This window comes from Amycolatopsis cynarae, from assembly GCF_026802195.1.
Taxonomy (GTDB): domain Bacteria; phylum Actinomycetota; class Actinomycetes; order Mycobacteriales; family Pseudonocardiaceae; genus Amycolatopsis_E; species Amycolatopsis_E rhizosphaerae.
The window spans coordinates 5,431,099-5,485,305 of record NZ_CP113836.1; the positions used below are offsets into that span (position 1 = coordinate 5,431,099).

General features: G+C 69.1%; 67 protein-coding genes (1 of these 67 only partly in view). 31 read left to right on the plus strand and 36 right to left on the minus strand.

Annotation, left to right across the window (positions count from 1 at the left end; all coding sequences use genetic code 11):
• Window positions 1-89 precede the first annotated feature (89 nt).
• Window positions 90-629 carry an NADPH-dependent FMN reductase gene (locus tag ORV05_RS25945; protein WP_268754617.1) on the plus strand — a complete coding sequence of 180 codons (540 nt, stop codon included), beginning with the start codon at window positions 90-92 and terminating at the stop codon, window positions 627-629.
• Between the two features lie 210 nt (window positions 630-839).
• Here the strand turns inward: ORV05_RS25945 and ORV05_RS25950 are convergent, their stop codons facing one another.
• Window positions 840-1,595: an acyltransferase gene (locus ORV05_RS25950; protein ID WP_268754618.1), complete on the minus strand. Its 756-nt coding sequence runs from the start codon at window positions 1,593-1,595 to the stop codon at window positions 840-842.
• Between the two features lie 37 nt (window positions 1,596-1,632).
• On the opposite strand from ORV05_RS25950, the gene ORV05_RS25955 reads away from it, so the two are divergent.
• Window positions 1,633-2,583, plus strand: coding sequence for a nucleoside hydrolase (locus ORV05_RS25955; protein WP_268754619.1), 951 nt, complete (start codon window positions 1,633-1,635; stop codon window positions 2,581-2,583).
• A 49-nt stretch (window positions 2,584-2,632) separates the two neighbouring features.
• On the opposite strand, the gene ORV05_RS25960 is transcribed toward ORV05_RS25955, so the two are convergent.
• Window positions 2,633-3,580 (minus strand): alpha/beta hydrolase, encoded by a 948-nt coding sequence (locus ORV05_RS25960; RefSeq protein WP_268754620.1) that lies wholly within the window; start codon window positions 3,578-3,580, stop codon window positions 2,633-2,635.
• Between the two features lie 166 nt (window positions 3,581-3,746).
• Here ORV05_RS25960 and ORV05_RS25965 point away from each other — a divergent pair, with 166 nt between their 5' ends.
• Complete coding sequence (locus tag ORV05_RS25965) at window positions 3,747-4,193, plus strand: MarR family winged helix-turn-helix transcriptional regulator (RefSeq protein ID WP_268754621.1); 447 nt, start codon at window positions 3,747-3,749, stop codon at window positions 4,191-4,193.
• 301 nt (window positions 4,194-4,494) lie between these two features.
• On the opposite strand, the gene ORV05_RS25970 is transcribed toward ORV05_RS25965, so the two are convergent.
• Window positions 4,495-5,118: a helix-turn-helix domain-containing protein gene (locus ORV05_RS25970; RefSeq protein WP_268754622.1), complete on the minus strand. Its 624-nt coding sequence runs from the start codon at window positions 5,116-5,118 to the stop codon at window positions 4,495-4,497.
• Window positions 5,119-5,153: 35 nt separating this feature from the next.
• Between ORV05_RS25970 and ORV05_RS25975 the strand changes: the two genes are divergently transcribed.
• The 8 genes from ORV05_RS25975 (at window position 5,154) to ORV05_RS26010 (ending at window position 12,586) form a co-directional block, all read left to right on the plus strand.
• Window positions 5,154-6,041 (plus strand): MBL fold metallo-hydrolase, encoded by an 888-nt coding sequence (locus tag ORV05_RS25975; protein ID WP_268754623.1) that lies wholly within the window; start codon window positions 5,154-5,156, stop codon window positions 6,039-6,041.
• Entirely contained in the window at window positions 6,041-7,270 is a 1,230-nt protein-coding gene (locus ORV05_RS25980; RefSeq protein ID WP_268754624.1) for an amidohydrolase family protein, read from the plus strand. The genes ORV05_RS25975 and ORV05_RS25980 overlap by 1 nt, the downstream gene beginning before the upstream one ends.
• Window positions 7,267-8,016 (plus strand): ABC transporter ATP-binding protein, encoded by a 750-nt coding sequence (locus tag ORV05_RS25985; protein ID WP_268754625.1) that lies wholly within the window; start codon window positions 7,267-7,269, stop codon window positions 8,014-8,016. The genes ORV05_RS25980 and ORV05_RS25985 overlap by 4 nt, the downstream gene beginning before the upstream one ends.
• The gene (locus tag ORV05_RS25990) at window positions 8,013-8,861 is read left to right on the plus strand and encodes an ABC transporter permease (RefSeq protein ID WP_268754626.1); all 849 of its coding nucleotides are present in this window, start codon (window positions 8,013-8,015) and stop codon (window positions 8,859-8,861) included. The genes ORV05_RS25985 and ORV05_RS25990 overlap by 4 nt, the downstream gene beginning before the upstream one ends.
• Window positions 8,862-8,992: 131 nt before the next feature.
• Window positions 8,993-10,030 carry an ABC transporter substrate-binding protein gene (locus ORV05_RS25995; RefSeq protein ID WP_268754627.1) on the plus strand — a complete coding sequence of 346 codons (1,038 nt, stop codon included), beginning with the start codon at window positions 8,993-8,995 and terminating at the stop codon, window positions 10,028-10,030.
• Window positions 10,031-10,041: 11 nt separating this feature from the next.
• Entirely contained in the window at window positions 10,042-11,337 is a 1,296-nt protein-coding gene (locus ORV05_RS26000; RefSeq protein WP_268754628.1) for an FAD-binding oxidoreductase, read from the plus strand.
• A gap of 85 nt (window positions 11,338-11,422) precedes the next feature.
• Complete coding sequence (locus ORV05_RS26005) at window positions 11,423-12,178, plus strand: creatininase family protein (protein WP_268754629.1); 756 nt, start codon at window positions 11,423-11,425, stop codon at window positions 12,176-12,178.
• 42 nt (window positions 12,179-12,220) lie between these two features.
• Window positions 12,221-12,586, plus strand: coding sequence for an NUDIX hydrolase (locus ORV05_RS26010; RefSeq protein ID WP_456062021.1), 366 nt, complete (start codon window positions 12,221-12,223; stop codon window positions 12,584-12,586).
• Here the strand turns inward: ORV05_RS26010 and ORV05_RS26015 are convergent.
• A complete protein-coding gene (locus ORV05_RS26015; RefSeq protein ID WP_268754631.1) occupies window positions 12,546-13,886 on the minus strand; it encodes an HNH endonuclease signature motif containing protein in 1,341 nt (446 codons plus the stop codon). The genes ORV05_RS26010 and ORV05_RS26015 overlap by 41 nt on opposite strands.
• Before the next feature lie 590 nt (window positions 13,887-14,476).
• On the opposite strand from ORV05_RS26015, the gene ORV05_RS26020 reads away from it, so the two are divergent.
• Both ORV05_RS26020 and ORV05_RS26025 read left to right on the plus strand, forming a co-directional pair.
• Complete coding sequence (locus tag ORV05_RS26020) at window positions 14,477-15,064, plus strand: DUF4383 domain-containing protein (protein ID WP_268754632.1); 588 nt, start codon at window positions 14,477-14,479, stop codon at window positions 15,062-15,064.
• A gap of 90 nt (window positions 15,065-15,154) precedes the next feature.
• Window positions 15,155-15,898, plus strand: a complete 744-nt coding sequence (locus tag ORV05_RS26025; protein WP_268754633.1) for an SDR family NAD(P)-dependent oxidoreductase — start codon at window positions 15,155-15,157, stop codon at window positions 15,896-15,898.
• A 36-nt stretch (window positions 15,899-15,934) separates the two neighbouring features.
• On the opposite strand, the gene ORV05_RS26030 is transcribed toward ORV05_RS26025, so the two are convergent.
• On the minus strand, window positions 15,935-16,663 hold the full coding sequence (locus ORV05_RS26030; protein WP_268754634.1) for a hypothetical protein: 729 nt from the start codon (window positions 16,661-16,663) through the stop codon (window positions 15,935-15,937).
• Window positions 16,664-16,846: 183 nt separating this feature from the next.
• Between ORV05_RS26030 and ORV05_RS26035 the strand changes: the two genes are divergently transcribed.
• The 3 genes from ORV05_RS26035 (at window position 16,847) to bcp (ending at window position 18,289) form a co-directional block, all read left to right on the plus strand.
• Complete coding sequence (locus ORV05_RS26035; RefSeq protein WP_268754635.1) at window positions 16,847-17,029, plus strand: hypothetical protein; 183 nt, start codon at window positions 16,847-16,849, stop codon at window positions 17,027-17,029.
• Window positions 17,030-17,259: 230 nt separating this feature from the next.
• Window positions 17,260-17,787, plus strand: a complete 528-nt coding sequence (locus ORV05_RS26040) for a hypothetical protein (RefSeq protein WP_268754636.1) — start codon at window positions 17,260-17,262, stop codon at window positions 17,785-17,787.
• Between the two features lie 22 nt (window positions 17,788-17,809).
• Window positions 17,810-18,289, plus strand: a complete 480-nt coding sequence (gene bcp, locus ORV05_RS26045; protein ID WP_268754637.1) for a thioredoxin-dependent thiol peroxidase — start codon at window positions 17,810-17,812, stop codon at window positions 18,287-18,289.
• A 101-nt stretch (window positions 18,290-18,390) separates the two neighbouring features.
• Here bcp and rdgB read toward each other — a convergent pair whose 3' ends face one another.
• Window positions 18,391-18,990, minus strand: coding sequence for an RdgB/HAM1 family non-canonical purine NTP pyrophosphatase (gene rdgB, locus ORV05_RS26050; RefSeq protein ID WP_268754638.1), 600 nt, complete (start codon window positions 18,988-18,990; stop codon window positions 18,391-18,393).
• A complete protein-coding gene (gene rph, locus ORV05_RS26055) occupies window positions 18,987-19,766 on the minus strand; it encodes a ribonuclease PH (RefSeq protein ID WP_268754639.1) in 780 nt (259 codons plus the stop codon). The genes rdgB and rph overlap by 4 nt, the downstream gene beginning before the upstream one ends.
• A 137-nt stretch (window positions 19,767-19,903) precedes the next feature.
• Here rph and ORV05_RS26060 point away from each other — a divergent pair, with 137 nt between their 5' ends.
• Entirely contained in the window at window positions 19,904-20,869 is a 966-nt protein-coding gene (locus ORV05_RS26060; RefSeq protein WP_268754640.1) for a lysylphosphatidylglycerol synthase transmembrane domain-containing protein, read from the plus strand.
• On the opposite strand, the gene ORV05_RS26065 is transcribed toward ORV05_RS26060, so the two are convergent.
• From ORV05_RS26065 to ORV05_RS26075, 3 genes are all read right to left on the minus strand, one after another.
• Complete coding sequence (locus ORV05_RS26065) at window positions 20,837-21,604, minus strand: MBL fold metallo-hydrolase (RefSeq protein ID WP_268754641.1); 768 nt, start codon at window positions 21,602-21,604, stop codon at window positions 20,837-20,839. The two genes, ORV05_RS26060 and ORV05_RS26065, sit on opposite strands and share 33 nt — an antisense overlap.
• Window positions 21,605-21,694: 90 nt before the next feature.
• Window positions 21,695-22,495, minus strand: coding sequence for a glutamate racemase (gene murI, locus ORV05_RS26070; protein ID WP_268754642.1), 801 nt, complete (start codon window positions 22,493-22,495; stop codon window positions 21,695-21,697).
• Window positions 22,492-23,157 (minus strand): rhomboid family intramembrane serine protease, encoded by a 666-nt coding sequence (locus ORV05_RS26075; RefSeq protein ID WP_268754643.1) that lies wholly within the window; start codon window positions 23,155-23,157, stop codon window positions 22,492-22,494. The genes murI and ORV05_RS26075 overlap by 4 nt, the downstream gene beginning before the upstream one ends.
• Before the next feature lie 126 nt (window positions 23,158-23,283).
• Between ORV05_RS26075 and ORV05_RS26080 the strand changes: the two genes are divergently transcribed.
• Both ORV05_RS26080 and ORV05_RS26085 read left to right on the plus strand, forming a co-directional pair.
• Window positions 23,284-24,132 (plus strand): arylamine N-acetyltransferase family protein, encoded by an 849-nt coding sequence (locus ORV05_RS26080; protein ID WP_268754644.1) that lies wholly within the window; start codon window positions 23,284-23,286, stop codon window positions 24,130-24,132.
• A 104-nt stretch (window positions 24,133-24,236) separates the two neighbouring features.
• On the plus strand, window positions 24,237-24,599 hold the full coding sequence (locus ORV05_RS26085) for a group I truncated hemoglobin (RefSeq protein WP_268754645.1): 363 nt from the start codon (window positions 24,237-24,239) through the stop codon (window positions 24,597-24,599).
• Window positions 24,600-24,719: 120 nt separating this feature from the next.
• On the opposite strand, the gene ORV05_RS26090 is transcribed toward ORV05_RS26085, so the two are convergent.
• From ORV05_RS26090 to clpS, 8 genes are read right to left on the minus strand one after another with little or no spacing between them, the layout of a single operon-like run.
• A complete protein-coding gene (locus ORV05_RS26090) occupies window positions 24,720-25,670 on the minus strand; it encodes a PLP-dependent cysteine synthase family protein (RefSeq protein WP_268754646.1) in 951 nt (316 codons plus the stop codon).
• 13 nt (window positions 25,671-25,683) lie between these two features.
• Window positions 25,684-25,962 carry a MoaD/ThiS family protein gene (locus ORV05_RS26095; RefSeq protein WP_144584705.1) on the minus strand — a complete coding sequence of 93 codons (279 nt, stop codon included), beginning with the start codon at window positions 25,960-25,962 and terminating at the stop codon, window positions 25,684-25,686.
• A gap of 50 nt (window positions 25,963-26,012) precedes the next feature.
• Complete coding sequence (locus ORV05_RS26100) at window positions 26,013-26,441, minus strand: M67 family metallopeptidase (RefSeq protein WP_268754647.1); 429 nt, start codon at window positions 26,439-26,441, stop codon at window positions 26,013-26,015.
• Between the two features lie 46 nt (window positions 26,442-26,487).
• Window positions 26,488-26,970: a DUF2017 family protein gene (locus tag ORV05_RS26105; RefSeq protein ID WP_268754648.1), complete on the minus strand. Its 483-nt coding sequence runs from the start codon at window positions 26,968-26,970 to the stop codon at window positions 26,488-26,490.
• A complete protein-coding gene (locus tag ORV05_RS26110; RefSeq protein ID WP_268754649.1) occupies window positions 26,963-27,214 on the minus strand; it encodes an ATP-dependent Clp protease adaptor ClpS in 252 nt (83 codons plus the stop codon). Before ORV05_RS26110 ends, ORV05_RS26105 begins: the two co-directional genes overlap by 8 nt.
• A gap of 48 nt (window positions 27,215-27,262) precedes the next feature.
• Window positions 27,263-28,258, minus strand: a complete 996-nt coding sequence (locus tag ORV05_RS26115) for a P1 family peptidase (RefSeq protein WP_268754650.1) — start codon at window positions 28,256-28,258, stop codon at window positions 27,263-27,265.
• Complete coding sequence (locus ORV05_RS26120) at window positions 28,255-28,812, minus strand: DUF2017 domain-containing protein (RefSeq protein ID WP_268754651.1); 558 nt, start codon at window positions 28,810-28,812, stop codon at window positions 28,255-28,257. Before ORV05_RS26120 ends, ORV05_RS26115 begins: the two co-directional genes overlap by 4 nt.
• Window positions 28,809-29,108 carry an ATP-dependent Clp protease adapter ClpS gene (gene clpS, locus ORV05_RS26125; protein WP_268754652.1) on the minus strand — a complete coding sequence of 100 codons (300 nt, stop codon included), beginning with the start codon at window positions 29,106-29,108 and terminating at the stop codon, window positions 28,809-28,811. The genes ORV05_RS26120 and clpS overlap by 4 nt, the downstream gene beginning before the upstream one ends.
• Before the next feature lie 97 nt (window positions 29,109-29,205).
• Here clpS and ORV05_RS26130 point away from each other — a divergent pair, with 97 nt between their 5' ends.
• Genes ORV05_RS26130 through ORV05_RS26140 form a run of 3 tightly spaced genes read left to right on the plus strand, consistent with a single transcriptional unit; the run spans window position 29,206 to window position 31,738 of the window.
• Window positions 29,206-30,513 carry a nicotinate phosphoribosyltransferase gene (locus tag ORV05_RS26130; protein ID WP_268754653.1) on the plus strand — a complete coding sequence of 436 codons (1,308 nt, stop codon included), beginning with the start codon at window positions 29,206-29,208 and terminating at the stop codon, window positions 30,511-30,513.
• On the plus strand, window positions 30,510-31,079 hold the full coding sequence (locus ORV05_RS26135; RefSeq protein ID WP_268754654.1) for a nicotinamidase: 570 nt from the start codon (window positions 30,510-30,512) through the stop codon (window positions 31,077-31,079). Before ORV05_RS26130 ends, ORV05_RS26135 begins: the two co-directional genes overlap by 4 nt.
• Window positions 31,079-31,738 (plus strand): bifunctional 4-hydroxy-2-oxoglutarate aldolase/2-dehydro-3-deoxy-phosphogluconate aldolase, encoded by a 660-nt coding sequence (locus ORV05_RS26140; RefSeq protein ID WP_268754655.1) that lies wholly within the window; start codon window positions 31,079-31,081, stop codon window positions 31,736-31,738. Before ORV05_RS26135 ends, ORV05_RS26140 begins: the two co-directional genes overlap by 1 nt.
• A 208-nt stretch (window positions 31,739-31,946) precedes the next feature.
• On the opposite strand, the gene ORV05_RS26145 is transcribed toward ORV05_RS26140, so the two are convergent.
• Complete coding sequence (locus tag ORV05_RS26145; protein ID WP_268754656.1) at window positions 31,947-32,597, minus strand: hypothetical protein; 651 nt, start codon at window positions 32,595-32,597, stop codon at window positions 31,947-31,949.
• A 185-nt stretch (window positions 32,598-32,782) separates the two neighbouring features.
• Here ORV05_RS26145 and ORV05_RS26150 point away from each other — a divergent pair, with 185 nt between their 5' ends.
• A complete protein-coding gene (locus ORV05_RS26150) occupies window positions 32,783-34,876 on the plus strand; it encodes an ATP-dependent DNA helicase (protein ID WP_268754657.1) in 2,094 nt (697 codons plus the stop codon).
• A gap of 53 nt (window positions 34,877-34,929) precedes the next feature.
• On the plus strand, window positions 34,930-35,280 hold the full coding sequence (locus ORV05_RS26155; protein ID WP_144591695.1) for a hypothetical protein: 351 nt from the start codon (window positions 34,930-34,932) through the stop codon (window positions 35,278-35,280).
• 106 nt (window positions 35,281-35,386) lie between these two features.
• Here the strand turns inward: ORV05_RS26155 and ORV05_RS26160 are convergent, their stop codons facing one another.
• The 5 genes from ORV05_RS26160 to ORV05_RS26180 all read right to left on the minus strand — a co-directional run bounded on the left by ORV05_RS26160 (window position 35,387) and on the right by ORV05_RS26180 (window position 40,988).
• Window positions 35,387-35,791, minus strand: a complete 405-nt coding sequence (locus tag ORV05_RS26160; protein WP_268754658.1) for an OsmC family protein — start codon at window positions 35,789-35,791, stop codon at window positions 35,387-35,389.
• Between the two features lie 101 nt (window positions 35,792-35,892).
• Window positions 35,893-36,648, minus strand: a complete 756-nt coding sequence (locus tag ORV05_RS26165; RefSeq protein WP_268754659.1) for a peptidyl-tRNA hydrolase — start codon at window positions 36,646-36,648, stop codon at window positions 35,893-35,895.
• Window positions 36,645-37,868, minus strand: a complete 1,224-nt coding sequence (gene serB / locus ORV05_RS26170) for a phosphoserine phosphatase SerB (protein WP_268759900.1) — start codon at window positions 37,866-37,868, stop codon at window positions 36,645-36,647. The genes ORV05_RS26165 and serB overlap by 4 nt, the downstream gene beginning before the upstream one ends.
• A gap of 95 nt (window positions 37,869-37,963) precedes the next feature.
• Window positions 37,964-39,739 (minus strand): aa3-type cytochrome oxidase subunit I, encoded by a 1,776-nt coding sequence (gene ctaD, locus ORV05_RS26175; RefSeq protein WP_268754660.1) that lies wholly within the window; start codon window positions 39,737-39,739, stop codon window positions 37,964-37,966.
• Window positions 39,740-40,223: 484 nt separating this feature from the next.
• Window positions 40,224-40,988, minus strand: a complete 765-nt coding sequence (locus ORV05_RS26180; protein ID WP_268754661.1) for an alpha/beta fold hydrolase — start codon at window positions 40,986-40,988, stop codon at window positions 40,224-40,226.
• A 39-nt stretch (window positions 40,989-41,027) separates the two neighbouring features.
• Between ORV05_RS26180 and ORV05_RS26185 the strand changes: the two genes are divergently transcribed.
• Window positions 41,028-41,543 (plus strand): GNAT family N-acetyltransferase, encoded by a 516-nt coding sequence (locus ORV05_RS26185; protein ID WP_268754662.1) that lies wholly within the window; start codon window positions 41,028-41,030, stop codon window positions 41,541-41,543.
• Window positions 41,544-41,549: 6 nt separating this feature from the next.
• Here ORV05_RS26185 and ORV05_RS26190 read toward each other — a convergent pair whose 3' ends face one another.
• Both ORV05_RS26190 and ORV05_RS26195 read right to left on the minus strand, forming a co-directional pair.
• Window positions 41,550-41,837, minus strand: a complete 288-nt coding sequence (locus ORV05_RS26190; RefSeq protein WP_268754663.1) for a hypothetical protein — start codon at window positions 41,835-41,837, stop codon at window positions 41,550-41,552.
• Window positions 41,838-41,923: 86 nt separating this feature from the next.
• Complete coding sequence (locus ORV05_RS26195) at window positions 41,924-42,493, minus strand: MFS transporter (protein WP_268754664.1); 570 nt, start codon at window positions 42,491-42,493, stop codon at window positions 41,924-41,926.
• A 28-nt stretch (window positions 42,494-42,521) separates the two neighbouring features.
• On the opposite strand from ORV05_RS26195, the gene ORV05_RS36380 reads away from it, so the two are divergent.
• On the plus strand, window positions 42,522-42,635 hold the full coding sequence (locus ORV05_RS36380; RefSeq protein WP_326938087.1) for a hypothetical protein: 114 nt from the start codon (window positions 42,522-42,524) through the stop codon (window positions 42,633-42,635).
• On the opposite strand, the gene ORV05_RS26200 is transcribed toward ORV05_RS36380, so the two are convergent.
• Complete coding sequence (locus ORV05_RS26200; protein WP_268754665.1) at window positions 42,622-43,752, minus strand: alkaline phosphatase family protein; 1,131 nt, start codon at window positions 43,750-43,752, stop codon at window positions 42,622-42,624. The two genes, ORV05_RS36380 and ORV05_RS26200, sit on opposite strands and share 14 nt — an antisense overlap.
• Window positions 43,753-43,810: 58 nt before the next feature.
• Between ORV05_RS26200 and ORV05_RS26205 the strand changes: the two genes are divergently transcribed.
• Entirely contained in the window at window positions 43,811-44,017 is a 207-nt protein-coding gene (locus ORV05_RS26205; protein ID WP_268754666.1) for an FmdB family zinc ribbon protein, read from the plus strand.
• Between the two features lie 26 nt (window positions 44,018-44,043).
• Here the strand turns inward: ORV05_RS26205 and ORV05_RS26210 are convergent, their stop codons facing one another.
• The 9 genes from ORV05_RS26210 to ORV05_RS26250 form a co-directional block, all read right to left on the minus strand.
• Window positions 44,044-44,661, minus strand: coding sequence for a lysoplasmalogenase (locus ORV05_RS26210; protein WP_268754667.1), 618 nt, complete (start codon window positions 44,659-44,661; stop codon window positions 44,044-44,046).
• A 95-nt stretch (window positions 44,662-44,756) separates the two neighbouring features.
• Entirely contained in the window at window positions 44,757-46,532 is a 1,776-nt protein-coding gene (locus ORV05_RS26215; protein WP_268754668.1) for a 3-hydroxyacyl-CoA dehydrogenase family protein, read from the minus strand.
• Window positions 46,533-46,650: 118 nt separating this feature from the next.
• A complete protein-coding gene (dhaM, locus tag ORV05_RS26220; protein ID WP_268754669.1) occupies window positions 46,651-47,334 on the minus strand; it encodes a dihydroxyacetone kinase phosphoryl donor subunit DhaM in 684 nt (227 codons plus the stop codon).
• Entirely contained in the window at window positions 47,331-47,963 is a 633-nt protein-coding gene (gene dhaL / locus ORV05_RS26225) for a dihydroxyacetone kinase subunit DhaL (protein ID WP_268759901.1), read from the minus strand. Before dhaL ends, dhaM begins: the two co-directional genes overlap by 4 nt.
• Before the next feature lie 2 nt (window positions 47,964-47,965).
• Window positions 47,966-48,967 carry a dihydroxyacetone kinase subunit DhaK gene (dhaK, locus tag ORV05_RS26230; RefSeq protein ID WP_268754670.1) on the minus strand — a complete coding sequence of 334 codons (1,002 nt, stop codon included), beginning with the start codon at window positions 48,965-48,967 and terminating at the stop codon, window positions 47,966-47,968.
• A gap of 59 nt (window positions 48,968-49,026) precedes the next feature.
• A complete protein-coding gene (locus ORV05_RS26235) occupies window positions 49,027-50,016 on the minus strand; it encodes a DUF3558 domain-containing protein (protein WP_268754671.1) in 990 nt (329 codons plus the stop codon).
• 46 nt (window positions 50,017-50,062) lie between these two features.
• A complete protein-coding gene (locus ORV05_RS26240; RefSeq protein WP_268754672.1) occupies window positions 50,063-50,320 on the minus strand; it encodes a hypothetical protein in 258 nt (85 codons plus the stop codon).
• Between the two features lie 29 nt (window positions 50,321-50,349).
• Window positions 50,350-52,050, minus strand: a complete 1,701-nt coding sequence (locus ORV05_RS26245) for a sodium:solute symporter family protein (RefSeq protein WP_268754673.1) — start codon at window positions 52,048-52,050, stop codon at window positions 50,350-50,352.
• A 391-nt stretch (window positions 52,051-52,441) separates the two neighbouring features.
• A complete protein-coding gene (locus tag ORV05_RS26250; protein WP_268754674.1) occupies window positions 52,442-52,873 on the minus strand; it encodes a hypothetical protein in 432 nt (143 codons plus the stop codon).
• Between the two features lie 281 nt (window positions 52,874-53,154).
• Between ORV05_RS26250 and ORV05_RS26255 the strand changes: the two genes are divergently transcribed.
• The 4 genes in view from ORV05_RS26255 to ORV05_RS26270 are tightly spaced (each overlapping or abutting the next) and all read left to right on the plus strand, a layout consistent with a single transcriptional unit that may run on beyond the window.
• On the plus strand, window positions 53,155-53,562 hold the full coding sequence (locus ORV05_RS26255; RefSeq protein WP_268754675.1) for a DUF6907 domain-containing protein: 408 nt from the start codon (window positions 53,155-53,157) through the stop codon (window positions 53,560-53,562).
• A complete protein-coding gene (locus ORV05_RS26260) occupies window positions 53,559-53,780 on the plus strand; it encodes a hypothetical protein (protein WP_268754676.1) in 222 nt (73 codons plus the stop codon). The genes ORV05_RS26255 and ORV05_RS26260 overlap by 4 nt, the downstream gene beginning before the upstream one ends.
• Window positions 53,777-53,983, plus strand: a complete 207-nt coding sequence (locus ORV05_RS26265) for a hypothetical protein (RefSeq protein ID WP_268754677.1) — start codon at window positions 53,777-53,779, stop codon at window positions 53,981-53,983. Before ORV05_RS26260 ends, ORV05_RS26265 begins: the two co-directional genes overlap by 4 nt.
• On the plus strand, window positions 53,980-54,207 hold the 5' end (the start) of the coding sequence (locus ORV05_RS26270; RefSeq protein WP_268754678.1) for a DUF2637 domain-containing protein. It continues 708 nt past the right edge of the window; the window shows 228 of its 936 coding nt (coding positions 1-228); its start codon is at window positions 53,980-53,982; the stop codon falls past the right edge of the window. The genes ORV05_RS26265 and ORV05_RS26270 overlap by 4 nt, the downstream gene beginning before the upstream one ends.

Sequence of the window (54,207 nt, forward strand, 5' to 3'; positions counted from 1 at the left end):
GCGCCGGCCCCGGCGGCCCACGACCGGACATCACTCCGGGAACCATGAAGATCAAGATCCGGGAGGGCCGGGAGCACTAGGTTGGTGAAGTGACCTTTCACCTGCTGACCGTCTGTGGAAGCCTGCGCGACGGATCGACCAACGCGGCCGTGATCCGGACCGTGCCGTCCGTGGCACCCGAAGGCGTCGAGGTCGACACCTTCGACCGCCTCGCCGACCTCCCGCACTTCAACCCGGACGACGACCGGGAACCGCTGCACCCCGCGGTGGCCGACCTGCGTCAGCGCCTCGGCCGGGCCGACGCGGTGCTGTTCTGCACCCCCGAGTACGCCGGGGCGATGCCCGGCTCGTTCAAGAACCTGCTCGACTGGTCGGTCGGCGCCGAGACGCTGTACGGCAAGCCGGTCTCGTGGATCAACGCGTCCTGGGCGCCGACCGGGGCGGCGAACGCCCACGCCTCACTGCGCATCGTGCTCGGCTATCTGAGCGTCGACATCGTCGAGGACGCCTGCGCCCAGGTCGCCGTCAGCCGCAAGCTCGTCGGCGAGGACGGTCTGGTGAACGACGACGACGCCCGCTCGGCCATCGCCGCCGCCGTGGCCGCACTGGTCAAGCACGCGGCCGGCTAGGAGGACTTGTATCGAAGTGGTTTGCGTGGCGGTGCGGGTGGCGGAACCTGACGCGGTCCCTCGCTGTGGGATCTCCTCCTCATGATGCCAATTCACCACGTCGGAGCTTTCCTCGCGAGGAACCACGTCAGAACCCGCGGCGGTGCAAGCTGACGGCCCACAGCAAGCGGCTCCGCCGCTTAGGAAACACGACCTACCCGGCTCGCCGGATCACGACTCGCCGAGCGTCTTCTGCAGCGCCTTGTTCGCCTTGCGGGCCATGTCCTTGATCGCCTCGCGCCGCTCCGCGTCGGCCTCGTAGTCGGCCCGCCGGTCCCGCACCACGCGGGCCGGCGAGCCGACCGCGATGGCGTAGTCCGGGATGTCGCCCCGCACCACGGCGTGCGCCCCGAGGACACAGCCACGGCCCACGCGCGTGCCGCGCAGCACCGAAACCTTGGTGCCGATCCAGGTGTCCGGCCCGATCCGCACCGGCGACTTGACGATCCCCTGGTCCTTGATGGGCAGGGTGATGTCGGTGGTGACGTGGTCGAAATCGCAGATGTAGACCCAGTCGGCGACCAGGGTGGCCGCACCCAACTCGATGTCGAGATAGCCGTTGACCACGTTCTGGCGGCCGAACACGGACTTGTCGCCGATGCGCAGGGACCCCTCGTGGCAACGGATCGCGTTGCCGTCGCCGATGTGCACCCAGCGGCCGATCTCCATCCGGCCGTAGCCGGGACGGCAGTGGATCTCCACGTCCTTGCCGAGGAAGACCATGCCGCGCAGGATGATGTGCGGATTGGCGATCCGGAACTTCAGCAGGCGCCAGTACCGCACCAGATACCAGGGCGTGTAGGCCCGGTGGCGCAGCACCCACCGCAGCGAATCGGTGGTCAGGAAGCGGGCCTGCCTGGGGTCCCGGCGGGCACGACGCCAGGCTCCGATCCGGGAAAGCACCGGTGATCCCCACATCGATGTCATAGCCTGAGGGTAGCCAGTACCGGTGGAAAGGCGGGCCATGGGGACAAAGTTGATCATCGACACGGATCCCGGCGTCGACGACGCGTTCGCGATCGCGCTCGCGGCGCTGAGCGAGGACGTGGACCTGCTCGGGGTCACCGCGGTGTACGGCAACGTCTCCCTGGAATCCACCACCCGGAACGCACTGCGGGTGCTGCAACTGTGCGGCCGGGCGGACGTCCCGGTCGCCGCGGGCGCTGCCCGGCCCCTGATCCACCCGCAGCCCTTCCGCGCCGCCCACGTCCACGGTGCCGACGGGTTGTCCGGCCGTTCCGGCGCGCTGCCCGAGCCGGACCGCGAGCCGGAACCCGGCGGAGCCGTGCGGTTGATGGTGTCGCTGCTGGAGGCGGCGGACGAACCGGTCACCCTCGCCGCGATCGGCCCGCTCACCAACATCGCCCTGCTGGTGGCGGCGCATCCCGAGGTGCGAGAGAAGATCGGCCGGATCGTGGTGATGGGCGGCGGACTCGGCCACGGCAACACCACGGCGGCGGCCGAGTTCAACATCTGGAGCGACCCCGAGGCCGCCCGGCGGGTCCTGGTGGAAGAGGACCTGCCGCGCGTGCTCGTCCCCCTCGACCTGACCCACCGCTGTGCGGTGGACACCGCATGGCTGGCCAAACTCGCCGGCACCGGTCCGGTCGGTGCCGGACTGGAGGCGCTGACGCCGGACTACCTGGCCTCGTACCGGAAAACGCTGGGCTGGGACGGGATCGCGCTCCACGACGCGGTAGCGGTCGCCGAGGCGATCAGCCCGGGCATCCTGCGCACCGAATCCCTTCCCCTCGAGGTCGAGTGCTCCTTCGGCCCCGGCCGGGGCGCCACGCTGGTGGACCGGCGCCGCGCCGCCGTCCGGAACGAGGACCGAAGCGGAAGCACCGTCGAGGTCGCGACGGACACCGACCTCGACGGCCTGCGGGACTTCGTGCTCGCCCGCCTCACGCGCTGAGTCCCGCAAGCTGTCCAGCAGTCCTGCAAGCCTCCGTCCGGCTCGCCGGTCAGTCGGTCAACGCCTCGCGCAGGACCGTGATCGCCTGGGTGATCGCGGCCTGCGCGGCGTGCGTCTCGCGCAGCGCGTTCAGCATCACGAAGTCGTGGATGATCCCCTGGTACCGCACCGCGGTCACCGGCACCCCGGCCCCGCGGAGCTTGGCCGCGTAGGCCTCTCCTTCGTCCCGCAGGACGTCCGCCTCCGCCGTGATCACCAGAGCGGGCGGGAGGCCGGTCAGCTCGTCCACGCCCGCCCGCAGCGGTGAAGCGGTGATTTCCGCGCGCTGCGCCGGGTCCGTCGTGTACTGGTCCCAGAACCACCGCATGCCGGCCCGGGTCAGGAAGTAGCCGTCGGCGAACTGCTCGTAGGAGCCGGTGTCGAAGGAAGCGTCGGTGACCGGGTAGAAGAGGACCTGCTGCCGGAACCGCGGCCCGCCGCGGCGCTTGGCGAGCAGGGTGACCGCGGCGGTCATGTTCCCACCCACCGAGTCCCCCGCGATGGCGATCCTGGACTGGTCGAGGTTCTTCTCCGCACCGTGCTCGGCGACCCACTTGGCGACGGTGTAGTTCTCCTCGATGGCCACCGGGTAGCGGGCCTCGGGCGAGCGGCTGTACTCGGGGAAGACGACGGCCGCGCCGGCGCCCACGGCGAGTTCGCGGATCAGCCGGTCGTGGGTGTGCGAGTTGCCGAACACCCAGCCAGCACCGTGCAGGTAGACCACCACCGGCAGCGGGCCTGCGGCGCCCTTCGGGCGGACGATCCGCACGGCCACCCCGTCGATCGTGGTGTCTTCGATCTCGGCGTCCGGCTTGGCGATCTCACCGGCCTGCACCTCGTCGACGGTGACGCGCCCCTTCTCCGGCCCGAGTTCGTACAGGTACGGCGGGTTGTCCGTGGCCTCGGCGAAGGCCTGGGCGGCGGGTTCGAGCACGAGTTGGCGGGGATTGGCGGTCATGGCTGCCTCCTGGGTTGGGCGGTCCGGAGCGGACCTGACGAACCGAAGGTAGAGCAAAATTAAGTTGTGTGCAACTTAATGGAGTGCCATCATCTGAGATACAGGACACCCCCGCCGCCTTCCTCCCCCGCGGCACGGCACGATGGGGTGCAGGAGGTGCGCCACCATGCCGGATTCTGGACCACGCCTGGACGACCAGGTGTGTTTCGCGCTGTACGCCGCTTCGCGCGCGGTCACCAACCTGTACCGGCCCCTCCTGGACGAACTCGGCCTGACCTATCCGCAGTACCTGGTCATGCTCGTCCTGTGGGAACACGGCAGCCGCCAGGTCAAGGAACTGGGCAAGGCACTGGACCTCGACTCCGGCACCCTCTCACCGCTGCTCAAACGGCTGGAGAAACTCGGGCTCATCCGGCGGGAGCGCCGGGCCGAGGACGAGCGCTCGGTCAGCGTCACCCCGACCGAGGCCGGCCTCGCACTCCAGGAACGGGCTACCTGCCTGCCGGACACCATCGCCGACGCGATGGGACTGAGCCCGCACGCGCTCGACGATCTGCGTGACACACTGCGGCAACTGACCGATTCGGTCCAGAACTATCGCCTCGCCCGCTGACTCCCAGCGCCGCGAAAAGGGTCTCAGCGGCCACGCACCACGGGAGGTGGTTGCGAGGCCCGGGTCCGAGGATCCGGTGTACGCGGACCCAAGGATCGACCGGGAGAGATGGGCAGTCAGAGGGGAAGCCGGCATGAAAGACGATCTCGATAAGTCGTCGAGGAAACCCCCTCCCCTTGTGCGGCCGGCGCGCCAGGATCCGGGCGTGACCCAGAAGTCATCAGGAAATTAATGACGACTGCTTTGTCGAGTTCATCGTTCAGTCTGTGTAGCTGAGATCAGGTGGGTCTTCGTCAGCCCGCTACCTGTCGCCGGTCAGAGGGTGCACCGCGACGCCGGTGTGGACCATCAGCACGCGAGTCCGGCCACGACCCATACCGCGCCAACGATGGGGACGGCTGCCGGGGTAACGCAGGCAGTCCCCCGGCTCCAGCACATAGGTGACATCGCCGAGGTCCACTTCGACCACGCCCTCGGCGATGTAGAGGAACTCGTTGCCGTCATGGCGGAAGAACTCGCCGAATTCCTTGTCCAGCCCCACGAACTCGGTCGGGAAGAAACCACCGGGCCCGGACAGCAACTGGCGGGCCGCCCCGGTGCTGCCCGGCACGCGATCCACCGTCGGGATCGGCACTCCCTCACCCCGCCGCAGCACCGCGACCTCGGCACCCCCTTCCGAACCGCCCGCGATCAACTGGTCCTGAGTGGCTCCCAGTGCCTCCGCGATCCGGTGCAGCGACCGCATGCTCGGCTGCGCGAGCCCGCGTTCGACCTGACTGAGGAAGGAATGGGAGAGCCCGGTCCGCCCGGCCAGTTGCACGAGCGTCAACTTCCGGCGGTGCCGCAACACGCGAATGGTCTGCCCCATGCGCTGTCGCGGAGTACCCACCAACGGGTCCGCCGCTTCCTGATCCACGGTGTTCACATCCCGGAAATAAAGGGCCCTTACGGTCAATGTTGATGACATCAACATTAGCTGACCCCGCCCCCTGGTTCACGACCCGGCCGCTCGCCGACGGCGTGTACGTCCTCAGCGAACCCGGGCACGTCAACAGCTTCCTCGTACTCGGCGACGAACGAGCCCTGCTGTTCGACACCGGAATGGGAATCGGCTCGATCCTGGGGGAGGTGCGCACGATCACCGACCTCCCGCTGCTCGTGGTCAACTCGCACCACCACTTCGACCACCGTGGCGGCAACGCGGAACTGGCGCCCCACGCGATCGACATAGCGGTCCATCCCGCGGGCGTGGACGCGCACGGCGAAGCGCCAGCGGAATGGCACGCAGAGTACGAGAAACTCGCCCGGCGCACGGTCGAGCGGTTCGGCGAGTTCGCCCGGCTGGACTACGAAACCTTTTTCACTCTCACCGGAGCCCAGACCGTGCGGCCTATTCCCGACCTTTCCGGCTGGCGGATCCCCGCCACCCGCCCGACCCGGACCCTCGCCGACGGGGAACTGCTCGACCTCGGCGGCCGCGTCCTGCGGGTCCTGCACTCACCCGGGCACTCACCGGATGGACTCTGCCTCTGGGACGAGACCACCGGATCCCTACTTGCCGGCGACACGCTCCTCGCCGCGGCTTTCTGGGCGCACTTCCCGGAAAGCGACATCGCCGTCTTCGCCGGCACCACCGCACGGCTGGCCGAACTCCCCACACGACAGGTACTCGTCGCCCACAACCTGCGCTGCGTGCTTCCCGGTTCCTTCCCGGCACAGGCCGCCGAGGCCTTCGCCGCCGTACGCGACGGCCGCACCCGGCCGGTGCCCTACGCCGACCCGTTCGGCAATCCGCTGCTGCGGCACGACTTCGACGGCTTCGCGATCTTTTCCCCGGAGGTGAGCTGATGCTGGAACCAGTGCACCTCATCACCGGCGTGTCTCTTGTGGACGGTACCGTCGTGGACGTCACGGTGGCCGAAGGCGTGGTCACCGCGGTGCGCGAATCCACGACGGTCGGCGACCTGCACCTGCCGGGCTGGCTGCTGCTCAGCGCCGCCACCGAACCACACGCCCACCTCGACAAGGCGTTCAGCTGGGCACATGTGCCCCAGCGTTACGGCGACCTCCGGTCCGCCATCGGCAACTGGCTGTCCTACGCCGGCACTATGACCGCCGCCGACATCCATCGCCGCGCCCGGCATGCGCTGGAGCAGTACCTTGCCCACGGCATCACCACCATCCGCACGCATGTCGACGTGCTGCCCGGGCCCGACCCGCTGCGCGGCGTCGAAGCCCTGCTCGCGCTCCGCGAAGAGACCCGTGACCTGCTCGACCTGCAGATCGCACTGCTGACGCGCGAAGACTCCTCCGACTCGCTCGTCATCGAAGCCGCACACCTTGGCATCGACCTGATCGGCGGCGCGCCGCACCTGTGGCGCGACCCCGAAGCAGACACCAACCGCTTGCTCGATCTCGCCGAGCAGTTGGACCTTCCGGTCGACCTGCACACCGACGAGCAACTCGGTGCCCATGTGCTTTCCCTGGCCCACCTGTGCCGGCAGGTCCGGCAACGCGGCCTGGCGGGGCGGGTGACCGCCAGCCACTGCGTCAGCCTCGGCTCCCTGCCCTCGGAACCCCTCGCCAGGATCGTCGGGGAAATCCGGGCGGCAGGCATCGGCATCATCACCCTGCCGATCACCAACCTTTACCTGCAGGGCCGCGAGCATCCGGCGCCACGGCCCCGCGGCCTGCCCGCGCTACAAGCACTGCTGGACGCCGGCGTCGACCTGGCCGCAGGCGGGGACAACATCCGCGACCCGTTCAACCCGATGGGCCGCGCCGACCCGTTCGAAACCACCTCCCTGTTGATCACTGCCGGACACCTGGACGCTCACTCCGCCCTCGCCGCCGTCACCAGCGGGGGCCGCGCCGTGCTCGGGCTCCCGCCCGCCGGGCCCACCGTGGGCTCGCGCGCCAACTTCGTCGCCGTGCAGGCCGCTTCACTTGCCGACGCCCTCGCGGGCCCCGGCGATGCCCGCATCGTCGTCCACAACGGACGGACTGTCAGCCGGACCACTGTCGACCGGCAGACCGCACTGACCCCTTACCCCGAACCCACCGTGAGGCCAGCATGACCGCCGTACTCACCCGAGGCACACTCCGATTCGCGGGAGTGGAAAAAACCTTCGACACCGGCACTCAGGCGCTGTGCGCCGTCGACCTCGATCTGTCCCCCGGCGACTTCGTCAGCATTGTCGGACCGTCGGGCTGCGGGAAGAGCACCCTGCTGCGCCTTGCCTCGGGACTCACTGCACCGACCGCCGGTGAGGTCCTGGCCGATACCGACAAAATCTCCTACGTCTTCCAGGATCCTACCCTCCTGGAGTGGCGCACCGCCACCAAGAACGTCGAGCTGGCGGCCGAGCTGCACGGCGTGCCGAAGGGGGAACGGCGCCGCAAGGCCGCCGAGGCACTGGCGCTGGTCGGGCTCGCCGGGTTCGAAAAGCAGCTGCCCAGCCAGCTCTCCGGCGGCATGAGGATGCGGGTGTCCCTGGCTCGGGCGCTCATCCTCGACCCCGAGATCTTCCTGTTCGACGAGCCGTTCGGCGCGCTCGACGAAATCACCCGACTGCGCATGCAGGACGAGTTGCAGCGCCTGTTCCGCACTCAGGGTTTCACCGGGCTTTTCATCACGCACTCGGTGAGCGAAGCCGTCTACCTGTCCACGCGGGTCGCCGTGATGTCGGTGAGACCGGGCCGGATCGTGCGCCAGATCGAGGTTCCGTTCGAGTTCCCGCGCTCGCCGGAGATCCGCTACCACCCCGACTTCGCTCGGATCGCGGGCGAAGTATCCGCCGCGTTGAAAGCGAGTTCGGAATGAGCGCACCGGTCAAGGACAAAGAACTGTTCCGGATCAGCGCCGCCGGCACCGGACGGCGGCGCCGAGGCGGTCCGGTGTCCTTGGCCCTGCGCGCCGCGGTCCCCGTGATCGCGGCCCTGGTCGTGGCGATAGGACTGTGGCTGGCGGTGAGCTACCTGCTGCTCTCCCCCAGCCGTCGTTTCCTCGTACCGCCTCCCGAACAGGTGCTCCTGGACTCCTTCGGGAACTGGAAGCACCTCCAGCCGATGCTCACCGCACTCGGGCTGACCGCTGAAGTGGCCCTGGTGGGTCTGGCGATCGCCTCCGCGCTCGGCATCTTCACCGCCGTCGCCATGAGCCAGGCAAGCTGGGTCGAGCGGGCGGTCTACCCCTACGCGGTCGTCCTGCAGACCGTGCCGATCCTGGCGATCGTGCCGCTGATCGGCCTGTGGTTCGACTACGGCTTCACCAGCCGGGTCATCGTGTGCGTGATCATCGCGCTGTTCCCGATGATCGCCAACACGCTGTTCGGGCTGCATTCCGCGAGTCAGGGTGCACACGATCTGTTCACCCTGAACAAGGCGACCCGCTGGCAGCGGCTCACCAAGCTGCAGCTGCCCGCCGCATTACCGTCGATCTTCACCGGGCTGCGCACCTCGTCCGGCCTGTCGGTGATCGGCGCCATCGTCGGCGACTTCTTCTTCAAACAGGGTGAACCCGGGATCGGCACGCTGCTCGATGTCTACCGTGCCCGCCTGCAGTCCACCGACCTGTTCGCCGCCATCATCCTCGCCTCACTGTTCGGTATCGCCGTCTTCGCGGTATTCACCGCGCTCGGCAAGCTCGTCGTGGGCAAACGTTCCTAGGAGCCTCCATGCGTATCACCCGACTCCTCGCCGGCCTGCTCGTCCCCGCACTGGCCCTTACCCTCGCCGCCTGCGGATCGAGTTCCTCCGGATCCGCCGCCTCCAGTAGCGCCGCTCCGCCCTCCGACGCGGTGAACCTGACGGGCGTCTGCCCCTCCACCGTGGTCGTCCAGCAAGACTGGGAACCGGAGGCCGAACACGCGGCGGCCTACGAGTTGATCGGCCAGGGCTACACCATCGACGCTGACAAGAAGCGTGTCAGCGGCCCGCTGGTGATCGACGGCATGGACACCGGAGTGAAAATCGAGGTCCGGTCCGGTGGCGGTGCCATCGGTTTCCAGAGCGTTCCGTCCCAGATGTACGTCGACCAGTCCATCACGCTCGGCGCGGTCACCACGGACGCGGCCATCTCCGCGTCCAGCACCCAACCGGTGACCGCCGTGGTGGCACCGCTGGAGAAGAGCCCACAGATGCTGATGTGGGACCCCGCCACACACCCCACATGGACGGGCATCGCCGACATCGGCAAGTCTGACGTCAAGGTCGTAGTGTCCAGCGGAACCGTCTACTCGACTCTGCTGTCGGACAAGGGTCTGGTGAAGGCCGGTCAGTTCGACACCAGCTACGACGGCGCCCCGGCCCGGTTTGTCGCCAGCCCCGACCTCGTCCAACAAGGATACGCGACTGCCGAGCCCTACGTGTACCAGCACGAGGTCCCGTCCTGGAACAAGCCGGTGAAGTACCAACTCCTCTCCGACGTCGGCTACAACGTCTACCCGGAAGCGCTGTCCGTGCGCACCGCCGACCTCGCGAAGCTTTCACCTTGCTTGAAGAAGCTGGTGCCGATCCTGCAGAAGGCCCAGATCAACTACCTCGCCAACCCGGGCACAGCCAACAAGCTTCTCGTCGAGGCGGTCGAGAAGTTCAACGACAGCTGGACCTATTCCGAGGGTGTCGCCGATTACGCCGCCAAGGCTCTGAAGGACCTCGGCATCGTCGCGAACGACGGCAGCGGCGCGCTCGGCGGTATGGACCAGAACCGTGTGCAGTCCGCTCTCGACACGCTCGGCCCGATCCTCAAGTCGAGCGGAGCCAAGGTGAAGGACGGTCTTAAGGCTTCCGACTTGGCCACCAACCAGTTCATCGACCCGAGCATAACTCTGAAGTAAGGGGTAGCGGCGTGACGAGCGTGCAAGAGTTGCCGATCGCCCGGCTCACCGAACGCATCCGGGCCGAGCTCGGCGAGGAGTCCGTGTCCCTCGACCCTGTCCGGCTCGAACGAGCCTCGGTGGACTGGGCACAAATGTCCCCCATTCTCAAGGCGAAACTCCCTGCCGGACGAGCCGACCTGGTGGTGACCCCCCGCTCGGCCGACGAGATCCCCATCGTGCTCCGGCACTCCTACGAACTGGGCGTACCGGTCACCCCCCGGGGCACCGGCTTGGGAAACTACGGCCAGGCCATCCCTCTGCAGGGCGGGTTGGTGCTCGACGTCAGCCGCTGCCGCACACTCCTGAAAATCGAAGACGGCGTCGCCACGGCCGAAGCCGGGATTCGCATGCGCGACCTCGACAACGCCGTACGCCAGACCGGACAGGAACTGCCGATCTTCCCTTCCACGAAGGGTTCGACGCTTGGTGGTTTCCTGGCCGGGGGCAGCGGCGGCACCGGATCCCTCATTCACGGCACGAACGCGGACGGTTTCGTCCAAGCACTCGACGTGGCCGTGTGCGACGGCAGCGGCATGCTCCGAAGCGTGACCGGATCCGCCACCCTGCCCTACGTCCACGCCTACGGCACAACCGGAATCATCGCCCGGGCTACCGTACGACTGACGCCGGCCCACGATTGGGTCGGGTTCTTCACCGCTTGGCCCGACTACAGCAGTGCGACCGATTTCCTTCGCTCACTGCGATCGGTGTCGCCTTCGCCCCGGCTCGCCTCGCTGGATGAAGCCCCGATCGTTGCGGCGCTGCCTGCCGACGCAGCACTCGACCCCACTCGACTCAGCGTACGGATCATCGCCCGAGCCGAAACGATCGATGAGTTGCACCGCAGGGTTACAAGCGGCGGCGGCGAGGTACTGGCTGTCCGGGAAGGCCCGAATGGTGCCGAGCGAGTCAGTTCGTTGTCGTTCAACCACTCGACGTTCCACCTCCAACGGAAGGAACCCGGCTACTTCCACCTCGAGGTAGCCGGTGATCTACTGTGGACAGCGCCCGATTCCGTACGAGCCGTGTTCCCGGAAACGCTCCTGCATTTGGAACTGATGAAAACACAGGTGGTGGGCATGCTGATGGCACGCTACGAATCACCAGAGCAGGTCTACGAAGGTATGGCACAGCTGACAGCGATGGGTATATCCATCCACAGCCCGCATACGTGGATCCTCGAACGGCGCATCGAGGGCGTACGGGCGGTCCTCGCCGAAAACGACCCGCGAGGCCTGCTCAACCCCGGCAAGCTGGCCCTGTGACGAGCGCGCCGCGAGCTGCGCCGTGGCTCGCGGCGCGCCGCTACTCGCACCGAAGGTCCACTCCCACAATCTCTGAGGAGTATTGATGCCGCAGTTCATCGAACTGACGGGCCCCGAGTCAGCAGAGCTGAGCGCCGGTTCGGTTGCGGTTCTGCCTCTGGGCGCGATCGAACAGCACGGTCCGCATCTGCCGCTGTCCACCGATTTCACAGTCGCCTCGGCGACGGCTGAGGCAGCCGTCGCCGCAGCAGGTGACGCCTTTTGGTTGCTGCCGGCGCTGCCCTTCACGAAGTCCGACGAGCACGCCTGGTCTTCCGGAACCATCTGGCTGTCTTGGGACACGGTAATGCGAATGCTCGTCGACATCGGCAACTCACTCGCCGCCAGCCCGGTACGACGTCTGGTGTTCGTTAACGGTCATGGCGGGAATTCGGCGTTGCTGCAGGTCGCATGCCGAGAGCTACGACGCCGCTTCGGCTTCCACACGTTCCTGATGCACCCCGGTGTACCAGCCGACCAAGGTGGTGCCTCACCTGCCAGCGAACTGGGCATGGGGGTACACGGCGGACTGACCGAAACTTCTGTGATGCTGCACCTTCGTCCGGACCTCGTCCATTTGGACCGCGCCGTGCGCTCGGTTCCCGAGGCCCTTACCGCCTATGAATACATCGGTTTCGGCAAGCAGGTGAGCTTCGGTTGGCTGAGCGATGACTTCGGCACTGACGGCACGATCGGCGACCCCACAGGGGCCAACGCGGAACTGGGCAAGCAACTCTTCGAAGCCGGTGTGGAAAAGTGCGCTGCTGCCTTGCGGGAGGTTGCCCGGTTCGAGGTGGGCTAGTCTACGTCGGTGTCTGTCATCGACAAGGTTGCCTGGATCCGCATGGAAAACAACAGGATCCTCGCAACTCGTTCCCGTGGCAAGGACGTGTTCTACCTCCCCGGAGGGAAACGAGAGCCGGGCGAGTCCGATCTCGACACGCTTGTGCGTGAGATCGAAGAGGAACTGACGGTGGCGGTCGTCCCCGCCAGTGCACGGTACTTCGGCACGTTCGAAGCCCAGGCCGACGGTTATTCACAGGGGATGGTCGTACGGATGACGTGTTACACCGCCGACTACCGTGGTTCTCTGCAGCCGAGCCATGAGATCGCCGAGTTCTCGTGGCTCGGCTATACGGACCGCAACACGGTGTCACGGGTCGACCAGATCATTTTTGATCACCTTCGCCAGGAGGGTTGGTGGCAGTAGACTCCTCCACCGGGTCGTGATCCTGGTTCGAAGGATCCGGGACTGACTTGTCCTGTGGGACCAGGGATCGAGGCGGAGAGTCCTCCACCGGGTCGTGCAACGGTTCCGGCGCCGAGCGATATTGCCTGCCGGTGGGAGTGGTGATCACCAGCTGGTCACCGGACATCTCATAGTGCCAACCGGGCTCGTCCTTGAGCCGATGGTCCTTACTGCACAGCCCGCAGAGGTTGCTGGTACTCGTGACACCACCTCTGGCCCAGGCCTGGACATGATCGAGATCACAGACCTGGGCGGGTCGATGGCAGCCCGGAGTGCGACACTCGCGATCGCGGATGCGGACGAAGGCGTCTGTGCTGCTGCGTGGGCGATAGCGACGGCGACCGGAGTCGATCGGCTGTCCGCTCACCGGATCGGTAAGGATCCGGCGTACGACGCTGCCCGGCGCCTTGGCGATCCGGCGCGCCAGCCAAGCAGGGATCTGGCCGTGCCCGGCCATCTCGGCCGGCTTGTCGCGCAGTTTGAGCCAGGTGAAGAAGTCCAGGTAGATGAACACCTCGGCCCTCGGATCCACCTTGCCTCCCTTGTGATCGCCAAGGCACAGGTCGGCAAAGACGTCGGCCCGGATCGCGTCCAGGGTGCGATGGTCCCTCTTGCCGCGCAAACGCCGGGCGACACGGTCGACTCGCGCATAGATCGACGAGGCAACCTCCGCGGGCAAGGAAGCACGCAGCGAGGACATCCCATCCTCCTCGTGCCGGAGTTCGACACGGCGGGTTCGTCGTCGCGCCTGTGAACGCTTGGCATACCCGTCGGGGTCCACGTTCGCGATAACCCTGTTGACGCAACGACGAACCGCGTACGCATCCTTCTCGCAGATCCGGTCCGCGACGAGCAAATCCACCTTACGTGCAAGATCGTCGCTGAGCGTCGCTGTCGGTTCAGCGATCTTCGAAGCCCGATAGGAGTCGAGATCACCCCGGAACATCGCCTTGAAGGTCTCGGGGAGGCGGGTCGCCAGCGCCCGCGCAAGCGCGATCTGCCGCGCTGCCTGACGCTCGCTCATCCGTAACTCGAGAGCCAGTTCCTTGGCCACGCCCCTGGCTCCTTCGGCCGAGGCGGCAAAGGCCTCGATCGCGGCCAGTTCCCGAGCCTGCCATCGGTTCACATTACGGCGCGCTTCCGCGATCTCCGCTAACAGCCCTTGCCGGTCGAGGCTCTCGACCGGCGCCGACACCGAGGACAGCGGAGTCAGCACTATCGGTTTCGGTTGATCAGCACTGAGGTGCATTGGTCTGTACATGCCTCGAAGCTAGAGACCCGCACCACGACGAATCAACACCGAAAATCTTGACATCGACAGATATGAATAAAGTTCACGAGATGGTATCCGAGCTAGGCCTACAACACCAGGGTCACTTCGGGCCAGCGCACCATAACAGCAAGTTATTCAGACAGATTCCTCCACTCGCATCCAAGTGAACGGTCCATTCATGGCTTCTCATCGCACGCGAGCATGCCTCATCGAGACCACACCCCGGAAAAAAATATTCTCGCCCCTTCGCCCGTTAGAGCGAATCAGCACACGACTACCTTCTCGCTTGACGTGGCCCCCTGGGCGAGGGTGCTCGCAACTGCTCACCCGCGGGCGGTCTACAGCCCGGGTTGTGCTTGCTGATCTCGGAGACCAGCGATGCCGAGAACCACCATCGGCACGCAATCGTTCGCGACAAGTCTCGGCGCCCCGGAAAGAGGCGTTATGGTGGACGCGCCTGCGAACCGGCGATCGCCTCCTCACCACTGGGGCGAGCCAGTTTGCTCTCCGCGCGCCCGGGTACTCGCGGCACAGCGCCGCGGAAATGCGGTACTCGTCGGAGCGAGGGGGACGAGGAGATGACTCGTTCGGAAGAGGCACACATCCGTGTTCACGGTGTCCAGCCGACACAAGTACTTGCCGCCGTGGTCGGGCTTGTGTACCTGGTGGGCGGGATCCTCGGGTTCCTCCGCACCGGATTCACCGCGTTCACCGGGAACCAGCATGTGCTGCTGATCGGGTTCATGATCAACCCCTTGCACAATCTGGTGCACGTGGTGGTGGGCTTCGTCGGCCTCCTCTGCACGACCACGTCCGTCCTGTCCCGCACCTTCGGCTGGCTTCTGTTCATCGGGTACGGGCTGCTGTCGGCATGGGGTTTGATGATCACAGGGGTGATCACGAGAAACCCGGTGGCAGGGCTCGGCAACCCCTTGAACCTCAATGCGGCGGACAACTGGCTGCACATCGCGACGGCCCTTCTCGGCCTCGTCATGGCGATCGTGCCGGCGCGCAAGGCGATTCACGTCCCGACTGCGGCTGGGCCGACGAGTCCGCACCTGCCTCCAGCCGGCACTTATGGAACTACCGCCGTGCCGAGCGCCGACGATTCGCAGCGACGTCGGCGCGGCTCCTGGTTCCATCGTCGGCACACGGCCGCGCCCTGACCAGGGCCCTCAGTCCAGCCGCTGCCGGAACATCCGGGGACACGGTAGTCGTCGGGGTGAGCGTGGCCGGCTTCGGGCAGACTGCTGACCGTGAGCGGAACGGTATTGGTACTCGGCGGTCGTAGTGAAATCGGGCTCGCGGTCGCCCGGCGGCTCGTCGCCGGCGGCAGCAAGAAGGTGGTGCTGGCGGCGCGGCGGAGTGGCGAACTCTCCGACGAGGAGGGTCTGCTGCGTGAAGCCGGCGCGACCGACGTGATTCCGGTGGAGTTCGATGCCGACGACCTGTCCGGCCATCGTCCGATGCTGGACGCGATCGTGGCGCAGCATGGGCCTCTCGACGTCGTCGTGGTCGCCTTCGGTCTGCTGGGCGATCAGCAGCGCGCCGAACGAGAGGCTGCCCACGCGGTGTCCATCGTGCATACCGACTACGTCGCGCACGTGCACATCCTGACCGAACTGGCCACTCTGCTGCGCCGGCAGGGAAACGGCCGGCTGGTGGTGTTTTCCTCGGTGGCAGGAGTCCGGGTCCGGCGGGCGAACTACGTCTACGGATCGGCGAAGGCCGGGCTCGACGGGTTCGCCTGCGGTCTGGCCGACGCTCTGCATGGCAGCGGCGTGCACCTACTGCTCGTGCGCCCCGGGTTCGTGATCGGCAGGATGACCGAGGGTATGTCTCCCGCTCCGTTTTCCAGCACACCCGACCAGGTGGCCGACGCGACTGTCGCGGCGCTGAAGCGAGGCCGGGGTGAAGTGTGGGTTCCGGCAGTGCTCCGCCCCGTCTTCTTCTTCATGCGCCTGCTCCCCCGAGCCGTCTGGCGCAGGTTGCCCCGCTGATCGGTTGCCTGCCTGGTCCTGAGTGGACGGTAGCGGTCAGCCGCCGAGGAGCCCGCCGAGAAGCCCGGTCACCGAGTCCAGCAAGCCTGGAACGGGCTGTCCAGTGGCGCTGGAGGACGGCGACCGCGGCGTGTGGGATGTCGACGTCGCCGCCGGGGATGAATTCACCGTTGTGGGAGCGGTGCCGGACGTGGAGGTTTCCGTGGACGGGATGGCGGACTGGGTGGTCGTCGAGGGCTGCACGATGACCGGCGTCCCCGTCGGCTGAGCGGACGAGGGGGCGGGTCGGCCGGTCGTGACGTTCGCACGGCGGCTGGTTTCTGCCGAACTGCTGGGCGAGGCATTGCCGGTGTGCGCCTGTGCGCCGGCAGCGTTCTCGGCGGTCTGGCTGGTGCTGGCGACGAGCACGGTCGATGTGGTGACCTGCGTGGTGCTCGGGTCCGGTCCGATGGACGGGCCGCCGCTACCACCCATGGTGGACGCCGCCGTCTCGTGCAGGTGACCGGCAGAAAAGGCGGTGACCGCCAGGCCGGCCAGTGCGGCGACACCGGCGGCGACCGCCCCAACCTTGCCCGCTTTGCGCCGATCCCAGCGACCCTCGCGGCGCAGCAGTTCGGCAACCGGGATGCGCTCGGTGGGCGCGTCCGCGAGTGGGTCCTTCACCACTGGCAGTTCCTGGGTCAGGCCTTCGCGTCGCAACAGCTCGGCAACGGTCACCGGCTCCCAGTCCTCACCCGCTCGGGGATCCATCTCGTTGCTGGCCACCCTCACATCCCTTCGCTCGTCACTGACGGCAACATAGTGAACCGTCGTTACCTGTTCGTTGCGATATTAGTGGTCAGGATCACACTCACCTGGGGCAACTTTCCACAATGCGTAACGTCGAGGTAGCGGAGGGGCGAGTCGGGCCTTCCGGCCGTACGGTGACGACGGGAGGAGGTGGGAGCCATGCCGAGTCACAACCGCTTGCAGAGGATGGGCCAGTGGGCCGATTGGTTCGAGCAGCGCGGTGTCTACGTTCCCGGCGAGGACAACCACACCATCGACCCGTGGCGCGACTTCGGCTGGCTCATCGTCGTGTGGGTGATCGCCGTCGGCGCCTTCATCTTGTTCCTCGCGCTCGCTTCGTGAACTGCGGGGCAGACCGGCAATCGGCACTCGCGAACGGCGAGTGACGGCCGTCACGCGGGTTCGGCGTTCCGGTCACGGATCGGCCACGGGGCTACACCAGGTCCGCGTCAACCGCCTCGAGTCGCTCGCACCGGCGCCGGGTTCCCGCCACAGTAGGTCCGGCCCGGCATAAGTAACTACCCCGAACGGACCAGCCGGCTCCCCCCCGACGAGCGAAGGAAGTTTCCCCTGTGCGCACCCGACGGCACGTCCTGATCGCGGCTGCCCTGTTCGGGCTCACCGCGTGCGGCGCGCCCGCACAGGTCGGCAGCGGGGCACTTCCGGACGGCGGCTCCCCGGCGGTGCAGGCCGCCACCCCCCGGCAGCAGACCGTCGGATTCGGCGAGCAGTACCGGTTCACCGACGGGATCACCATCTCGGTCTCTGCCCCGAAGTCGTTCCGGCCGAGTGTCAGCGCCTATCCGCACAGTGACCGGGCGGTGGCCTTCGAGCTCACCATCCGCAACGACAGTGCTCAGCCGTACAAGTTGTCGGGCCTGATCGTCTCGGCGAACGTGGCAGGAGGGGCCGCCAAGCAGGTGGTGGACTCGACCCAGGGCTACAGCGGGATCGTGGACGCGGGCAAGGACGTGCAGCCCGCCCATGACGTGCAGGTGACGCTGGCATTCGCGGTCCCCGACCAGCCTGTCGAGATGGCGTTGTCCCTTCGGCCGACCGCCACAAGTCCGGTCGTCGCCGTGTATCACGGCTCCGCCTGAGCCGGCGGGATACGCTCGGCACATGAGCGACCAGCAGCGACTTTCCCCCGGCGACACCGCCCCCGACTTCACGCTCGTGGACAGCGAGGGCAACAAGGTCTCGCTGTCGGATTTCCGAGGCCGGCACGTCGTCGTGTACTTCTATCCGGCCGCGGGCACCCCTGGCTGCACGAAGCAGGCGTGCGACTTCCGCGACAACCTCGCCGAACTGAACGGCGCGGGCTACCAGGTGCTGGGTATCTCGCCCGACAAGCCGGAGAAGCTGGCGAAGTTCGTCGAATCCGAGCAGTTGACCTTCCCGTTGCTTTCCGACCCCGACAAGTCCGTCCTCACCGTATGGGGAGCCTTCGGGGAAAAGAAGAACTACGGACGGGTGGTGCAGGGGGTCATCCGCTCGACGTTCGTGGTCGACCCGGAGGGCAAGATCGCGAAGGCGTTGTACAACGTGCGGGCGACCGGTCACGTCGCCAAGCTCATGAAGGACCTTTCGCTCACCTCCTGAGTCTTCTCTCCGGCGTGGACGCCGTAAGTGAATTCCCAGGTGGGTCGCGGACTCCACCCCCGCCGGGACCGTGGCCCGGTCTCCGGCGGAGGTGGAGTGTCTCAGAGTCTGCGCAGATGCGGCAGCAGCGCGCGAAGGGCGCGCCCGCGATGGGAGGCGGCGTCCTTCTCGGCTGGATCGAGTTCGGCCGAGGTCCTGACCTCCCCCTCGGGGAGGAAGATCGGGTCGTAGCCGAAACCGTTGGTGCCGCGGGGTTTCCGGGCGAGGGTGCCGCGCCATTCGCCGCGGACCACGGCCTCCGTTGCGCCGGGCACGACCAGGGCGGCCGCACAGACGAAGGCGGCGCCGCGGCGCTCGTCCGGGATGTCGGACGTTTGGGCCAGCACGAGTTCCAGGTTGGCCTGGTCGTCGCCGTGTCGCCCGGCCCAACGGGCGGACAACACCCCCGGCATACCGTTCAGTGCGTCGACGGTGAGGCCGGAATCGTCGGCCACGGACGGCAGGCGGGTGGCGGCGGCGGCGTCCCGCGCCTTGGCGAGAGCATTTTCCTCGAAGGTCGCACCGGTCTCGGGAGCCTCGTCGAACTCTTCGACGTCGGCCAGTCCGACCACCTCGATCCCGCCCAGGCCTTCGGCCTCGAGGATGCGTCGCAGTTCCCCGAGTTTCTTGGCGTTGCGGGTGGCCAGCAGGAGCCTGGTCACTTCGCGCCCTTGGTCTTCTTGGCGGTCTGCGGCTCCGGCAGCTCTCCCGGATAGGGTTCCTTGAGGGCAGCGGCCTGCTTGCGGCTGAGCTCCTCACAACCGGCGAGTGCCATGTCCAGCATGCTGTCCAGAGTGGACCGGGTGAAGGTGGCGCCCTCGCCCGTGCCCTGCACCTCGATCAGGGTACCGGCGTCGGTGGCGACCACGTTCAGGTCGACCTCGGCCCGGGAGTCCTCTTCATAGGGCAGGTCCAGCCGCACCCGGCCGTCGACCACGCCGACGCTGACCGCGGACACCCCGGCGGACAGTGGTTTCGGATCGGCGAGCCGTCCGGCCGCGGCCAGCCAGGTGATCGCGTCGTGGAGGGCGACGTAGCCGCCGGTGATCGCGGCGGTGCGGGTGCCTCCGTCGGCCTGGATGACGTCGCAGTCGAGGTGGATGGTGTTCTCGCCCAGTGCGGACAGATCGATGCAGGCACGCAGGGATCGCCCAATGAGCCGGCTGATCTCGTGTGTGCGCCCGCCGATCCGGCCCTTGACCGACTCGCGGTCGCCGCGGTCGTGGGTGGCCGAGGGCAGCATCGCGTACTCGGCGGTCACCCAGCCGAGCCCGGAACCTGCCCGCCAGCGCGGAACTCCTTCGGTGACGCTCGCGGCGCAGAGGACCCTGGTCTTGCCGAACTCGATCAGCACCGAGCCGGCGGGCCAATCCTGGAAACCACGGGTGATCTTGACTTCGCGGAGCTGGTCGTCGTTCCTGCCATCTTTACGTACCACGCGTGCAGCCTAGATCCCCGAGGGCCTCGCGGGTCACGCAAGGCACCCTGGCGTCACCCGTCCTGTAATTCAACACACGTTGACTCAATGCGCCACCCACAGGGCATCATTGGACGGCGGGAAACGGAGGGGGCGCGATGAAGCGAGCCGCGAAGATCGCGGGTGTGCTGGTCGCGCTCGCCGTGATGCTGCTGACCCTTCGCCACCGCTTTCCCGCTCCGTCCGACCTTCTTCATGCGCTCGAACGGGCCGACAACCGCTGGCTGGCCCTCGCAGCGCTCGCGCAGTTCGCCTCCATGGCCGCCTTCTCCCGCCAGCAACGGCGCCTGCTCATCGCGTTCGGCGTGACCGTGCCCCGGCACCGCATGCTGGCCGTCTCCTACAGCAGGTCCGCCCTGTCGATCAGCCTTCCGGCCGGCGCGGCCGTCTCCGCCGGTTACGCCTTCCGTCAGTTCCGTGCCGGGGGCGCGAACCGTTCCGCCGCGATGGCCGTGATGGTGCTGTCCGGGCTGCTGTCGGCCCTCGGTCTCGTCCTCCTCTACGCCGCCGGCGCGCTCGCCTGGGGCGCCCCGCACCTGCCCGGCGCCTGGCATGCGCATCCGGTGTTGACCGCGGGTGGCGCGCTCGCCGTGCCCGCCACGTTGGTCCTGCTGGTCCTGGCGGTGCGGTGGTTGCCGCGGCGCTTGCCCGGGTCGCGCCTGCTGGCCTCGTTGACAGGCACCTTGGAAACCGCGCGTTCCGTGGCGGCGCGGCACTGGGTGCTCGCGCTCGGCTCCGCCGTGACCAACTGGCTCACCGACCTGCTGTGCCTGGTTGCGACGGCCCGGGCGTTCGGCCTCGGCACCAGCCTGATCGCCCTCGCCGCCGTGTACTTGACGGTGCAGGTCGTGCGGCAGGTGCCACTCACCCCAGGCGGTATCGGGGTGATCGAAGTCAGCCTGCTGACCGGGCTGGTGTCGGCGGGAGCGGCCGAGTCCACGGGGACGGCCACCGTGCTGGCCTACCGGATGTTGTCGTGCTGGCTGATCATCCCCGTCGGCCTGCTGTGCTGGCTGCTGCTCCACACCCGCTCAAAGGTCGAAGCTCATGCCTTGCTCGACTAGCACGGCGCCGGGGAACTCGGCCGCGGCTTCGGCGAGAATGGCTTCCCGGTCGCTCCACGGGGCGACATGGGTGAGCAGCAACCGTCCCACGCCGCTGCGCCGCGCAAGCGCACCCGCTTGCCGCCCCGACAGGTGCACCCCCGGCGGCCGCTCCGGCGAATCCGTCCATGTGGCCTCCGAGAGCAGCACATCCGCGCCGCGGGTCAGCTCGTCGAGTGCATCGCAGGGGCCGGTATCGCCGGTGTAGACGAACGTCAGCCCGCCGTGCCGGATCCGCAGCCCGAACGCCTCGGTCGGATGGTCCACCGGAAGGGCACGGACCTCGAACGGCCCGACCCGCACTTCGTCGTTGTTCAGCGCCTGGAACCGGTAGATGTCGGAAAGATCGGTCTCGGCCAGTTCCGTGTCGTTCGGCGCGTAGGCCTTCGCCAGCCGGACCGCGGCGTTTTCCGGCGCGTACACCGGCAGCGGATGCTTCAGCACGTCGTACGGGGGCGCCGGGTGGTAGCGGCGGAGCACGGTCAGCGCACTGAAGTCGGCGCAGTGATCCGGGTGGAGGTGGGTGAGCAGGAGCGCGCCGAGGTCGAACGGGTCGTGCCTGGCCTGGAATTCGGCGAAGGTCCCGTTGCCGAAATCGAGCGCGAGCAGGAAGCCGTCGGCCTCCAGCAGGTATCCCGATGCCGCCTTGCCTGGGCCAGGAACGCTGCCGGAGCAGCCGAGGATCGTCAGTCGCACGAGCGACACCCTGCCACGTCACGCTCCGCTAAGGCGTCTGTGAGTGCGGTGATGGGTACGAACGGCGGGCGTGGTTCGGCCGTTCGCCGGTCAGGGGCTCACGGGCGTGAGCACGCCCGGGGCGAAACCCATGAACCGCTGGGCGAGCCGGGTGAACGGTTCCGGTGAGCCGGTGGCGATGAACTCGTGTTCGGGCGGGGTGTCACGCTCGGCGAGCAGGTCCAGCTCGGTGAGCACGCGCACCACGTCTTTCGCCGTCTCCTCCGCGCTGGACACGAGGGTGACTTCCGGGCCCATCACGATCTGCAGGACACCGGTGAGCAGCGGATAGTGCGTGCAGCCGAGCACCAGGGTGTCCACACCGGCGCGCAGCAGCGGTTCCAGGTAGCCCTGTGCGAGTCCCAGCACCTGCCTGCCCGAGGTGATCCCCCGCTCGACGAAGTCCACGAAACGCGGGCAGGCGATGCTGCTGATCTCGGTGTCGCGGGCGGCGGCGAACGCGTCGTCGTAGGCACGGGACCGGATGGTGCCCTCGGTTCCGATGACGCCGATGCGCCCGGTGTGGGTGGCCGCGACCGCGCGGCGGACGGCGGGCAGCACGACCTCGATCACCGGCACGTCGTAGCGTTCCCGCGCGTCGCGAAGGCAGGCTGCGGAGGCGGTGTTGCAGGCGATGACCAGTGCTTTGGCCCCGCCTTCGGCCAGCTCGTCGAGAGCGGCGAGCGCCAGTTCGCGAACCCGGGCGATGGGCAGCGGCCCGTACGGGTTGTGCGCGGTGTCACCGACATAGCGCAGTTGTTCCTGAGGAAGCTGGTCGAGGATGGCGCGGGCGACGGTCAGCCCCCCGACGCCGGAATCGAATACGCCGATCGGGGCCTCGCGACTGCTCACGCCTCGAGGCTACCGGTAGCCTTGGCGACCTTTCCGGCCCGGCTCCGGTCGGCGCGGGCGGCCAGCCACGCGGCCAGAATCCCGCCGAACGCACCGAACAGGTGTGCCTGCCACGAGATGCCGTCGGCCCCCGGCAGCAGCCCCCACAGCGTGCCGCCCCACAGCGCCAACAGCACCGCGGCCACGACGAGCTGGCCGACCGCGCGGTTGAACAGGCCGCGCACCAGCAGATATGCCAGCCAGCCGAAGGCCAGCCCGGAGGCGCCGATGGTGGAGGTGCCCGCGGGGCCGGTCAGCCACACGCCGAGCCCGCTGATCACCCAGATGAGCGCGGTCACCACGATCCAGCGCGCCAGCCCGGTGGCCATGGCGAGGAACCCGAACACCAGCACCGGCACGGTGTTGGCCGCGAGGTGCGACCAATTCGCGTGCAGCAGCGGGGCCCACACCACCCCGTCGAGCCCCGACAGCGTGCGCGGTACGACACCCTCGCCGTTCATCCGGCCACCGAGGGCGACATCGACCAGTTCGATGACGTACAGCAACGCCGTGAAGGAGAGCATGACGAGGGCCGCCGCCTTCGGCTGCGCCGGCAGGATCCTCTTGCGCTGCCCGGTGGGTGTCGGAGCCGGAGGCGTGGGGGGCATTGGCAGGCTGCTCATATCTGAAGACGGTAGACGAACTTCGAGGTCAGCGGCCTCGGGTGAAAACCCTGACTTCGACGCCCTGGCCTCGGGGCCGGAAATCCGGGCGGGAAATGTCGGTGGGTTCCGTTACGGTCCTGGACCGTGATCGACCTCGACGTGAAGGGCTACCTCGCCCGGCTCGGCATCACCGATCCCGAGCCGCCGAGTGCCGGGGCATTGCACCGGCTGCACACCGCACACATCGCCCGCGTGCCCTACGACTCGCTCGACATCCAGCTGGGGCGGCCCGGCGGGCTCGACCCGGCCGAGTCCGCGGCCAGGATCGTCCGAGACGGCCGCACGGGCTACTGCTTTCACCTCAACGGCGCCTTCGCCGCCCTGCTTGCCGCACTCGGCTACCAGGTGACGCGGCATCGCGGAGGCGCGCACAACCTGGGGGAAGAGCCGGGTGTGCACGGCAATCACCTCGCGCTCACCGTCACCGGGCTCGGGGACGAGGGCTGGTTCGTCGACGTGGGGCTGGGTGACGGGCTGTACGCGCCCCTGCCGCTGGTCGAGGGGAGTTACCAGCAGGGGCCCTACCGGTTCGGGCTGCGCCGTTCCCCCGTCGCGCTGGGTGGCTGGCGTTTCGAACACGACGAGAACGGCAGTTTCACGGCGATGGACTTCGCGCCCGAACCGGTCGGGATGAGCGTGTTCGCCGAAAAGCACGAGCACCTGTCGCGGTCCCCGGAGTCCCCCTTCCTCCGGACCCTCACGGTGCAGCGGCGCGATGCCGACAGCATCGATCTGGTCCGTGCACTGACACTGACCCGCGTCGAGGCGTCGGGGACGTCACGCACGGTGTTGGAGTCGCCCGGGCAGTGGTGGTCGGCGCTGACCGACGTGTTCGGCGTGTCCCCGGCCTCCTACCTGCCGGAACAGCGTGACGAGCTGTGGAGGAAGGCGGTGGACCAGCACGAAGCTCATCTCGCGCGTCGAGGCAAATAACTCCCAGTGAGAACTCGCTTGCCCACCGTTGACACCACGCTTACTTACGGGAAACACGCCGGCGGTTCCCTGAGGGGGCATCCCAGCACGAACCGGAGGCCAGCGTGGCAAGTATTTACGAGCAGATCGGCGGGCAGGAAGCCCTGATCGCCGTTGTCGACGACTTCTACGAGCGCGTGCTCGCGGATCCGGAACTGGCGGTGTTCTTCACCGGCTCAAACATGTCGCGTCTGAAGGGCAAGCAGGTCGAGTTCTTCGCGGCGGCACTGGGCGGACCGGAGCCCTACACGGGTCTGTCGATGAAGGACGTGCATCGCGGCCGGGGCATCGGCCGGCACGAGTTCGATCTGGTCGCGAAGTACCTGACGGAGTCGCTGATCGCCGCCGGGGTCCCGCAGGACCTGGTCGATGCGATCATCGGCGCGGTGGCCCCGCTGTCGAGCGAAATCGTTTCGTCGGCCGCCTGAAACCGTGAAGGGGTTCCCCGCGGCGATCCCGCCCGGGAACCCCTTCCGGCAGTGGTTTGCTCCGTCCAGCGCCGTTGCAGCGCTGTCTTGGCCTCCTTGGCCCTGGACCGGCTGGGCGCGTCAGGCCCAGAGTTGGCCGTCAAGCCGTTCCGCGGCCTCGTCCAGAGTGCCGCTGTAGGCGCCGGTGGACAGGTACTTCCAGCCCGCGTCCGCCACGACGAACGCGATATCCGCGCGCTCTCCCCTGGCCATGGCCTTTTCCGCGACGGCGAGCGCGGCATGCAGCACCGCGCCGGTGGAAATACCGGCGAAGATGCCCTCGTGCTCCAGAAGATCGCGCGTGCGGCGCAGTGCGTCGTAGGCGCCGACGGAGTAGCGGCCGTTGAGCACTTCGGGGTCGTACAGCTCGGGCACGAACCCCTCGTCGAGGTTGCGCAGCCCGTAGACCAGCTCTCCGTAGCGCGGCTCGGCCGCGATGATCTGCACGTCCGGCTTCTGCTCGTGCAGGTACCGGCCGACCCCCACCAGGGTGCCGGTGGTGCCGAGACCGCCGACGAAATGCGTGATCGTGGGGAGGTCCTTGAGCAGTTCGGGTCCGGTGGTGCGGTAGTGCGCGTCCGGGTTGGCCGGGTTGCCGTACTGGTAGAGCATCACCCACTCGGGGTTCTTCTCGGCCAGTTCCTTGGCCAGGCGCACCGCCTCGTTGGACCCGCCCGCGGCCGGCGAGAACACGATGCGGGCGCCGTAGGCCTGCAGCAGTTGCTTGCGCTCGGCGGAGGTGTTCTCCGGCATGACGCACACCAGGCCGTAGCCCTTGAGCTTCGCGGCCATGGCCAGGGAGATGCCGGTGTTACCGGAGGTGGGCTCGAGGATCGTCGAACCGCGGCGGAGCCTGCCCTCCCGCTCCGCGGCCTCGATCATCGCCAGTGCCGGGCGGTCCTTGATGGAGCCGGTGGGGTTGCGGTCCTCGAGCTTGGCCCACAGGCGCACGTCGGGCCCCGGCGACAGCCGGGGCAAACCGACCAGCGGGGTGCCGCCGAGGGTGTCCAGCAGCGATTCGTAGCGAGCCATGGAGATTCGTTGCTCAGCGCGATCCGCCGGCCACGGCGGGCAGGATCGTCACGGTGTCGCCGTCCTTGACCTCGGCGTCCAGGCCGCCCGCGAAGCGCACGTCCTCGTCGTTGACGTAGACGTTGACGAAGCGGTGCAGCTTGTCCTCCTTGACCAGGCGAGCCTTGAGACCGCCGTGCCTGGACTCGATGTCGTCGATCACCTCGAGCACCGTCTTGCCGGACGCCTCGACGGACTTCTGGCCGTCGGTGTGCGTACGCAGGATGGTCGGGATGGACACGGTCACGGCCATGGGTTACCTCCGCTTGGTTTCTGTAAGGGCAGACGCTGGGGACGGTCGCGTTATTCCGCGCCGTCGACAGTGCCGTCGACGATCTCGACGGGCTCCTCGGTGATCACGCCGTCGACGATCCGGTAGGAGCGGAACTCCTCGGTGTCGGTGTCGCGGGTGGACACGAGCACGTAGTGCGCCTCCGGCTCGGAGGCGTAGGACACGTCGGTCCGCGAGGGGTAGGCCTCGGTCGCGGTGTGGGAGTGGTAGATGACCACCGGTACCTCGCCGTTGGCGTCCATCTCGCGGTAGAGCTTGAGCAGGTCACCGGAGTCGAACTCGTAGAACGTCGGCGAGCGCGCGGCGTTGAGCATCGGGATGTGACGCTCGGGCCGGTCGGTGCCCTCGGGCCCCGCGATCACCCCGCACGCCTCGTCCGGATGGTCCCGGCGCGCGTGCGCGACGATCTCGTCAACCAGTTCACGGCGGATCCGAAGCACGAGCGATATCCTACGTGCCGGACGCCGGGTGTTCACAGAGTGAGACTCAGCACGGCGGAGCTGGGGTTCCCGTCGCGGCCGTGGCGAGCAGGTACTGCACCTGCCGCAGCCAGATCACTTCCAGGTCTTCGGGGCCACCGCCGAAAAACCAGTCGAAGCGGTGCCGGTGCCAGCGGTTCGGCTTGCGGAACAGGCTTTGCGCATGCCCCATGACCAGGAACCAGTCCCGCAGCCTGCCCGGTTCCAGCGTCACCTGCGGCTCGCCCGTCCAGCAGGCCAGCACCCGGTCGGTCGCCGCGATCAGCTCGGCACGCATCTCGGCTCCGTGGCGGGCGCGGAAATCGTTGCTTTCACGCTTGCCCGGATAGGCACCCGGAAACAGCCGATGATCCGGAAGCGACTTTCGGCCGGGTTCCAGCGCGGTGCGCAACCGGGTGACGAGCGAGCGCAGCATCAGCGCGGCGTTGTCCGACATGACCATGGTGGCGCCGCCGTCACCGGTCGGCGAGGCGTCGATGAAGTCAGCCACGGGACGTTCCGCGCACGGTCGCCCGCAGCCCGAGCAACTGCAGGCCGCGGACCGTCTCTTCCGCCTGCTCCCGGCTGGCACACCAGGTGAGCTCGGCCTCACCGGTTTCGTGGACCTCGTCCGCCAGCATCAGACCGCGTTCGGCGGGGAGGCCGTAGACCTCGCGGACCGCGTAAGCCACCCCGATGTGGGTGTTCACATCGTCGTTGTGCACCACGACCGCCCAGGACCGCTCATCTTCCACGGCGATGAGATCCCTTTTGTGCGTCCCGCCGTTACCGCTTTCCGCCGGTTACGCGGGCCACGCCTCCGGCCACACATCGCGGTAAGCGGGGACGCCGCCCGCCTGCTCCGCGTTGATCAGTCCGTGCACCATGGCGCGGGCGAAGACCCGTGCCGCGGCGGAGCAGAGCGCGTCGAGCGCGAGCGCGCGGGACCGTTCCCCGAACGGTCCCTGTCCGGCGGGCAGTTCGCGGGCCCCGGTGGCCAGTGCGAACACGGTGTCGCCGTCGAACATGGTGTGCGCGGGGCGAACCGCCCGCGCCAAACCGTCCTGACCGGCCACGGCGATGCGGCGGCATTCCGCCTTGGACAACGCGGCGTCCACCGCGACCACACCGATGGTCGTGTTCAGATCGGTGCCGGGTGCCGAAGCCTGGCCCGGCCGGTCCGGCCAGGCGATGCCGAACTCGCCGTCCACCTCGTGATCGGCCGCGTAGGGCAGGCCGGTGTCGAACCGCACCGCCTCACCGGCCGCGTTCACCACCGCGAGCGCGCCGACGGTGAACCCGTCGACCACTTCGCTCGCCGTGCCTATCCCGCCCTTGAGGGAACCGACCTGAGCACCGGCGCCGGCCCCGACGGTGCCCTGCGGTACCGGACCGGCCGCGGCCGCTTCGCAGGCCCGGTACCCGAACGAGGCGTCGGGCCGGTTTCCCCAGTCGCTGCGCGGCAGATCGAAGATCACCGCGCCCGGCACGATCGGCACCACCTGATGGGGCTCGGTCCCCACCGGCAGCCCCAGGTTGCGTTCGGACAGCCAGCGCATGACCCCGTCCGCGGCGGCCAGCCCGTAGGCGCTGCCGCCGGACAGGCAGATCGCGTGCACTCGCTGCACGAGGTTTTCCGGCTCCAGCAGGTTGGTTTCCCGGGTGCCGGGCGCGCCGCCGCGCTGGTCCACGGCGCCCGTCGCGCCCTGGGGCACCAGGACCACCGTGGTACCCGTCGCCCAGCCCGCTTCGATCCGGTGGTGGTGGCCGACGAGCACCCCCGGCACGTCGGTGATCACGCGGTGATGGCCTGGACGAGGCTCTCCTGCACCCAGGTCAGCCAGTGGTAGACACCCAGGTGCGGCGAGCGCGGATCTTCTTCGGGCAGTTCGTCGGGCATGTCCTCGGTGACGTCCAGCGCGGTCCCCAATGCCAGCCGGACGTCGTTGAGCGCGGACAGCCAGGCGTCGGCCTCCTCCAGGGTGAGCTGCACGTCGCCGCCGTCACGGGGCAGGGTCTGCATCACCACTTTGGCGACCCCGACCTTCGCGTCCACCAGTTCGGGCTCGTGCAGCGAACGCAACGCCCCGGCGGAGTCGAGATCCTCCTTGGTCGGGTTGTCCGGGTCGAGCCGGTGGTAGTCGGGCAGCAGCCGTGACAGCACCGGATCGTCCGGTGAAGCCGACGGGCCGGTGCGGATCCCGGTCAGTTCGGACAGGGGATCCTGCGGGGCCTCCTCGGCGCGGGCCTGCAGCATGTCCTCGAGCTGGCTCACCAGCCCGCGCAGCACGGCCGCCTCCTGCTGTTCGAATCCGGCGAGCAGCCGGCCGCCCTGCCGCGTCCACGTCCTCACGAAGAATGCTCCATCGTCGCCCACAGGCCGGCCGCGTGCAGCCGGGTCACGTCACCCTCGACCTTTTCCTTGCTTCCCGACGAGACGATCGCCCTGCCCTTGTGGTGGACGTCCAGCATCAGCTTCGTCGCGTGGTCGCGGGTGTACCCGAACAGCTTCTGGAAGACGTAGGTCACGTAGGACATCAGGTTGACGGGGTCGTTCCACACGACGGTCTGCCACGGTCTGTCCTCGGCACCGAGTTCGGCCCCGGTGGGATCAACCTGCGTCTGTTCGGCTAAGACAGGCGTGGTCATGGGTCCATGGTGTCACGGATCTCCGGGGCCGTGGATCGGTGGTCGGTCCGTTCGGGTGACTCGGGGTGCGCTAGGGCTACCTCATAGGCTGATCGCCATGGCTTTCCCCGAGACGCCGGGTAGCACGGCACTGCTCACCGACCACTACGAGCTCACCATGCTGGCCAGCGCCCTTTCCGATGGCACCGGCGACCGCCCGTGCGTGTTCGAGGTCTTCGCCCGCCGCCTGCCCGACGGGCGCCGTTACGGGGTCGTCGCGGGCACCGGCAGAGTGCTCGACGCGATCGCCGATTTCCGCTTCACGGACGCGGAAATCGCCCAGCTTTCCGCCACCTCTGTGGTGGACGACGGGACCCTTTCGTGGCTGGCGGACTACGAGTTCACCGGCGACGTCGAGGGTTACCCGGAGGGTGAGCTGTACTTCCCCGGCTCGCCCATCCTGACCGTGCGCGCCAGCTTCGTGGAAGCCGTCGTGCTCGAAACGCTGATCCTGTCGATCCTCAACCACGACAGTGCCATCGCCTCCGCCGCGGCGCGCATGTCGGCCGCCGCACACGGCAGGCCGATCATCGAGATGGGCAGCCGCCGCACCCACGAGTACGCGGCCGTGGCCGCGGCGCGTGCCGCCTATCTGGCCGGCTTCGCGACCACCTCCAACCTCGAGGCGGGGCGGCGGTACGGCATTCCCACGCGCGGCACCGTCGCGCACGCCTTCATGTTGCTGCACGACAGCGAAGAGGATGCTTTCCGTGCCCAGGTGGAAAAGATGGGCACGGACACCACGTTGCTCGTCGACACCTACGACATCACGGCGGGGATCGAAACGGCGGTGCGGGTGGCGGGCCCGGAACTGGGCGCGATCCGCATCGACTCCGGGGATGTCGGGGTCCTCGCCCGCAAGGCGCGGGAACAGCTCGATGCCTTGGGCGCCAAGGACACCCGGATCGTGGTGTCGGGTGATCTCGACGAGCACGCGATCGCCGCGCTGCGCGCCGAACCGGTGGACGCCTACGGCGTCGGCACCTCCGTGGTCACCGGATCCGGCGCGCCCACCGCCGGGATGGTCTACAAACTGGTCGAAGTCGACGGCAGACCGGTGGCGAAACGCAGTGAGAACAAGGCTTCCCGGGGCGGTCAGAAGGGCGCGCTGCGACGCCACAAGGCGACCGGCACCGCGATCGAGGAGGTCGTCTTCCCCACCGCGGCGCCGCCGGAGCCCGGTGCGCACGACCGCATCCTGCAGATTCCGCTGCTGAAGGCGGGACAGCCGGTGGAGAACCTGCCTACGCTGGACGATGCCCGCCGGCGGTTGCGGCGCGGCCTGGTGAGCCTGCCGTGGGAGGGACTGAAGCTGTCCCACGGCGAACCCGCGATCCCCACCGTGTTCCTCGAGGAGAAGAAGTGAGCAAGGCACTGATCGTGGTGGACGTGCAGAACGACTTCTGCGAAGGCGGTTCCCTCGCGGTGGCCGGCGGCGCGGAGACCGCGGAGAAGATCACCGGGTACCTCGCCGCAGGCGGGTACGAGTACGTGGTGGCCACGCGTGACCACCACATCGATCCCGGTGACCATTTCAGCGACGAGCCGGATTTCGTGCGGTCGTGGCCGCGCCACTGCGAGGCGGGCACGCCGGGCGCGGACTTCCACCCGGTACTGGACACCTCGGCGCTCGCCGCGGTGTTCGACAAAGGCCAGTACAGCGACGGCTACTCGGGGTTCGAAGGCACCACCGACAGTGGTGAGACGCTCGAAGCGTGGTTGCGCGCCAGGGACGTGAGCGCCGTGGACGTGGTCGGCATCGCGACCGACCACTGCGTGCGGGCGACCGCACTGGACGCCGCGCGCGCCGGTTTTTCGGTGCGGGTGTTGCTGGATCTGACCGCGGGCGTCGCCGCCGACACCGTCGAGCGGACACTGGCGGAACTGTCCGCCGCGGGTGTGGCCCTCACCGGAACCCCTCGGGTCGGCTGATGCGCGCGACGTTGAAGAAGCAGAACATCCGGTTCCGTGAGCGGCTGGCCGCGAGCAGGGTCATCACGATTCTGCGCGCCGACGACACCGACTACTTCCCGGACGTGGCGCAGGTGCTCTACGACTCGGGGATCCGCGTGATCGAGACCGCGCTGACCACCCCGGGTGCGCTGGACGCGATCTCGGTCATGCAGGTCGAACTCGGCCCGGACACCATGGTCGGCGCCGGCGCCGTCCGCACACTGTCCGATGTGGACGCTTGCGTGGCGGCGGGCGTGGATTTCCTTGCCACGCCGGTTTTTTCGCCCGAGGTGCTGGACCGGGCGCAGCAGTACGGGCTGCCAGTGGTGTGCGGGGCGCAGACCCCGACCGAGATCGAGTCCGCCTGGCGTCACGGCGCCGCGGTGGTGCAGGTGTTCCCCGTGGCGCCGCTGGGCGGGCCGGACTACATCCAGGCGGTGCGTGTGCCGCTGCCGGAGATCCCGCTGGTGCCCACCGGCGGCGTGACCCTGGCGGAGGTGGAGTCCTACCTCGGCGCGGGCGCGTTCGCGGTCGCGGCCGGTGAGCCGGTCATCGGCGACGCGATCAGCGGGGGGCGGCTGGACGAGCTGGGCAAGCGCGCCTCGCAACTGGCGGCCCTCGCGGGGAAGTTCGTCTAGACCACTGCCGCGCGGCCGTGCCGGGGTGGCGATTCCCCGTGCCCACCCCGGCACGGCAGCAGTTGCTCCGGTTCGCCCCGCCGATCTCGACGACGTCGTGCACTCTCTGGATGGCTTGCGCCGCGAGCTCGGCTGAACACGAAAACACCGGACGGGCGAGGCGCAGCCGCCCTACCCGTCCGGTGTTTCTCTTCTCCCGAGGCCCCGCTCAGCGGCCGAAGGGATCGCAGCTGGCGGTTCCGAGCACGATGTCCCCCGAGGCCGGGCCGCCCTCCGGGAACAACCGGATGTGCAGCGCGTGTGCGGTCAGGCTGCCGTCCGGCGGGGTGGGCGCGATCAACTCGTTCGCCACGATTTCGGCCACCGGCGGCGTGCCGGGGGTCCGGCCGGGAATCCTCATCGTGTAGTTCGCCGGAATCTCCTGCGGCAGGGTGATCCCGGTCACCCCGCTCAGTTCGATGCGGCCGCTGCTGCCGTCGGCCGTGGTCGAACAGGCGGCCGAGAACACCCGAACGCGGATCAAGGGACCGCCGTAGCGCTGCAGCACCGACGTTTCGAAGCGCTGCCCGGATGCCTTGACGTTGGCGGTGCCGTCGGGGTTGAGGCCGCAGGTGCTGGTCGCCGTGCCGAACCTGGTGGTCGTGCCGACCCGCACCGGATCGCTCTGCCCCGACGGCGCCGTCCCGGTTTCACAGGGCGCCGTGGGATCCACGAACGCCCGCTGCCCGTCCACCGTGATGTCGGCGGCCCCGGCCGACGCGGACCCGGCGGCCGGATCCGCGGCCGCCCAGGCCGGTGCGGGGACCACCACCAGGCACAACGCCGCACCGGCCACCGCCAGCCGACTGGCCTTCCTCATGAACCGCTCCCTTCTACGAGCGACGAAGATCCTCCTCGTCATCGGCGCCCCGCGCGCCGGTCCTGACCCGGAATCCGCCATATCACCCGGAGGAGTGAGATGCGCTGGTCGTGCGGAAGACAGAGGGTGCGGGCACGGGTGACGCCCGGCGATTTCCGACGGTGGGTGCCGGTACCGTTTGTCGGGTGCCCGCCCCTTCCGAACTTCCCGGTGTCAACGAACTCCTCAGCCACGCGGTGGAGGCGCTCGGCGGAGCCGAGCGTCCCGGCCAGGTGAAGATGGCCGAGGCGGTCGGCCGGGCGTTGCGGACCGGGGAGCACCTCGCCGTGCAGGCGGGCACCGGCACCGGGAAATCCCTCGCCTATCTGGTGCCTGCCATCCGGCACGCCATCGTCAAGGACACCACGGTGGTGGTTTCGACGGCCACCATCGCGCTCCAACGGCAGTTGGTCGACCGTGATCTGCCGCGGCTGGCGAAGGCGCTGAAGAAACCGCTCGGCCGCGAACCGACCTTCGCCATCCTCAAGGGCAGGCGCAACTACCTGTGCCTGCACCGGCTCGACTCCGGCGCCCCCGAGGAGCCGGAGGACCCGGGCCTGTTCGACCCGTTCGCGGTGTCGCGCCTGGGCAAGGAGGTCACGCGGCTGCGGGAGTGGTCTTCGGACACCGAGACCGGCGATCGCGACGAACTGGTTCCCGGGGTTTCCGAACAGGCGTGGCGGCAGGTCTCCGTCACCGCGAAGGAATGCCTCGGTGCGTCGCGCTGCCCGGTCGGCGCCGACTGCTTCGCGGAGCGGGCCCGCGCCGAGGCCGGGCGCGCGGACGTGGTGGTCACCAACCACGCACTGCTGGCGATCGACGCGATGCAGGGCTACCAGGTACTCCCCGAGCACGATCTGGTGATCGTCGACGAGGCGCACGAACTGGTCGACCGGGTCACCTCGGTGGCCACCGGCGAACTGACCGCGTCCATGGTGGCGATCGCCGTCCGCCGGTGCGGCAAGCTGATCGATGCCGACACCGCCGACCGGTTGCAGGAGGCGAGCGAAGGCCTGGCGCTCATCGTCGAAGACCTTCCGCCCGGCAGGCTCGATGCGCTGCCCAAGGCGCTGGGCGGGGCGGTCACGGCGGTCCGCGACGCGGCGCACGCCTGTCTGACCGCGCTCGGCTCGGACCGCAAGGAGGACCTCGACGAGGCCACCGCCCGCAGACTCGCCCGTTCCCAGGTGGAGGAGGTGCACGACACGGCGACACGGCTGCTCGAGGCGTTCGACGAAGACACCGCGCACCAGCGCGATGTGGTGTGGTTGTCGGCCGACCGCTACGGCATGAGCAACCGGCCCCCCGCTCTGCACGTGGCGCCCCTGTCGGTGGCGGGTCTGCTGCGTGAACGCCTGTTCGGCACGACCACCACGGTGCTCACTTCGGCCACGCTGACCCTCGGCGGCGCGTTCGACACGCTGGCCCGCCAGTGGGGGTTGCCGCCGTCGGTCGAGGCCACCCAGAAGGCCGCCGAAAAGACCGCTGGGACGGCGCAGGCCGCACCGGCCGGGGACGCTGGCACCGCCACGGAGAAACCGCCGCCGACCGACCACGAAGACATCCGGTGGACCGGGCTGGACGTCGGGTCGCCCTTCGACCACCGGCGCAACGGCATCCTCTACATCGCCAAACACCTGCCCGCTCCCGGCCGGGACGGCCTACAACCGTCTACTTTGGACGAGATCGCGGAGCTGATCGACGCGGCGGGCGGACGCACGCTCGGCCTGTTCTCCTCGATGCGGGCGGCCAAGCAGGCCACGGAGGAGCTGCGCGAGAAGATCGGCTACCAGATCCTGTGCCAGGGCGACGACAGCACGTCCCTGCTGGTGCAGAAATTCGCCGACGACCCGCGAACCTGCTTGTTCGGCACGCTCTCGCTGTGGCAGGGGGTTGACGTGCCGGGCCCTTCCCTGCAACTGGTGATCGTGGACCGCATCCCGTTCCCCCGCCCCGACGACCCCGTGCTGTCCGCGCGCCAGCGCGCCGTCGAAGCCCGGGGCGGCAACGGATTCCTCACCGTGGCCGCCACCCACGCCGCGCTGCTGCTTGCGCAGGGCACGGGGCGCCTGCACCGGTCGGTGGGCGACCGCGGCGTGGTCGCGGTGCTCGACTCGCGCCTGGCCACCGCCCGGTACGGGGGCTTCCTGCGGGCCTCGCTGCCGCCCTTGTGGCCCACCACGGATCCGGAGACGGCGCGCGGGGCGCTGCGCCGGCTCGACGCGGCAGCCCCGGTCTGATGCGACAGGGCGCGGACGCTACCGTGAACGGAACGTAAGGACGAAGGAGCACTGTGTCCCAGGACCCGCGTCACGCGCAATCGCGTTCGGTCAGCGTCGACGACATCGGGGTGCGCCGCCAGCTCGCCGACGGCAGCGAGGAGTCGGTCACCTGGGAGGAGTTGTCCGCCGTCGTGATCAGAGTGATCCCCGAAGGCCCGTGGAAAGAGGACGTGTTCCTCATGCTCGCCGGCGCGAACGGCAACGGCACCGCCGTGCCCAGCGGTGACCCGGCCGCCGACGCGTTGATCGAACGGTTGCAGAGCCTGCCGGGGTTCGACAACGAGAAGTTCGTCGAGGCGATGACCACCGATGCCGACGAGGCGTACGTGGTGTGGAAGGCGGAGGACGCCTCCTCGAACTAGAGGCTGTTCATGGAGCAAGGGATGTTTACTACGGTTCGGGCCGTAGTAAACATCCCTTGCTCCGGTTTCGAGAGGTGTCAGCGCGGCCCGCGCGGGGCCGCCCGGCTCACTCGGCTGGGAACTCGTCGTACACGGGAATGCCCTTCTTCAGGGTCCGGCTGACCGTGCACAGGCGATCGATCGCGCGGTTGACGGCGGTGGCGAGCGCGGCTCGTTCGTCACCGTCCAGTGCGGACAAGTCGACATCGAACCGGATGTGCAGGGCGTCGAGTTCCGAGGCACCCTCCCGGCGGTCCGCCTCCACCGCCACCGAAAACCGGGAATTATCGCCGGGGCGGCGCGTGATCAGCTGTTCCGCCGTCACGGCCGAACAGCCGGCCGTCGCGATCTCGAGCAGTTCGGCCGGGGAGAAAGCGCCCTCGGCTCCCTTGCGCCCGATCCGGACCTCGGCCCCCCGCTCGTTGCGCCCGAGAAATTCGTGCTCACCCACGCGCTGAACCTCAAGTCCCACAACCACTCCCTCCGCCGGAATCCACCCGGCTCAACCCCGTCCGGGCTCTTCCTGTTCCCCACGGGGAAAATCCCAGGAGCCGGGACGGCGGATTCACCAGATCAGCGCCATTGGGCCAGGACGGTGACCGTGCCGGGCGCGACCTCCGTGAAACCGGCGTCGCGAACCGCGATGACCTGGCGAGAGCGCCAGGCGCCCGCCGGGTCGTCACCGGGGTGCAGTTGCTTCCACTGCGCCACGGTCGGCGTCCGCACCGCGCACGCGTACCCACGCGCCTTCCAGGCGTCGAGCTGGGCCGGGGTCAGGAGGGAGGCCAGGATCATCGTGGCGTGGCCGACCTGAGCGGCCGCCTTGCCCACCGTCATCGCGACCTCGGGGTTGAGCAGCACCAGCGGCACATCCTCCGGTGCCTCGCCGGGCTCGTCCGGGAGCAGATCGCTGCCCGAGATCTGGAGCCTGCCGATCTCCTTGGGCACGTCCACCACACGGCCCGGCACGAGTGCCCGCACTTCGGCGCCGCCGACGGTCACTGTGACGCCCGGAAACGCCTGTGCCGCCTGCCAGTGCGCCCCGCGAGCCCGGCGGGCGACCTTGCGGATGTGACCGGTGATCCAGGCGTGCAGCGCGTCGTGCCATTCCCCGCCGGGCTGTGCGCGCTCGTCGAGACAGACGGCCACCGCGGCGGCCGCGGCGGCCTCCAGCAGCGGCGTCCGGCCGGGCGGGTCCGCCTTCTCCATGCGCAGGATGACCGGCATGGCCCGGACCTCGTCGGGGGTCGCCTCCGGCAGCGCGGTTTCCTCGGCGGGCAGCCCCAGCCAGTACGCGTAGCGGGCCGCCAGTGGTTCCAGTGTGCTCACGGCCGGTTGAGTTCGAGGCCGTCGGCCGCGTCGGCCGCCTCGACCTCGGCGCGTGTGACACCGAGGACGAACAGCACGGCGTCCAGGTACGGGTGGGACAGGGCGGTGTCGGCGACTTCGCGCAGCGCGGGCTTCGCGTTGAACGCGATGCCCATGCCTGCCGCTCGGAGCATGTCGATGTCGTTGGCACCGTCACCGACCGCGACACACTGGTCGAGCGGGATGGCGTAGCGCTCCGCGAACCGCCGCAGTGCGATCGCCTTGCCCTCACGGTCGATGATGTCGCCGGCGACACGCCCGGTGAGCTTGCCGTCGACCACTTCCAACTCGTTCGCGGCGGCGAAGTCGAGGCCGAGGTCGTCGACGATGCGCTGGATGATCCGCTTGAAGCCGCCGGACACCACACCGCACCGGAAGCCGAGCCGCTTCAACGTGCGCACGGTGGTCCGGGCGCCGGGGGTGAGGACGATGGATTCGGCCACCTCGTCCAGCACGGACTCCGGCAGACCGGCCAGCAGACCCACCCGGCGTTCGAGGGACTCGGTGAAGTTGAGTTCCCCGCGCATCGCGGCGTCGGTGATCTCGCGGACCTTGGGCTCGACCCCAGCGTGCGCGGCGAGCATCTCGATGACCTCACCCTGCACCAGGGTGGAGTCGACGTCGAACACGATGAGCCGCTTGGCGCGCCGCGCGAGGCCCTCCTGCTCCACCGCGATGTCCAGACCGCCACTGGAGGCCTCGTCGGCGAGGGCCGAGCGCAGTTCGGCGTCGGCCTGTTCGGTGTCTTCCGGGACGGTCAGGTGGATTTCCAGTCCGGTGACCGGATAGTCGGCGATCCGGCGGATCGTGTCGATGTTGGCGCCGAGAGCGGCGATGCGGCGTGCGACGTCGGTGAACGCGCGCGCGGTCAGCGGGCGGCCCAGGACCACCGCGACGTGGGTGGAACCCGGCCGGGCCGGGGCGAACGGGTCCTCGCCGATGGCGTCACCGATCTTGACCTCGACACGCATCGCGACCGTGGCCATGGCCTGTTCGACGGCTTCCTGCAGTCCTTCGGGATCGTGCCCGACCCCGACCAGGACGCCCAGCACGAGCTGTCCCCGGATCACCACCTGCTCGACGTCGAGCAACTCGACACCGTGCCGGGTCAGCGCGGCGAACAGGACCGAGGAGACGCCAGGCTTGTCCGGGCCGGTAGTCGTGATCAGGACAGGCGTCAGCTCACTCACTGTTCTTTTCCTCTGTTGAACGATCGAGGCCCGGCCGGGCACCGGCGCGGGGATACGCGCACCGGTGCGCGGCCGGGCCTTTCCGATCACTGTTCGCTCGCGTTGTCCTTGTCGTGGGCGCCGGGGATGGCCGCCTCGGTGAGGACCTGGGACGGGGCACCGCCTTCGACCCGCGGCTTACCGGTGAAGCTGATCTCGCCCTCGCGGTGCAGCCGCTCGATCATGTGCGGGTAGTGCAGTTCGAACGCGGGCCGCTCGGACCGGATGCGGGGCAGCTCGGTGAAGTTGTGCCGCGGCGGCGGGCACGAGGTGGCCCACTCCAGCGAGTTGCCGTAGCCCCACGGGTCGTCCACCGTCACGACTTCGCCGTAGCGGTAGCTCTTGAACACGTTGTAGATGAACGGCAGGGTCGACGCGCCCAGAATGTAGGCACCGATCGTCGAAACCATGTTCAGCGAGGTGAACCCGTCGGTGGGCAGGTAGTCGGCGTAGCGGCGCGGCATGCCCTCCGCACCCAGCCAGTGCTGCACCAGGAAGGTGGTGTGGAACCCGATGAAGGTGGTCCAGAAGTGCAGCTTGCCGAGCTTCTCGTCGAGCATGCGGCCGGTGATCTTCGGGAACCAGAAGTAGATCCCGGCGAAGGTCGCGAAAACGATCGTGCCGTAGAGCACGTAGTGGAAGTGCGCCACCACGAAGTAGCTGTCCGACACGTGGAAGTCCAGCGCGGGCGCGGCCAGCAGGATGCCGGTCAAGCCACCGAAGAGGAAGGTGACCAGGAAGCCGATCGAGAAGATCATCGGCGTTTCGAAGGTCAGGTGCCCCTTCCACATGGTGCCGATCCAGTTGAAGAACTTGACGCCGGTCGGCACCGCGATCAGGAAGGTCATGAAGGAGAAGAACGGCAGCAGCACCGCGCCCGTGGCGTACATGTGGTGCGCCCACACCGCGACCGACAGCGCCGCGATGCTCAGCGTCGCCCAGACCAGGCCCTTGTAACCGAACACCGGCTTGCGCGAGAACACCGGGATGATCTCGGAGACGATGCCGAAGAACGGCAGCGCGACGATGTAGACCTCGGGGTGGCCGAAGAACCAGAACAGGTGCTGCCAGAGGATCACGCCGCCGTTGGCGGCGTCGAACACGTGGGCACCGATGCGGCGGTCGGCCAGCAGGCCCAGCAGCGCGGCGGTCAGGATCGGGAACGCGATCAGTACCAGCAGGCTGGTGATCAGGATGTTCCAGGTGAAGATCGGCATCCGGTACATGGTCAGACCGGGGGCGCGCAGGCAGACGATCGTGGTGATCATGTTGACCGAGCCGAGGATCGTGCCGAGACCGGAGATGGCCAGGCCGGCGATCCACAGGTCGGCGCCGACACCGGGCGAGTGGATCGCGTCCGACAGCGGCGTGTAGGCGAACCAGCCGAAGTCGGCGGCGCCACCCGGCGTGAGGAAGCCGGACACGGCGACGGTGCTGCCGAAGAGGTACAGCCAGTAGGAGAAGGCGTTGAGCCGCGGGAACGCCACGTCCGGCGAACCGATCTGCAGCGGCATGATGAAGTTCGCGAAACCGAAGACGATCGGCGTCGCGTACATCAGCAGCATGATCGTGCCGTGCATGGTGAACAGCTGGTTGTACTGCTCCTGCGAAAGGAACTGCTGTCCCGGACGAGCCAGTTCGGTACGGATCAGCATCGCCATCGCGCCGCCGATCATGAAGAACGCGAACGACGTGACCAGGTACATGATGCCGATCTGCTTGTGGTCCGTCGTGCGGAACAACCGCAGCAGGAACGAACCCTTGGCCGCCTCTCGCGCCGGATAGGGACGCGTGACGATCGGCTGCGGGGCTACGGTTGTCACTCCTGCCTCCAAGACTTCAAACCTCGGTGTCGGGTCAACGGCCGCCTGGGCAGCCGCTCGGATCGTATCCCCCAGGGCCGACAAGGGTACGCACCGGCCGGGAAGATCACGGCCTTTCCGGAATTTTCTCACCCCGGCACGGCGTGAGACGGGCGTGGCGGGGCGCGCTCGCCGCTTGTCCGCCGACCGTTCGCCGGCACCCGCTTTCCCATCGAAGCCGCTGGTGGGGCAGGTTCCCGGCGGGAACGGGAGTGCCCGCGCGCCGCGGTCCGCGCGGCCCACTCCGGTGGGGCGGACGGGCCCGGCCGGCCCTGTCCCGGATTGGGACGCACCGGGCATAGCGGCCCCGCCAAAAACGCAGGTCCGCACCTTTCGCGGTGGACTCACGGCCGCGCTGTGGCGTTTCCCACGTCATATTCGGAACCCATCGCTTTTCCCCAGTGTCACAGGAAGCGAGTGTGCGCTTACCGGACGGGGGCGCCGTTCATTTCCGGGTCAGGTGGCGGTCCCACCAAGTCAGGATCGCGCGGGCGAGGCCCTCGGGGTCTTCGAGCGGGGTGAGGTGCCCGGCGCCGGGCAGGGTCACCAGTTCCGCGCCGGGCACGGCGTCCGCCATGGCGCGGGCGGCCTCGGGCGGGGTGAGGGTGTCGTACTCGCCGACCACGACGAGGGCAGGCACCCGTGCGGCGGCCAGCACGTCGAGGGAATCGGGCCGCGCGGCCATGGCGCGGGCCGCCCAGGCGACCCCGGAGGGCGGCTGCGCGTCCATGAGCTCGCGCAGGGCCTGCACGGTTTCCGGACGTTCGGTGCGAGTCCGTTCCGCCAGCACGTTCGGCAGCATCGACTCCGCGAGCCAGCCCGCGACGCCCTCCGCCTGGGCGCGTTCCGCGACGCGGGCACGGTTCTCGGCCGCTTCGGGGGTGTCCGCGCTCGCCTTGGTGTCGATCAGTACGAGACCGCCGACGCGTTCCGGCGCCAGCCTCAGCACCGCCATGGCGAGGTAGCCGCCCATCGAGCAGCCGCCCAGTACCGCGCGTTCGAGTCCGAGCTTGTCGAGCAGCGCGACCACGTCGCGGGCCGCGTCGTCCAGGCTGGGGGCGCGTTCGGTCTCCGGCAGCGGCGTGCGGCCGAGGCCGCGCTGGTCGGGGGTGATGAGCCGGAGCCGGGCGGCCAGCGGCGCCCGTACCGGGTCCCACATGCGGGCGTCGACGGGGAAGGCGTGCAACAGGATCAGCGGGAGCTCGGCCATGTCCCGCATTCTGTCGGACCCTCGCGCTAGTTTCGCGCCGTGACCGTCGAGTTCCCCGAGATCCGCACCGGCAGGCTGACGCTGCGCCGGTTGACCGAAGACGACCGGGAGACGGTCGTGGAGATCCAGACCGATCCGCGGACCAACCGGCACAATCCCACGCCGCCGGACCGGGTGGAGAGCCTGGCCAAGTTCGACTCGTGGCTGGCGGACTGGGCCGAGCTGGGGTTCTGCTACGTCGCGGTGGTCGAGACGGCGACCGGATCCTTCGCCGGGGTCGGCGGACTCCAGCTGCGGCAGTTCGACGGTGAGGAGATCCTCAACCTCTACTACCGCTTCCGGCCGGAGTTCTGGGGCAGGGGGTACGCCACGGAGATGGCCTCGGCGGTGATCGCCTGGGCCGACCGCACCGTCCCGCGGTACCCGGTCCAGATCAGCGTGTCCCTTTCCAACACCCCGTCGCTCCGGGTCGCCGGACGCCTGGGTTTCCAGCCCTACCGGGACAGCGTCCACGACGGGGTGCCCAGCAGGCATTTCCGCCGCGGCCCCGCCTGAAGCGGGTCAGCGCCGCCGGGTGGGCCGGCGCCGGGCGCGGGCCTGCCAGCACGCGCCGTGCCAGTGGCGGCGGTCGGCCACGGATCCGGCCTCGTCGGCGGGCCAGGCCACCACGTGCGGGACGCCGGCGCCGATCTCGTGGTCGCATCCGGGACAGCGGTACACCTTCACCGCCTGGGCTCCGGGGACGGTGCGGACGAGCCATTCCCCGTCCGGCGCGGATTCCGCGCGCGCCCAGCCGGTGGCCGCCCGCGGTTCGGGGCGGCCACGGTGTCCTCGGTTGCGGCGCGGCATGCCTTCAACGCTATCGCGCGCGCCGGAAGGTGAGCGCCACGGCGAACGTGATGCCGGCGATGATCGCGGAGCGACGAAGGCGGCGGTCATGCGGTGACCAGGATCTGGTGCGGCGCACCGGTGGCGGTCCGGGTGGCGGATCCGAACACGGTGACCAGGATCGCCAGGCCGAGGGTCGCACCGGTCTGCCGCATGGTCTGGAGCACTCCGCCGGCCGCTCCGGCATCGCGCGACGGCGCGGTCGCCATGATGATCACGTTGAGCGGGGCGAACGCGAGGCCCATCCCGAGTCCCATCAGCACCATGGCGACGAACAGCAGGGGGAAGTAACCGCTTTCCACAGTCAACCGGGTCAGTAGGACCAGACCACCGATCATGAGCACCGTGCCCGCGAGCGCGGCCGGTTTGGGGCCGAAGCGGGGCAGCAGCCGCGGGATGAGCCTGCTCATGGTGAACACCAGCAGTGCCATGGGAAGAAACGCGAATCCGGTGGCCAGCGCGTTCATGCCGCGCACGTGCTGGAGGTACTGGCTGAGGAAGAAGAACATCGACATGCCCGCCATCGGCCCGAGGCAGAAGTTGACGTAGGCGGCGGCCCGGTTGCGGTCGGCGAACAGGCGCAGCGGGAGCAGCGGCTGGGCCGGGGCGGTCCGCACCGACGTCGAACCGGGCGACCTGCTGCGGATGGGGCACGCGATCGGACTGGCGGCCGAGGCCACGCCGGAGGCCACCGAGCGGCTGATCACCGTCGTCCTCGACGGCCTGCGTCCCCCGCAGGGCGCCGCTACCGGCAGCTGATCGCCAGCGGCACCAGTTGTTCGGCCGTGGTGACCGAGCCGTGCTGCCCGACGAGCGCCGATTCCATCGGCTCGGCCTGCCTGCGCAGCATGCCGAACCCGTCGCGGGCGGCGGCGACCACGTCCCCGATCCGCGGCCGCACCCGGTCGCTCACCCGGGGGCCGAACCATCCGGCCGCGATCGCCTCCTCACGCCCGGCCACCCACGCGTGCTCGCCGAGCGTCGCACGCCACGCGGCCAGCACGTCGTCCGCCGCGCCCGGGACCGTGTACACGTGCCGGGCGCGGGCCTCCCCGCCGATCTCGCGCACTCCCTCGGTCAGCCCGGGCATCGCGTCGAGGTCGACCGCCGTGCCGTCCACGGTGACCATGCCGTGATCGGCCACCACCAGCAGCATCCGCCCCGCGGGCAGGCCTTCGACCAGTGCTTCCACCAGCCGGTCCACCTGCCGCAACTGCTGTCGCCAGGCGGGGGAACCGGGGCCGTAGAGATGTCCCATCAGGTCGAGCTGGCTGTGGTAGGCGTAGCAGAACCCCGGCGATTCCCGCAGTACGGACAGCACCGACGCGGCCAGATCCCCCAGCGCGTGCACACCCACGTACCGGCTCCCCCGCTGCACCGCCCTGGTCAGGGGTGACCGCGCGAACTGCGCCTCCGACACCACGCAGGCGTGCACGCCGGCGTCGGCGGCGGCGGAAAAGGTGGTCGGCAGCGGTTGCACGTCCTCGGGAGCCAGCTGCCCGGTCAGCTCGGGGCCGCCAGGATGACGGCGCCAGCGCAGCGCGTTGAGCACGCCGACGCCGGGCATCTCGAAGGTGTAGCCGGTCATCCCGTGCTCGCCGGAGGCCAGCCCGGTGCCGATCGCGGCGAGCCCGGCGACGGTGGTGGCGGGATAGCCGACCCGCAGCGAGCTCCTACTCAGCGAGCTGAGCACGGGTGCGTCGGCCGCGTGGTCCTCCAGCAACTCCCAGCCCAGCCCGTCGACGAGCAGCACACAGGCACCGGCGGCGGGGGGAAGGTCCAGGGTGTTCTCGAAGCGCGGCACACCGAGGACGGCAAGCACCGAGGGTACGACCTCGGCGAGGTGCGGGCGGTCGGGCAGCGTTGGGAGGTCCACGCCTGCCAGCTTGGCAGGCACGGCCGCGGGTTCGCATTTCCTGCGCGATAATCGGCTCATGCCGACCTACGCCTACCGCTGCCGCGAATGCCCCGGAACCTTCGAGGTGAACCGGCCGATGAGCGAGTCCAGCGCGCCCGCGGCCTGCCCCGATGGCCACACCGACACGGTCAAGCTGCTCACCACGGTGGCGCTGACCGGCTCCGCCGCCACCCCGGCCCCGGCGGGCGGCGGCTGCTGCGGGGGTGCCTGCGGCTGCGGCTGACCACTGCGCGGCGTCGCCCGGACCGTCTAGTGTGGAGCGTTCGCGTCGTGCTGCCGGAGACCGTCGTGGATCAGCCACTGCGCGAGCGTGTAGCTGGCCATCACCCCGGCGTCGGTCACCCTGGCCCACCGCTTCGGCAGCACGAACCGGCCCAGCGCCAGCAGGCTGTCCGAGGCCATGAACGCGGCCGCCCCCGCCGCGATCCGCCCGGCACCCGGACCCCGGACGGTGGTCGCGGCGGCGCCCATCGTGCCGATCGCGAGCGCGTAGACCTGGACCGGGCGGCGCAGCGGGCCTGCCTTGCGGCCCAGCACCGCCGCCGTCGCCGCGGTGGTCACCGCCACCGGCACGACGAGTCGCGCCCGCGGGCGCCCGCCCCGGGCCGCGAAGGCCCCCGTATAGGCGACGTGCGCGGCCAGGAACGAACCGAGCCCGGTCAGGAACGCCCGGTCGCCGCCGCGCAGCAGGGCGACGTCCCCCGCCCAGGAACCGAGCAGGCCCAGCGCGGGCGCCGGACCGGCGGGCCGGTTCTCGGCCGCCAGCACGGGCATCAGCGCCGGTTTGGTGATCTTGCGCCAACGGGACGCCCCCAGCAGTGCCAGCGTGGTGTCGGCCACCGCGACCAGCGCGTACTTCGCCCGCAAACCGCCTCCTTCGTGCCTTTCGAGCGCCTTGAGCCTGGCAGCGGGGGACGTTTGCGGCGATTGATTCGCAGCAAACGTCCCCCGCTCACCGCACCCTAGACCGTGTAGTCCCGGAAACCCTTGCCCGTCTTGCGGCCCAGTCGTCCCGCGGTCACCAGGTGTTCGAGCAGCGGGGCCGGGGCGAAGCCCTCCTCGCGGAACTCGTAGAACAGGGTGCGCTCGATCGCCAGCGAGACGTCGAGGCCGACCACGTCGAGCAGTTCGAACGGGCCCATCGGCAGCCCGCAGCCGACCTTCATGGCGGTGTCGATGTCGTCGGCCTCCGCGTAGTGCGCCTCGAGCATCTTGACCGCATCGTTGAGGTACGGGAACAGCAACGCGTTGACGATGAACCCGGCACGGTCGCCGCAGTGCACCGGGTGCTTGCCGACGGCGGCGCACAGCGCGTAGGCGGTGGCCACCACGTCGGGTGCGGTGGCAATCGTGTGCACCACCTCGACCAGCTTCATCACCGGAGCCGGGTTGAAGAAGTGCAGGCCCACCACCTCGCCGGGCCGGGTGGTGGCGGCGGCGCATTCGATGACCGGCAGCGAGGAGGTGGTGGTGGCCAGGATGGCGCCCGGCCGTACCGCTTCGTCCAGCGCGGCGAACACCGAGCGCTTCACGGCGAGATCCTCGGCCACGGCCTCGATCACCAGGTCCACTTCGGCGAGATCGGCGAAGTCGGTGACCGGGGTGATCCTGGCGAGCACCTCGGCGGCGTCCTCTTCGGACATCCGGCCCTTCTTCACCGCGCGGCCGAGCGAGCCGCCGACCTTCGCCACCGCGGCGGTGGCCTTCTCGGTGGTCCGCGCCCGCAGGATCACCTGGTACCCCCGCTTGGCGAAGACCTCGGCGATGCCGGTGGCCATGGTGCCGGTGCCGACCACGCCCACCTTGCCGACGGGGCGCACGTCAGCGCTGGCAACAGCGGACGCCTCGTCCGCGGCGTCGACCACGATCGGCGAGTCGGGCGCGTCGTAGGTGTAGAAGCCGCGGCCGGTCTTGCGGCCCAGCAGGCCCGCGGTGATCATCTGCTTGAGCAGCGGGGCGGGGGCGTGCAGCCGGTTGCGCGACTGCCGGTACATCGACTCGAGGATCTCGTAGGCGGTGTCCAGGCCGATGAGGTCCAGCAGGGCGAGCGGGCCCATCGGGTAGCCGCAGCCGAAGCGCATGGCGGCGTCGAGGTCCTCCCGCGTGGCGTAGCGCTGCTCGAACATCCGCACCGCGTGGTTGAGGTAGCCGAACAGCAGCGCGTTGGCGATGAACCCGGCGCGGTCGCCGATCACCACCGGGGTCTTGCCCAGCCGCTCGGCGAAGGCGACCACCTGGGTGATCACCTCGGGCTCGGTCACCACGGTGCGCACGATCTCGGTCAGCTTCAGCACCGGGGCCGGGTTGAAGAAGTGCATCCCGACGACCTTGCCCGGCCGGGTGGTGTGCACCCCGATCTCGGTGACGGACAGGGAGGAGGTGTTGGAGGCGAACACGACTTCGGGGTCGACGATCTTGTCCAGGTCGTTGAAGATCTGCGCCTTGAGCTCGAGGCTTTCCGGCACGGCCTCGATGACGAAGTCCACGGGGGCCAGGTCGGTCAGTTCGGTGGTGTAGCGGATGCGGCCGAGTAGCGCCTCGCGGCCGGGCGAGTCCAGTTTCCCGCCGGCCAGCGCCCGCTCGGTGGACCGTTCGAGATGGCCGCGGGCCCTGGCGATGCCCGCGCCGTCGACCTCGACCCCGATCACGTCCAGCCCGCTGCGGGCGAGGACCTCCGCGATGCCCGACCCCATGGTGCCCAGCCCGACCACGCCCACGGTCGCGATTTCACGCGTCATAACCGGCCCTCCGATGGTTACCCGGCGGTAATAAGGACCGATAGTGCCATGGCGCGCGCCCGATGGCACCACAGGATCGAGTCAGTCGCCGGGAACTCGCTCCGGCCGGGCGAGAGGCTCAGGCCGGGTCGCCGAAGTTCTGCGCGACCAGTTCCTTCACCTTCGCCAGCGCCTGCGCCGCCTCCGGGCCCCGGGCCCGGACCTCGATCCGGTCACCCTTGCGGGCGCCCAGCGACATCAGGGCCAGCACGCTGTGCGCGTCGGCCTCCTTGTCGCCGAGCAGGACGCTGACGTCGGCCTCGAACCCGCTCAGGCTCCTGGCCAGCACCGCGGCCGGACGGGCGTGCAGGCCCACCTCGTTGGCCAGCACGACCTCGAGCCGGTCGGCTTCGGGGGCGCTCGTGGCGGGGTGGGCCTCCAGTTCCGGCTGCCCGCCCGCGGCCGCGGCGGCGGCCAGCACGGCGGCACGGTCGGCACCGCCCTGCGCGGCGACCGCGGCCGCCACCGTCCCCTCCACGAACGGCGCGTCGGCCACCACCGCGGTGTTCGCCTCCGGCAGCGACTCGACCGCCAGTTCCGCGGTCATCTGCGCGCTGCCCAGGTCGTAGAGCAGCACCACCCCGGAACCTGAATCGGCCCGCTGGACCGCCGCGACCACCTCGTCGTAGTCGGTGCCGATCCCGCCTCCGGACAGCCCGCCCGCGGGCACGATCGTGACGTCCGGCGCCATCTGCGCCGCGACCTCGGCCAGCCCTTCGGCCAGCTTCGCACTGTGGGACACCAGGACCAGGCCGACGCTCATCGCGCCGCCTTCGCCAGCGCGCCGAGGATCAGCGCCGTGGAGCGCGCACCGGGGTCGAGATGACCGGCGCTGCGCTCACCGAGATAGGAGGCCCTGCCCTTGCGGGCCACCAGCGGGACGGTCGACTCCGCGCCCTTCGCGGCGGCGTCGGCCGCCGCGGTCAGCACCGCGGCGACGTCGGCTCCCTCCGTGGCCGCGGCCTGCTCGGCCGCGGCGACCGCGGGCAGCAGTGCATCGACCATCGTCTTGTCGCCCTCGACCGCCTTGCCGCGGGCCTGCACACCCTCCAGCGCCGCCCGCAACGCGGCGGCCACCGCCTTGACGTCCACTTCGGACTCCGCACCGACCGCGGTGGCGGCCCGCAGGAAACCCGTACCGTACAACGGCCCGGCCGCGCCGCCCACCTTCGAGATCAGCGTGGTCGCGGCCAGTTTGAGTACCGCACCGGGTGTTCCGGGCATCGACTGGTCCAAAGAGGACACTATCGCGGTGAACCCCCGGTTCATGTTCTCCCCGTGGTCGGCGTCGCCGATGGCCCGGTCCAGCTCGATCAGCTCGACCCGGTGCTCGGCGACCACCTCGGCCGCGGCCCGCAGCGCGGCGGCGACCCCGTTGGCCGTACAACCCATTCTCATGCCCTCCAGCGCAGTGCGGCGGTGTGGACCGGAGCGTCCCACAGTTCGGTCAGTTCGTCATCCAGCTTCAGCAACGTCAGGCTGATGCCCTGCATCTCGAGGCTGGTGATGTACGGGCCGACCAGGCGGCGTTCGACGGTGATGCCCTGCTCGGCCAGCAGCCGCTCGGCGATCCCGTGCGCCAGGTAGAGCTCGATCATCGGGGTGCCGCCCATCGAGTTGGTGAACAGCAGCACCCGGTCGCCTCGCGTGAACGGCAGGTCCTCGGCCACGGCACGCACCATCCGCTCGACCAGGACGTCGGCGGGCTCGGCCTTGGTCCGCTCCCGCCCCGGTTCGCCGTGAATGCCGATGCCGAACTCGATCTCGTCCTCGGCGAGGTCGAAACTGGGCGAACCCACGTGCGGCACGGTCGGCGCGGTGAGCGCAACGCCGATCGAGCGCACCTGCCCGATCACCTTGTGCGCCAACGCTTCCACCGCGTCCAGCGAGTCGCCCCTCGCCGCGGCCGCACCGGTGATCTTCTCCAGCAGCACCGTGCCGCCCACCCCGCGGCGGCCCGCGGTGAACGTGGAGTCGGCGACGGCGACGTCGTCGTCGATCACCACGCTGCGCACTTCCAGCCCCTCGGCGGCGGCCAGTTCGGCCGCGGTCTCGAAGTTGAGCACGTCCCCGGTGTAGTTCTTCACGATCAGCAGGGCGCCCGCCTCACCGGTGGTGGCGGCGACCGCCGCCTGCACCGCGTCCGGGGTGGGCGAGGTGAACACCGCGCCCGGCACCGCCGCGTCCAGCATGCCGGGGCCGACGAACCCCGCGTGCAGCGGTTCGTGCCCGGAGCCGCCACCCGAGATCACCGCGACCTTGCCCGCCACCGGCGCGTCGGCCCTGATCACGACGTCGGGGTCGTACTGGACCCGCAGCAGGTCGGCGTGCGCGGCGGCGAGCCCCCGCAGCGATTCGGTGACCACGTGCTCCGGATCGTTGATGATCTTCTTCATAACGCCTCCGTTGGCTGGTTCTGGCCCCCTTCCTACCGGCGAATCAGGCCGGACGCCACCTACGGACGGGGCAGTTTGGGCAGTACCGCCTTGGCCAGCGTCAGCGCCTTGCCGCAGGCGTCGTCCTTGGCCGCGTCGTCGTGGTAGTTGTCGTACTGGACCTCGACGACCTCGCCCTTCCCGTTCTCCGCGGACCGGTGCAGCCAGGAGATCGTGCACCGCTTACCGGCGCTGGTCTCCAGCTTCTGGTCGCCCGTGACACCGCCGCCCAGATCCACCTTCGTATCGTCCAAGGGCGGTGCGGTCAGGTCGTAGGAGAGATAGCCGCCCGCGGATCCACCGGAGAAGCTGCAGCCGTGCAGACCGTAGAACGAGCCGGTCGAACCACGGCCGAGCACGCCGGTCACGGTCGTGTTGTCGAGCAGGGTGCAGAAGTCCACGGTGAGCAGCGTGCCCTTCGGCTGGGGCAACTGCGGCGGGGTGTCACGCAGCCGCTGAATCACCTTCTGCAGCACGGTCTGCCCCGCCCCGCAGGCGTCCCCGCCCTTATAGGTGACGTGCACGCTGATGCCGCTGCCGTTTTCCTTGGACGTGATGCCGTCGACGTTGCACGTGGTGTCGTCGATCTTGTCCACGCTCAGCGGCAGCCCTTCGATGGTGCCGCTCGGGTTCGAGCCGGTCACGATGTCGGCGAGCTGCAGGTCCAGCGCGATCCGCTTGCCTCCCGCGTCGGTCACCACATTGCGGCACTCCCCGAGGGCGTACGGGCTGAGCTCGCCGTCGGCGATCTTGCCGAGGTCGCCGAGGGTGCCGCTGTCGAGCAGGCCGCACGGATCGACGGTGCGCAGCGCCGCGACCGTCAGCGCGGAGCCGGCGGCCGCCCCCGGATCGCTCGCGGCCGTCGCGGCGACCGTGGTGCGGGGGAAGTTCTGTTTGCTCAGGTCGGGGCCGCAGGCCGTGGTGGTGACCGCGGTGACCACGGTGAGCACGGCCGAAACCAGGATCGGCACAGGACGGCGGGGCCGGGCGGACCGGGCAGGAAAACGCACGCCTGCACCGTATCCGCACCGGCCCCGCGCCAGGAGCCGAACCGCCTTATTCGCCGGAGGGCCGCTCCACCGGCACCCGGATCGGCCGCAGCACGGCCCACAGCCCCATCAGCGCGGTGAAGATGAGCAGGCCGATACCGGCCCACAGGTTGATGTTCACCCCCGCGGCCTTCGCGATCTGGGCCTCGCCGGTGAAGGCGGCGCCCATGATGGTCAGGACCAGTCCGTAGACGCCGGTCAGCAACGCGACGATCAGACGGATGTCGAAGCCGGCGCGATGGGTCCGGGTGGGTTCGCTTGCCATGACTTCCCTCCTCCTCTCGAAAGAATCCTTCAGAAGGCGATGTTCAGCAGGATGGTGAGGGCCAGCGCGATCCCGGCGAGCAGCACCGGCTTGCGGTACCAGCCCGCGTCTTCACCGGTGGCCGCGTGCTGCCGGGACTCCTTGGCGGTCAAGGAGTAGACCAGGCCGGCCAGTTCCGCCTCGGGCTTGGGCTTGGTGACGTAGGTGACCGCGACGCTGACCGCGATGTCCACCACGAAGGCCACGATCGCGGCGAGGAAACTCGTGCCCTGCCCTGGCAGCGTGAACACGCCCGTCTTGCTCATCACGAACACGGTGATCGCCGATGCCGTGCCGACCACCAGGCCCCACACCCCCGCCGCCGCGGTCATGCGCTTCCAGAACATGCCGAGGATGAACGTGGCGAACAGCGGCGCGTTGAAGAACGAGAACAGGGTCTGCAGGTAGTCCATCAGGTTCGAGTACGTGGAGGCGATGAACGCGGTGCCGATCGCCAGGATCGTCGCACCCGCGGTGACCCCGCGGCCGAAGTTCAGGTAGTACTGGTCCGGCTTGTCCTTCTTGACGTAGCTCTGCCAGATGTCGTAGGTGAACACGGTGTTGAAGGAGCTGAGGTTCGCCGCCATCCCGGCCATGAACGACGCGAGCAGCCCGGCGATCGCGATGCCCAGCATGCCGTTGGGCAGCAGGTCCCGCATGAGCAGCAGCAACGCGTCGTTGAAGGTCGCACCGCTGGGCGCGCTGTGGCCCGCCATCAGCGCTTCCTTGTTGCTGCCCGTCAACTCGGTCACGGTGACCGCGGCGATCATGCCGGGGATGATCACGATGAACGGGATGAACATCTTCGGGAAGGAGCCGATGATCGGTGTCCGGCGCGCGGCGGACATGCTCTTCGACGCCATCGCGCGCTGCACCTCGACGAAGTTCGTGGTCCAGTAGCCGAAGGAAAGCACGAACCCGAGCCCGAAGACCAGGCCGAGCACCGACAGGAAGTTGCTGGTGAACCCGGTGAGCTGGCTGCCGGGCCACGAGTGCAGCTGTTCGGCGCCGCCGGGGCCGTGGGTGACCTTGTCGACCAGGCCGCTCCAGCCGCCCACCTTGTACAGGCCGACCACGGTCAGCGGCACCAGCGCGGCCACGATCACGAAGAACTGCAGCACCTCGTTGTAGATCGCGGCGGACAGGCCGCCGAGTGCGGTGTAGGTCAGCACGATCACCGCGGCGACGATCACCGACACCCAGATCGGCCAGCCCAGCAGCAGGTTCACCACGCTGGCGAGCAGGTACAGGTTCGCGCCCGCGATGAGGATCTGGGCCAGTGCGAAGCTGACGCCGTTGACCAGGTGCGCCGCGTTGCCGAAGCGGCGGCGCATGAACTCCGGCACGCTCCGGACCTTGGACCCGTAGTAGAACGGCATCATCACGACCCCGAGGAACAGCATCGCGGGGATCGCGCCGATCCAGAAGTAGTGCGCGGTCGGCAGGCCGTACTCGGCGCCGTTGGCCGACATGCCCATGACCTCGATGGCGCCGAGGTTCGCGGAGATGAAGGCGAGCCCGGTGACCCAGGCGGGCAGGGACCGCCCGGACAGGAAGAAGTCGAGGCTGGTCGAGACCTGTCTGCGGGCCAGGTAGCCGATGCCGAGCACCAGCACGAAGTAGAAGGCGAGCAGGACGTAGTCGATTGCCTTCGCATCAAGTCGCAGGTTCGCTGCGGCTAGGACATGCACCGGTGCACCTCCACGGGTCAAACACCATTCAACAAGAAACACCAGGATTCAGCTGACGAGCGCACATTACTACCTGGTATCCCCCAGTGGAATGACGCCGGTGCGCCTTGACCGACTTGAGATCAAGATGGTGACCAGCCAACCGCGAGGAGTGACCGCGGGCAACTCGACGTGGTGAGATACCCCCCACCTGAAGGAGGCAAACCTCGCTGAAAGCGCCCTCGCCCCGGCGCGAATGCCCGAAGAAGCAGCCAACCGGAACCGAACGTGCACCAACACGGCAACCCGGACGAGATGCTCCCTGGTGCTTCTCAGTGCTGTTCAGTGCTTTTCGGTGCTTTTCGGTGCTTCTCAGTGCTGTTCAGTGCTTTTCGGTGCTTTTCGGTGCTTCTCAGTGCTGTTCAGGGTCCCCGACGGACCTGACGCCCGGGATCTGCCTGCGCAGGAAGGCGACGAACGCGGGGTTGAAGTCGTCGCCGGCGAACGCGCCCGAGAGCAGGAACGGCCGGTGCTGCCGGATGATCGCGTTGATCGCACGCTGCCAGTCCGGCTCCTGCCCAGCCAGCAGCCAGAGGGTCTGCGCCGTGTTCAGTGCGTGGACGGCGAACCAGGCGTAGCGGGCGTCGACCGGCCGGTCGTCACCGGGGCTGGCCAGATCGGGATGCTCGACCGCGAGGTCGAGGTAGTGCTGGAGGAGCCCAAGAGCCGACAACTGGAGCTGTGCCTGGCCGTTGCGGCGATAGGTGTAGACGGCGAAGACCACCGAGGCCACCGTGGCCAGCGCGAGGATGAGGAACGCGAACTGCGTGACGACGGCGATCATCGGCGTCCTTTCGTCCGCCACCACCGTAAGCCGGGGCGCCGATCACGGCGAACCGGCCGTCACGCCGTCAGAACAGCCGGTTCTGATCTCCATCTTTCGGTGACCTGCGCGTAAGCGCAGAACCTGTTGGCACGCAAGAAAAAGTCACTCTCCGTGAATCTCGATTGATCACGGTGGTTTGGCATCTGTTGTGCCCCCAGTGAGCCCCAGAGACAAGACGACCCCGGCGCGACGACGCAACCGCCGGCCGGGGCCTTGATCAGACGATGGAGGTCTGACCCGTGACGAACACTATCGGCACCGCTGCGGCTGCGCAGTCGCCCGCGGTCCTGGAGATCGCCCCGAAGCGCCGGCCGTACTGGCAGACGCTTCCCTGCCCGGTGTGGTGCTCCGCGGAGCACACCGACGACGCGGCCCCCGTGGACCGCAACCACTTCTCCACCTGGTCGGCCGAGATGCCGCTGACGCTGGAGGCGCCGGAGATCTCGCACGGCGCCGCCGGCGCGGTGACGGCCGAGGCTGCCGTGGTCGAGGTGTTCCTGATGCAGCACCACCGGGAGATCGAGCCGCGGGTGATCGTCGGCGACCAGGGCACCCGGGAGTTCACCCTGACCCCGGCCGAGGCGCTGGAGCTGGCGCGGGCGCTGACCATCGCCGCGAAGCTCGCCACCCCGGAGGTGGCCCGGTGAACGCCGCACGCATGTCCCACGAGGAAGTCGTAGGTTTCGAGGCTCGCCTCACCGAGCTCCGGGACGACGCGATCGAGGCCGCGAAGCGGTACCCCGTGGTCGCCGACCACTGGATGGCCGAGGCCCGCGCTTACCGGCTCGCGATCTCTGCCCTCTACGCCTGGAGCGGCGGGAAGTACGGGCAGACCCTCGCCGAGCAGCCCGGGGGTGCCCGATGAGCCTGTTCGAGGTGTTGCGCGCCTACGGTGCGCCCGCGCTCCTGCGCTTCGTCCTGGCGTTGCTGGCGTTCCTGGTGTTGCACCTGGTGCGCCTGCCGTTCGTGCTGCTGGTGCTCGGCCTGGAGGCCGGGTTGCGCGCTACGGACCGCTACGCCACCCGCCAGGCCGGGGCCCCGCGCTGTGCCGAGGGGGTGGCCCGATGACGCGCCCGTGGATCACGTGGGCCGGGTTGGCGGCGGTGGCGCTGGCGGCGGCGGTGCTGTCGTTCGCGTCGCTGCGGAACCTGGCCATCGCCTGCGGCACTCCGGGTGAGCTGGCGTGGCTGCTGCCCGTGTGCGTTGACGCGGCCGCGCTGGCCGCCACCCGCGTGTGGCTGACCGGCGAGGGGCCGGAGAAGGCGCGGAGGTTCGCCCGCATCCTCGCGCTG

Bases quoted from the DNA above. Each gene is read 5' to 3' on its own strand.
- ORV05_RS25950 (WP_268754618.1), bottom strand. From the start codon at position 1,595: ATGACATCGATGTGGGGATCACCGGTGCTTTCCCGGATCGGAGCCTGG.
- ORV05_RS25955 (WP_268754619.1), top strand. From the start codon at position 1,633: ATGGGGACAAAGTTGATCATCGACACGGATCCCGGCGTCGACGACGCG.
- ORV05_RS25960 (WP_268754620.1), bottom strand. From the start codon at position 3,580: ATGACCGCCAATCCCCGCCAACTCGTGCTCGAACCCGCCGCCCAGGCC.
- ORV05_RS25965 (WP_268754621.1), top strand. From the start codon at position 3,747: ATGCCGGATTCTGGACCACGCCTGGACGACCAGGTGTGTTTCGCGCTG.
- ORV05_RS25975 (WP_268754623.1), top strand. From the start codon at position 5,154: ATGACATCAACATTAGCTGACCCCGCCCCCTGGTTCACGACCCGGCCG.
- ORV05_RS25980 (WP_268754624.1), top strand. From the start codon at position 6,041: ATGCTGGAACCAGTGCACCTCATCACCGGCGTGTCTCTTGTGGACGGT.
- ORV05_RS25985 (WP_268754625.1), top strand. From the start codon at position 7,267: ATGACCGCCGTACTCACCCGAGGCACACTCCGATTCGCGGGAGTGGAA.
- ORV05_RS25990 (WP_268754626.1), top strand. From the start codon at position 8,013: ATGAGCGCACCGGTCAAGGACAAAGAACTGTTCCGGATCAGCGCCGCC.
- ORV05_RS26005 (WP_268754629.1), top strand. From the start codon at position 11,423: ATGCCGCAGTTCATCGAACTGACGGGCCCCGAGTCAGCAGAGCTGAGC.
- ORV05_RS26010 (WP_456062021.1), top strand. From the start codon at position 12,221: ATGGAAAACAACAGGATCCTCGCAACTCGTTCCCGTGGCAAGGACGTG.
- ORV05_RS26015 (WP_268754631.1), bottom strand. From the start codon at position 13,886: ATGTACAGACCAATGCACCTCAGTGCTGATCAACCGAAACCGATAGTG.
- ORV05_RS26020 (WP_268754632.1), top strand. From the start codon at position 14,477: ATGACTCGTTCGGAAGAGGCACACATCCGTGTTCACGGTGTCCAGCCG.
- ORV05_RS26035 (WP_268754635.1), top strand. From the start codon at position 16,847: ATGCCGAGTCACAACCGCTTGCAGAGGATGGGCCAGTGGGCCGATTGG.
- bcp (WP_268754637.1), top strand. From the start codon at position 17,810: ATGAGCGACCAGCAGCGACTTTCCCCCGGCGACACCGCCCCCGACTTC.
- ORV05_RS26060 (WP_268754640.1), top strand. From the start codon at position 19,904: ATGAAGCGAGCCGCGAAGATCGCGGGTGTGCTGGTCGCGCTCGCCGTG.
- ORV05_RS26075 (WP_268754643.1), bottom strand. From the start codon at position 23,157: ATGAGCAGCCTGCCAATGCCCCCCACGCCTCCGGCTCCGACACCCACC.
- ORV05_RS26090 (WP_268754646.1), bottom strand. From the start codon at position 25,670: ATGGCTCGCTACGAATCGCTGCTGGACACCCTCGGCGGCACCCCGCTG.
- ORV05_RS26095 (WP_144584705.1), bottom strand. From the start codon at position 25,962: ATGGCCGTGACCGTGTCCATCCCGACCATCCTGCGTACGCACACCGAC.
- clpS (WP_268754652.1), bottom strand. From the start codon at position 29,108: ATGACCACGCCTGTCTTAGCCGAACAGACGCAGGTTGATCCCACCGGG.
- ORV05_RS26130 (WP_268754653.1), top strand. From the start codon at position 29,206: ATGGCTTTCCCCGAGACGCCGGGTAGCACGGCACTGCTCACCGACCAC.
- ORV05_RS26140 (WP_268754655.1), top strand. From the start codon at position 31,079: ATGCGCGCGACGTTGAAGAAGCAGAACATCCGGTTCCGTGAGCGGCTG.
- ORV05_RS26145 (WP_268754656.1), bottom strand. From the start codon at position 32,597: ATGAGGAAGGCCAGTCGGCTGGCGGTGGCCGGTGCGGCGTTGTGCCTG.
- ORV05_RS26180 (WP_268754661.1), bottom strand. From the start codon at position 40,988: ATGGCCGAGCTCCCGCTGATCCTGTTGCACGCCTTCCCCGTCGACGCC.
- ORV05_RS26190 (WP_268754663.1), bottom strand. From the start codon at position 41,837: ATGCCGCGCCGCAACCGAGGACACCGTGGCCGCCCCGAACCGCGGGCG.
- ORV05_RS36380 (WP_326938087.1), top strand. From the start codon at position 42,522: ATGGGGCACGCGATCGGACTGGCGGCCGAGGCCACGCCGGAGGCCACC.
- ORV05_RS26205 (WP_268754666.1), top strand. From the start codon at position 43,811: ATGCCGACCTACGCCTACCGCTGCCGCGAATGCCCCGGAACCTTCGAG.
- ORV05_RS26215 (WP_268754668.1), bottom strand. From the start codon at position 46,532: ATGACGCGTGAAATCGCGACCGTGGGCGTGGTCGGGCTGGGCACCATG.
- dhaM (WP_268754669.1), bottom strand. From the start codon at position 47,334: ATGAGCGTCGGCCTGGTCCTGGTGTCCCACAGTGCGAAGCTGGCCGAA.
- dhaL (WP_268759901.1), bottom strand. From the start codon at position 47,963: ATGGGTTGTACGGCCAACGGGGTCGCCGCCGCGCTGCGGGCCGCGGCC.
- dhaK (WP_268754670.1), bottom strand. From the start codon at position 48,967: ATGAAGAAGATCATCAACGATCCGGAGCACGTGGTCACCGAATCGCTG.
- ORV05_RS26240 (WP_268754672.1), bottom strand. From the start codon at position 50,320: ATGGCAAGCGAACCCACCCGGACCCATCGCGCCGGCTTCGACATCCGT.
- ORV05_RS26250 (WP_268754674.1), bottom strand. From the start codon at position 52,873: ATGATCGCCGTCGTCACGCAGTTCGCGTTCCTCATCCTCGCGCTGGCC.
- ORV05_RS26265 (WP_268754677.1), top strand. From the start codon at position 53,777: ATGAGCCTGTTCGAGGTGTTGCGCGCCTACGGTGCGCCCGCGCTCCTG.